The sequence below is a fragment of the Paenibacillus sp. MZ04-78.2 genome (assembly GCF_024213375.1).
Taxonomy (GTDB): Bacteria; Bacillota; Bacilli; order Paenibacillales; family NBRC-103111; genus Paenibacillus_G.
Map to the genome: position 1 here is coordinate 1 of NZ_JANAVJ010000013.1, position 57,671 is coordinate 57,671.

A 57,671-nucleotide genomic window follows, 5' to 3' on the forward strand; every position below is an offset into this window, starting at 1 on the left:
AATTTAATAGATTACGAGAATGGAGGACATAACTTATCCCTCGAAAAATCGTGTCTTGACAATGGGGAGCATTACAATCTGCTGTCTTGCGAAAAAAGCTTCCATCGACCAAAAACAAAGAACAGCCGGGCAGGAATAACCATCCTATACCGGCTGTTTTTTCAAATATAAAATATGGATGACAAAGGGGTTGAATCCACAGATCCATTTAATCGTATAAGGCGGATATCTTATCATAAACTTCAAACGGAATACCTTCATCATAACCCTCTGGGTATAAATCAATGACCTTCGTTCCAACTGATTTCAACATCAATTCTGGAATAGGACTTTTCACAGGGATTTTCGGATAATCATTTGCGCGTCCTACTTCTGGATGCATTGGATCATACCAAATATCATAGTCTGAATAAAATCCATCTGTATAGCGCTGTTCCAATAATCTCAATATTTTATTTCCCATTCTTTTTGCTCTAAATCTTCATTTGTCATCCTAAATTCCTCCGATATTAGCGTTGAACGAGTTTTTTAGTACCTTTACTTTTATGATACGTCAACGCCATTTGAATACAAGGCGTTAATTCTTCAATTGGTAACTCACTGTTAACTGAAAGTAAAATTGCTCTGTTTTTAGAAAAGTCCAGAGAGTCACCAAATAGTTCTCTCCATTCTTCAACTAAAGTTGTTTGACAATGCACGAAAAGACCTATTTGTGAATCTGAAAAACGATCGATTCGAATAGGTGTACCGAGTTTGGATGAAAAAGTTAATTGTCCCCATTTTAAACTTTCTTGAATAGTCATATCTCCCAAATTATTAGCAACATTCATAATCAATTGTTTGAGTTCGATTAGCTTTTCTTGTTGCAAATCAGTGTAATTATTGTATATTTCAGGTATATCATAGTTTTTGTTCATCATGTTTATTGTCCTCCAAGATCACTTAGTTAAACTCTCTTACCCTCATGTTTTATCTAATGCGAGTTTCCTGACATATTTAGTTACCTTGTTATTCGAATCCAACGAAAAAACAAGGTATTCAATTCTCAACGGATCGATGTCATATCCATAATATAAATCAATTGTGTAATACATTTCATTCTTTGATACATCTGGCCTCTTCTAATTGGCCTGATTCTCTCAGTTCAATCGATTTTTCCAGTTTTTTCATATTATCAGTCCTTATGCTCTATATCTTGATATGTTATGTATTCGCGAACTTCATAATAAATCCTTTTCCCGCATCGCGGACACATGAAATTCGGCTAACAACTCATGCGGCGGCTTACCTGCTGATTGTCGGTGCAGAGCAGCCTTCTACATTTCAACTTATTTCTTCACCACATAATGGTGTTGAACAATTTGGCCAAAGCGCTTTGTCTCCGTCAGGGAAAGCTTCAATTCCGGATTATCTTCTTTAAACAGAGGTCTCCCTTTACCCAAGATCGTTGGTGTGATCGCGATGATAAACTCATCAACCAATTCTCTTTTTAAGAGGACGTCAAGAATCTCGGCTCCGCCAACAATCCATATTTTAGAGCCTTCTTGTTCTTTAAGCTTCTCAACGAACCCCGGTACATCTTCGGTTACAAAGGTAACATATGGACTTGGCTCTTTTTCAGAACGTGAGAACACATAGCATTTCTTATCTAAATAGGGAAATTCATCAGCCAATTCAAAGGTATGCTCGTATGTTTTGTTCCCCATCAATACCGTATCAATCGTCTGAATAAATTCGCTGTAGCCGTTGTCCCCCTCTCCCTCTACCTCATAAAGCCAATCAATCTCTCCGTTTTCCCGAGCAATATATCCGTCCAAGGTTGTTGCAATGTATAATACGACTGGGCGTTTCATATTCTTCTTCTCCTTCGAAGGTTGAAATTGTTTCTTACAAACCCATCATAACATGGAAATATGTCATCTATTGTCATATAGCTGGCGCGTTCGACTGCTACTATCCATTTTTTCCAGTCTCCCCCACGTATGACAATGGTTCATAACCAAAACAATAAAGAAGCGGCACTCTTTATATTAACCACAAATGGACTTCAACTTATGGAGGGAGGTATACAATTTGACCTGCAACGTTAGTAAGACGGAACAAGCGGTTCGAATGACCGTTGGAGCTGCTATCGTTTTTGCCGGACTGTATTACAGAAGCTGGTGGGGGCTCATCGGATTAGCACCGATCATTACAGGCGCAACCCGCTATTGTCCGGCGAATGCGGTCCTTGGAATACAAAATTGCAAAGTGAATCAATGATCCATTCCGATTCAAAAATGAGTCTAAAACCTTCTTGCCAGGTTTTGGACTCCCCTTAAATATTCACTTTTGGAGACAAAAAAATGCGAAATCTTCATTACCTTCTACTGCGTACCATCACAATTGCTTTGCTGATTTTGACCATGGCTAATGGAAGGGCTCACTCGGCTCCTGATGATGACCCGCCCTTGCCGATTTTGGCTGACCATGGAATGTATACGATCGAAGTTTACCCTCAACGTCATCAACTGGTTGTGTGGGCCTATGGACAGCGATTCAAAACCTATCCCATTGCCGTCGGCAATCCATCCACTCCTACCCCGGTTGGAGAATACCAAGTTATTTATAAGGGAAAGGATTGGGGGCCTTCTTTTGGCCCGCGTTGGCTTGGTCTAAACGTTCCTTGGGGATATTACGGGATTCACGGGACAAACAAGCCTTACTCCATTGGGCAGCATCTGAGCCACGGCTGCATCCGCATGCGCAATCGCGATGTCATGGAATTGTATGACATGATTCCGCTCGGTACCGTAGTAAAAATTCACGGGCACGTGTTGGGTGATTCGAATCATGGACCAAGGGATTTGGCGGAGGGCGACGTCGGAGGTGACGTGCAGCTCATTCAGTCCCGTTTGAAAAGCGCCGGTTACTTCAATGGCATATGTAACGGCAAGTTCCGCTCCAATACAACCGCGGCCGTAAAACAATTTCAACGCGACCACAGCTTGGCGCCCAGCGGCGTCGTCTCGGTAAAGATGTATGAAAAGTTGGGATTGTTGGAATAACAAAACTTAACCGGGCGCATGATGCATATGGAGATGAATTATGGATACGATTTGGCCGTACTCCATCCGAACCTTGATAGGTTTTTTTGTACTACTGTTATTTTTTACATATATTACGGGCATTGTTCTGGGAAACATTGCTGGCGAAATGGTTGTACATAAAGAAGTTAAAGTCATTGCCGGCATCACTGCGATGACCATATGGGCGCTACTGACGATCATGATTGAGCAGTTCCCTGTTCAAGAGCGCTTATATCTTCCGACCGAGCTAATTTTTTTGGATAAAAAATTGAACAGACCACATCGATTTTATTAAAAAAAGACCGCGAATCTCGCGGTCTTTGCAAAGCTTATTCTTCCGGCATATCCACATTGTGATAAACCTGTTGAACATCCTCCAGGTCTTCGAGCGTATCGACCAATTTCTCGAACTGCGCCAGAGCGTCTCCCGAAAGCGTCACATCATTTTGCGCCAGCATCGTCTGTTCTGCCACGATAAATTCCGTAATGCCCGCCTGCTTGAACGCGGATTGTACGGCATGAAACTGATCCGGTTCGGCATAGACGATAACCGAATCCTCTTCCTCTGCAATATCCCGAACGTCTACATCGGCCTCCATCAATAGCTCCAAAACTTCGTCGGATGTTTTCCCCTCGACTCCAAAGACGGCCGTCGGACTGAACATATACGTTACAGAACCGCTGACTCCCATGCTTCCGCCGCTTTTATTGAAAGCCGACCGTACGTCCGCGGCCGTACGGTTTACGTTATTGGTGAGCGTATCGACAATGATCATGGCGCCGCTCGGACCGAACCCCTCATAACGGAGCTCCGTATAGCTCTCTTCCGAGTTTCCTTTCGCCTTCTCAAGCGCGCGGTCGATGATCGCTTTCGGCACATTGTATGTTTTGGCTCGTTCGAGCACGAATTTTAAAGCTTGATTGGATTCCGGATCAGGTTCGCCCTTCTTCGCCGCGACATAAATCTCAACTCCGAACTTCGCATAGATCCGACTCGTGCTGGCATCCTTCGATGCTTTTTTCTCTTTAATGTTGTTCCACTTACGTCCCATACTGGTACCTGCCTTCGCATTCTTATTTTTTATTCTTACCCTATTATATTGAATAAAGCGGTATTTGGACAAGTCAGCATTGCATGAAAACGCGCGTACGCTCAGCCCCTCAATCCTGTCGAGCTTGGTGCTTTTCCTTACTCTAAGAGCAACGAATGATCTTTAAGTTTGGATGCTGGATATGCCTACCAACCATTCTTCTATCTATGATACAATATATACCGGAGTTAGTAGCAAACGCTAAGACCCATAAAAGATAAAAATAGATAAGGAAGTGTGTATTTGTGAGTATGGAAAAGGTGTTTAAAACATTTCTGTTTGATGTAACGGAAGAACCAAAAAGTATTTATCCTTACGCTCCTGTTTACAAGGTGGACCAAGGTGATGAGTCTTACATTGTTAAACATACGGCTTCACCTATTGAAGAAGCAATGAAGGTTGCAAATTTCGTTGGGAGATTGCATAAACTTGGTGTTCCTATTGTGGCTCCGGTTCCAATGAGTGTTGACAATCCTCAACAAGTAGATGAAACAGTATGGGTCGTTTATCCGTTTATTAAGGGCAAGTCCTATACAGGGAAAGATGAGGAAATTTATGAGGCTGGTAAGTTGCTTGGTCGCATTCATTCCTTATCATCGAAGAATAATGAAGAAGGTCTGGATATCTATGATGAGTTTGAACTAGAGGAAGAAGAAATATTGGAGGATTTGGAAAAAATAATAGGTTATGCTGAAAATAGGGGAATTCCACTGGATGACGGTCATTTAAGTGAACAAATGCTCAAAATTATTGAACAGCAGGAGACCTTAAAGGCTTTGGAATTACCATCAGTGGCTACACCCTATGATTATAAGGCAGATAATCTAATTTATAATGACTCTGCAAAGCCGTATCTCATTGACCCGGATAACGCTACCTTTTTACCAAGAATCTATGATTTAGCACTGGCATTGCTTCTTTTCCACAATGCATTGGATACAGCCCCTGACCGTATATTTGATATCAACCAATGGTCCTTGTTTAAAAAGGGATATTTTGAGTTTGTGGAGATTACAGATATTGAAAGAACACATTGGCAAGACGTTGTAAAACATATTTTCTTGGATGAAGTAATCTGGTTGCTGGCTGACTTTGAAGAAGGTTGGGATGATCAAAGGCAAGTCAACTTTTTCAATTCTCTATTATCACTACTCAACGATATGGAATCCTACGATTTAAAATAACGGATTCAAGGAAAATCGGCCACCCTTGGCTAATGATATGTTGGCCTTGGGTGGTTTTCATGCGACTTTTATGACAAAATTTATATCCCTGCCCAGACATCTTTGGCATAGCTGCCATTCGACTGAAGCTGTTCCAGCCATCGTTCTGCATCTTGCTTATCGACCCCGTGGACGGTCTGATAAGCCTTCTGCAGCTCGTTTTCGACATCGGGCGCCATTTTACTGCCGTCTCCACACACGTAAAGCCGTCCGCCAGCGTCAAGAATGCGGATTAACTCCGTTGCATACTTCGCCATCAAATGCTGTACGTATGTTTTAGGCACGCCTTCCTCACGGGAAAAAGCCGTATGAAGCGTAACCACGCCGTCTCTTTCATATTGTTCCAGCTCTTCGCGGTAAATATAATCCGCTTCGTTCCTGCAGCCGTAATAAAGATGGGCTTCGCCCAGCGATTGTCCCGCCTGCTTCATCTGCGCTCGTGCCTGCAAGAATCCGCGGAACGGCGCTACCCCCGTCCCCGGCCCTACCATAATCACGGGGGTCTGCGGATCTTCGGGGAGCTGGAAGCCGGATTCCGGCGTGCGAACGAACATGACGATGTCCTCTCCCGCCTGACGCTCCGCCAAATAATTCGAGGCGACGCCGACATATTCCCCTTGTCCGCTCCAAGCCTGACTGCGGACAACACCTACCGTAATGCTGGCCCGGTCCGCGTTCATCCGGGGGGAACTGGATATCGAATAATATCTTGGTTTGAGCGGAGGCAACAGCTCCAAAAACTTCGTAAACGGAATTTCGCAGGCTTCGTATTTTTCAACAAGATCAAGCATCGTGATCCGTTTCTTTAATATCTGCTCTTCGTAAGTCCCCTCTTCTAACAAAGCTTCCAATTCGCGCTTATGCGGAGGACAAACCGTAAAAGCGGCAACCTCGCGGATTTGGGCTCGCGTTGCAGCCTCCTGCAACTCCACCGTATGGCTAAGCAGGTCGAACAGCGATACAGGCAGATCCAAAGGCAGATGGGATGCGCTGACTCCGCTTGCCGTCAAAATTACTTGCTCTTTCTCATTCAAGCCAAACCGTCGCAAAATGCGCCCGACATTCTCTTTTTTGTTGCTTGGAAAGACGCCAAGGTGATCGCCCTCTTGATACGTAACCCCCTCCGGCAATTCGATCTCGATATGCCGCGTGCTGCGTCTGCTACCGGACTGCTGAAGCTCGCGGTTGTCCGCCACTGTCGCGTGAACCGCATCGTACGATTGAGCGAGAGGTGTCTCTGCCAAACCGCTGACAAACTGAATGTTCAGGGTGCTCCGTTCTTTTTCCGCATTTTCGTTCAGCTTTAGATCGAACGTCTTCATCGCATCGGTCCACATTTGACTTTTCCATGCTTCAAACTGCTTTTCGAAGTCGCTACTCGCATCAGCCTCACCGCGAAGGGAAAACCTTGTCGCTCCTTTTGCGGAGAGCTGTTCGTCGATGAATCGCGGCACCTCCTGATACGTCGAGGCCCAGTTGTGATCCCCGCAGCCAAATACGGAATACTGCACCCCGCTAAGCTCGCCCGCTTCGACCTGCTCCAGCCATTGAACGAACTGTCGCGCATTGCCTGGCGGTTTCCCGTTATAAGAAGCGGTGACGATAATTAAAGCGCCTTCCTTTGGCAAATGGCCCAACCGATCGTTCAATGCCGCCGCTTCGCTTCGGATGCCGTGCAGACGGGCAAGGTCCACCAGTTCTTTGGCGATGCGCTCTGCCGTTCCCATATTCGAGCCATAAAGCACGAGCAGCGGTCTGTTGTTCACTCCGAGGACGGAAGCTTGCTGCGCTTGTTTTTCAGGGCTGGGAGCTTGGGCAAGGCCTTCTCCCGATTTGTTTGAATACGCAGCGGATATTTTCTTATCTCGCAATTGAACCCGAATTTTGAAGTCGTCCGGCTTCAGCGTCAGCGTTTGTTTGACTTTCAACTGGTAGTTCAAGTGATCAAGCAATTGAAATTGCTGAAGGATCATCCCGAGCACCAAAGTCGCTTCGTGAAGCGCAAACTGCATGCCGATACAGGCTCGTTGCCCGTTCCCGAACGGTTTATACGCATGGTTCGGCACTTGGGCAGAGTCTTCAAACCGTTCCGGCCGGAATTGTTCCGCATCGTCCCCCCATACCCCTTTATCCCGGTGCAGTTTGGGCAAAACAATCGAAACGGCTTCCCCTTTTTTAATGGGATACTTTCCTCCAATAATAGTGTCTTCCTTGGCAAACAGGCTAAATTGAGGAGCGGTCGGCCATAAACGCAAAGACTCATTTAAAATCATTCGGATATATTTCAGCTTCAGAACTTGTTCGTACGTGGGCGTTGCGCCTGTTAGCACTTCATCCACTTCGGCGTAAGCCTTTTTTAATACGTCCGGGTGCTTTAATAAAAAGTAAATCGTAAATGACAACAGTCCGCTTGTGGTTTCATGACCGGCGATCAGGAACGTGATAATTTGGTATCGAATATTTTGATCATCCAGCGGTTGACCGCTCTCGGGATCTTTGGCGGTCAGCATTCGGGCAAGCAAATCGGTTTCTCCCTGGTCCCCTCTTGCTTTGCGCTCGGCGATGATTTTATCGACCAAGGCGAACATCGATTGAATATCTTGCTCGTACTGGCGTTTGGTTTTCACCATCAGCATGTTTTGAATCGGCAGCCTGTTGCCGTAATGCATCGCTTCATCCAGCGATTGAACCATGCTGACAATAAAAGGATTGGGCGTTTCTCTATAGTAGCTGTTGAAACGATAGTTAAATCCGCACAAGCCAATGGTGTCCAGCGTCAGCCGTGTCATATCGTCCGGCACGTCGATGCTTTCGTCCGGATTGAGGCGCGCCCATTTTTGGACGAGCTGCACCGCGATATCCACCATCATGTCATGGTAGCCCTTCATGGCTTGAAGGCTAAAGGAAGGCATCAGAATCGCATGCGCCTTTTTCCAATTCGGCTCTTCCGTCAGACTGGTGAATAGTCCGTCTCCAGCAAAATCCCGTACTTTAAGCAAATGACCTATCGCTTTGTCAAAACGCGATTCGTCGCATACATCGGCTACCAAGTCAGGTCCCGAGATGATATAAACGGATCTTCCCAATGCCTCGAAACGGAAAATAGGACCGTACTCGTCCGCAAGTTTACAGAAAGATAACGTAGGCGAATCCTTATCGATCAAGGGGATATTCCCTAGAACGCCATAGGTTTTGGGCTGGGGGATCGGCATCAGATTTTCCATAAAGAATCCTCCCTTTTTTAGAGTTAACCGGTACGCTGCCATCTCTTACGAAGCTAATTTCCCCAACAACGGTAACAAAAATTACCCAAACCTTCGAAAACTTTTTCGAAAGCATGGGTTTATTTTAACCGCGGCGATCCATAATATCCAATGTATAATTGAACATGAATTCATTACATCAACATAATGAATGGAGTCAGGAAACGTGGAACTGCAGCAGCTTCGCTATTTTCAAACCGTAGCTCGATTGGAGCACATGACGCAGGCGGCCGAGGAATTAAACATTACACAGCCCGCACTCAGCAGAACGATCTCCCGATTGGAAGAAGATATCGGCGTTCCCCTATTTGAACGAAAGGGCCGTCATATTCGGCTTAATCGATATGGTGAAATTTTTCTTGCCCATCTGGAGCGGTCGTTTCTGGAGTTGGATCAAGCCAAGAAGAAAATCAATGACATGGCACAGTTAGAAAATCTCTCAGTCTCCATTGCTACCACGAACGTCAGTATATTTCCGAGTCTGGTATCATCTTTTCTGCGCCAATACCCGGATATCCGGATACGTCAATATTTGCGAAGCGACATCAATATGTACCAATTGCTGGAGCAAGGCGAGATCGACATGTGCATTTCTTCCGAGCCTATAGAAGGCCCTGATATCCAATGGGACCCTTTATTTTCGGAAGAATTACTATTGCTCGTGCCAAGAGAAGAACGCTTTGTTCATCGTCAGGAAATACGATTGATTGAAGTTGCCGGCGAAAGATTTATTAGCAGCAACACCCGTTACGATTCGTCCGATTGGTTAGAAAAGCTTTGTCGGCAAGCCGGTTTTGCTCCGAAAATTTCGTTTGAGGGAAATGATTCCGTTGCCATTGGGGAAATGGTCAGTCTCGGTCTGGGCATCTCATTTATCCCAGAGCATCTTTGGGAAAAGTTTTCTGAAATCTTGAAGGACCGACTTCATGTTCTGAAAATTACGGAGCCCCACTGTACGATGACTACCGGTATATCAAGAATAACGAACCGGTATATGCCTACCGCCGCGGATACCTTTTATAGCTTCGCGATTCATCGCACATGGGATCAAGAGGAAGGATTTTGATGGTTAATTCCAGTTGCTTTCAGGAGTAACAGCTACAGCAGCCGGTGCATCATTCCAATAAGCCAAAAATAATTTCCAACCGGGGCGGTGCAGTAAACCTATGCTTCAAGGATTCGTTCGCCAGGATTCATTTCTAGCTGAAATGCTCTATCCCTTTCGCGGTAGAAATTCATAATTTCCTCTAGCCTGTCCAAGTCTTCCCGTGAGAAGCCTTTTACTGAGACTGTTCTATCCGTTTAGAACAGTTGTTCGTTTAATACTGGCAATCTCAATTTCCGACACTTCCTTTCAATTGAATTTTTCTTCAACGGAAAGCCCGAGAGGACTGCTTTCCTAAACAGAGCTTGTTCTGCTTAAGAGGCAGTCCCTTATATTTCCACCTTGATTCTAGGTATCCATTGAAATATGGTCCCACTCTTCGTCCCGGTAGCCTATCATCCAGAACAATCCCCTGCGCCTTTCGATGACGATACTTTCGTCCATTCCGGCAGGCGCTTCTTTTCCTTCGTTGATCCGATTATTGACGCATGCCCAATGAAGCCGATAAATTTTGTCAGCCTCGTCCAACACTTCTTCCTTGCTGCGCATTGCGGTTTTGAGCAAGAACTGCTCGAACGTTTCGCAGCTGGAGACGACCTCAATCGCATAGTCACAATCGCATGTTTGATCGGGAAAATCAAGTGTCTCCACAAGACCCAGTGCCCAGATAAGCGTCCAGTACGCTTCATACTGCCAGGAAATATTGATCGCCTCATCCATAACCGGCTCTTCATCCTGCAATAGCTTTCTTTCGTTCTCCGTGAGGTATTCTTCCACGCCAAATTTTTGCAGCATGTCGGTGAAAAACTCTCTCGACCCCTGAATATCTTCACCTTGCGCTACGTCGCAAGCGAATTGGATGACGATTAATACGGTGACAGCTCTTCTTGCGATGTCTTCTTTTGCTTTAAACTTGCATTGTTCTAAGGGCGGAAGCTGCGGCAGCCAGCTAATAAACGGAATACCCATTTCATTCAAATAAGCGATGTTCTTGTTCTTTCTCTGTTCGCCTTCCTTGGATGTGATCTCAGGTCCGAGTATCTTTCTTGTGCAGCCAAGAGGCCTGAAGTCAGACGAGCCCGATTTCCCGTCGGGATACACAATAACATCTCCCGCTTGGTCAAGCAAAATGCCGTTCGGCAAAAAGCCGATTCCTCCAACGATTCGCGATAGCAGCGCCGTAAATAATGGCATCTGCTCGTCGGTGATGTCCTTCTCCATTTCGATGGCAAGCATCGTATTTAGTACGGATATTTGCGTCATGACCAAAGCTTTCAGCTTCTCGTCTTCAAAAGGAATGCGTTCATAAAACCCCATCATCCCGGGAATGTTTTGATCGAAATAATCGGGATTTGTATCCTCGGACGCGACTCTTATCGTCATTTTATGCTTGCCGAACAGCGTTTTGGATTTGAGAGCATAATCATTCTCGTCTCTCTTGATTTCATAGCCTTTTCCAAAAACTTCTGATATGATATTTTCAATATCATGGATATCGTTCCTGGAAGCGAATATCGTAAAATGTTTCAAAAGAGTTCCTCCTCAAAACCATCATTTTCCTACTGTTTGAATTTACTCTATTAGAGTATCAAGTGCAATAGAAATTAACCGTTTTTTGGTTATTGTTGCGGAGTGAACTTTATAAAGTTATCGGCATACAAAAAGGGGAATCGAACATGACAGTAGCACCTATAACCATTGAACCTATGCAGGCCCAATATAATCGACAGGTTGGTCAGTTACTTGTTCACGGGTTTGGCGGAAAATTTAAAAACCTGACGAAGATGAACGATGGCGATCTTGGTCTTTTTTTCGAACAGCTTTTTGATAATTCTCCCACTGATCCGTCAAGTCAACGAATGGTCGCCCTGCAGGAGGGAGAAGTTATCGGCACCATATCCATCAAATGGAGTTCCGAATCCGGTACGGAGCATAAACCAAAGAAAAAGTTTCCTTCCATGAAGAGCTTCAAAGGGTTTAGAAAATGGATATTGTTTAAAATGTTGATCGGGTTATATTTTTTTGAAGACCATAGACTAGAGGCCGGAGAATGTTATATTTCAGACGTTGTTGTCCATCCGGACCATCGAAGCAAGGGTGTTGGCAAGCTGCTAATGCAGTGGGCCCAAGATTTTGTGCAAACGGAGCCAGAGCTGGATAGGCTAAGTCTGTACGTCTCGGGCAAAAACCCGCGGGCGAAGCATCTATACGAACGGTTATCCTTCCATACTCATTTAGAATCGAATAGTTTAATATGGCAACTTTTATTCAAAGAGAAGAAATGGGCTTTTATGGTGATGAAGTTTTCAAAAGAGAAATGTTAAAAAAGAAGGAAATTTGACAGGTACACCCAAGTAGTCCCGCCAACAAAACGCAAAAAAGCGAATCCGTCATCCGATTCGCTTTTTTGCGTAAGCGTCCAATTTCTTGAACATAGCCTTTCTTTTACGCTCATCTGCAAGAAACCTTGGAAAATCACGTTCTATTTCTAATTTCTCTTTAGGGGTTTTCTGATCGTAATGTACAATAAGCTTGCAGATTCCCCTTGGAAAACGGAGCCAAATTTTCAGCATTTGATAATCTGATGTTGTTAACTTGAATACCTTCTGATAACCATCCAGGATCGATTTGACGATGGAAAAATTCCAACCATGATCTTTACAGGAATTAAAGATCATCCGGTATAGATCATACGCGCGTAAATCCAAGCGAAGTGTTTCAAAGTCAATGAGGTACATTCCATTGGGGGATCGAATAATATTAGTCGGACCGCAATCCCCATGGCATAATGTTGCCTTTGTTTTACGACAAATCGATCTATAATCGCTGTTTCTCAATGATCGCAAAGAAGCTTTCCCCATCTGTAAAATTTCTTTGCCATGGGCTTGCAGCATACCGTCCAGAGGGCTGCGAAATCCGTTTCGTTTAGCTTTACGAAATGCTTTTTGCAGCACCTTTTGTTCATTTTGCAGGTAGCTATACCATTTTCCAATCATATTATTTTTTCCGGCTTTAGGTATCGTTATTTTTTTTCCGGTCCGATGGAATCTTGCGAGAAGGAATCCACAAGCCTTCATTTGGGATCTCGACTTGGGTGAAGGCCAACTTCCCTTCAACCAGGGATGTAGTACGAATGGTGGACTATGACGGAACCATTTGACAAAAAGGTGCTTTCCCGAGTATTTTCTCGGATTTCGCCATACGATCCGCGGAAAACCATGCCTACGGAGTCGTCCCAATGTTTTATCGATCCAGCGGAGTCGAGTTGGCGGGTAAGGCATTCGTTTTAAACAGTATACTTTTCCTTTCGTTGTTACAACCTGATACACCCCGTTTTGAATAATCTTCATACGCCTGACCCGTATTCCAAACTTTCTGGAAAGTCCTTTCACCTCTCGGTTGGGTCTCATGGAAATACATCCCCTTCTAATCATTGAAATCGAATTACTTTTACCTTAATTGGACTTACTTGACTAGTTTTTTATATTGGTCAGCGATACGAGGCCATCTATAGCGAGAAGCTAACTTTCGCCCGGCAATCACTCGTTTGCGGGTGACAGATGGGTTGCTCCACATTTTTTCGATGGCGGACGCAATCGCTCGACTCTTCGCTTTGGGAATCACTTGCGCCACACTGCTGTTCACAATTTCGGAAAGTCCGCCAGATCGGGTCGCAATTAAGGGTACCCCGCTGGCAAGAGCTTCAAGCGCTACCAGGCCAAACGATTCTTCCAAAATGCTGGGCATAACAACCGCACCGTAAGAAGCATACCGTTTTTGTACCTGTCTTTGTTTGCGAAACCCATGCCAACGAACATCAGACTGAATATTCAATCTCTTGACGAGTAACTTCAGACGCCTGAAATAAATTTTATTTCCTTTTCCGATCACATGTAGCTTGACTTTTTTATTTTTGTGCTTCAATAAGGCGATCGCTTGAAGAAGCGGCTCTATTCCCTTTGACGGAACCAGCCTTCCAACAAACAAAAGACGGGAGCGTGGCGCACGAGTCTTGGATGTAAGCGCATTAACTCCATGCTTGATAATAATCGTTTTTTTTGCGCAAAATGGGTATAACTTCTTCAGTTTTGCAAGCTCCCAGCGGCTCGGAACAACGATCCGATTTGCAACCTTGAGCAGCTGCACCTGCTGATTTATCCTCCTTCGCTTCTGGCTTTTAGGCCCTGTTTCCAGATCGACCAAAGAATGACACGTATAAATGACGGGTGTTTTATATTTTTTACGAAAATATTTCGCCAGATCAGTAAACTGTAAGCTGAATATGAATACAATCGGGATTTAAGTAACCCCGTTTATTCATCCAACGATGAATTGCAGAGGGTTTATACTTTCTCAGGGCTCTCTTGGGAAAACGAATAATTCTCAAATTGCCTCTCCTCGTTACATTGTACCGAGGATATCGGTTTTTACTGAGAACAGTAGCATAAACCCCTTTTCTTGTTAAATGCTTCGTCAAGTTCGTTGCTGCTGTTCCCAGACCGCCGATGATATAGGGTTCATATTCAGTCGTCAAAATCCACCATGAACGCTGTGATGATTTCTTCAAGTCTGCACCCTCCTATACGTTTGCTGTTCAAAGCATTATATGCTTTAAGAATTTTTATGTATGGGCAACTCATCCAAGTCGAGTGCTTTAGAATAATTTCTCCCCTTTTGATAAAAAGTTCTCCCTTCTTTCGGGTGCGGAACATCCCATATAATAGGAAGTAATCCTTATAGCGGAAAGGAGGATGCTTTAGGTACCGAACGATTGGAAGGAGGGCATGCCGAAGATCGTCGTTTACGACGAGGTTATTTGTAAGCGCTTTATAAATGGTTCGATTTCAACTACCAATCCAGTAAGGAGGCTCAACGGATGAACTTCCATCATCCCCTTTGTATGCACGCCTGCGCCCCCGTCTGCTGTTAGGGCTCATTACCTCGCTCATCATCTCGCTATTTTCCGTGATTGCGTCCCCTCTCCCCTCTGCCGCGGCTCCCGCCGGAGGCTATAAGATCGTCGGCTATTGGCACAACTTCGACAACGGCTCTGGCTTTATCCGGCTGCGCGACGTATCTTCGGATTTCGACGTGATTAACGTTTCGTTCGCGGAGCCGACCAGCAGCAGTGGCGGTGTGATCGGCTTCACCCCCTATAACTACACCGAAGCCGACTTCAAAGCCGACGTTGCGTATCTGCAGAGCAAGGGCAAGAAGGTCGTCATCTCCATCGGCGGCGCGAACGGGCAAGTGCAGTTGGCGACTACGGCCGCCCGCGATGCGTTCGTCAGCTCGGTGACGGGCATCATCGAGAAATACGGGTTCGACGGACTCGATGTCGACTTCGAGGGACATTCGCTCTATTTGAACGCCGGCGATTCCGACTTCCGCCATCCGACGACGCCTGTCATCGTTAACCTGATCGATGCGCTCAAGTCGTTGAACAGCCATTTCGGCACGGACAAATTCATTCTGACCATGGCCCCGGAGACATTCTTCGTCCAGCTCGGCTATTCGTTCTACGGCGGAAGCTGCGTCAGCTGCGATTCGCGCGCCGGCGCTTACCTGCCCGTGATCTACGCGACGCGCGACATTCTGGACTGGCTCCAAGTGCAAAATTACAACTCCGGCCCGATCATCGGCCTCGACGACCAGTACCACACGATGGGCAGCGCCGATTTTCACGTCGCCATGGCCGATATGCTGTTGACCGGGTTCCCCGTGAACAAGAAAGCCGACCTGTTCTTCCCGCCGCTGCGTCAGGAGCAGGTGCTGCTTGGCTTGCCGGCGAACGGCAATGCGGGTGGCGGCTTTACACCGGTTGCCGAAGTGCATAAGGCGCTCGATGCGCTCGTGAAGGGCCAGCAGCTTAGCTCCTACCAAACGCGGGGCAGCGCAACCGGCTACCCGAACTTTGGCGGTCTGATGACGTGGTCGATCAACTGGGATAAATTCAATCAATTCGAGTTTTCTACAAAGCACCGCGCCTATTTGAACGCCTTGAACCCGCCGGCCCCGGATACGCAAGCTCCGACGGCTCCGGCCAATTTGGTATCGACCGGCAAAACCGCGACCAGCGTCTCCCTGTCCTGGAACGCTTCGACTGACAATGTCGGCGTGACCGGTTACACGGTCGCCTACGGCTCCTCGCAGGTGAACGTGACAGGAACGAGCACAACCATACAGAGTCTGAAGCCGAACACCAGCTATACGTTCTCGGTGACGGCCAAAGATGCCGCCGGCAACGTCTCGCCTGCCGCCGTACTTACGGTGACGACGGACGCACCGTCAGGCGCTCAGCCATGGGCTCCCGGAACCGCGTATAAAATCGGCGATGAGGTTACGTACACAGGCAAAACCTATGTGTGCCGCCAAAACCACACTTCGCTGCAAGGCTGGGAACCGCCCAACGTTGCGGCGCTGTGGCAATTGAAGTAGTTCGAGCGCCCAGCAGCAACATCTAGCAGATCGTGTTCTGCTGTGCCCTACTCTAATGATAGAAGCCGTAGAAGTCTCTTCTACGGCTCTTCGTATGGCTTCTGTTCCTCCGGTGTTATTTCACGATAAATTTTACTCTGGTGCCGTCCGAGTAGTTGGAAAGCTTATTTCCTACCCAGCTTCCCGCCCCGCGGTTGTCGGACGGACTTATGTATCGAATATCCGACCCTGCTCCCCCTTCCAAGCACATCGCCATCGGCCATTCATCCCGATCGTAACCTTTCTTCGGCGGATAGCCTTTCAAAGCTTCTTTACGCCGCTCACGGGTACCGTCGCGCTCGATGGTACATACATCGGATTGGCCAGCTGCAATGGCATCTTTAATATGCGCTCCTGTTTCGGGGTAGCGGTCTTTCGGAAAAACAAGAATGTAGTCGTAAGATGATGCCGCGAAAGAAACGTTATTCGAGCCTGCAACCGGAAATAGACTAGCAAGTAAAACTAAGATGAGGAATAAAATCGAAAATAGCGCCTTACCCTGCTTCTTAATCATTCGATTACCTCCATATATCATATTTGGAATATTATTCCTATATCATTGTATTTGAAAATGCGTTACTTCTCAATAGATTTGTGTCAAGTTTTTTCTATAACTTTTGTAAAGACGATAGGACCGAAAAAAACCCAGATCTTCTTCTTGGCAGAAGTAGACCTGGGCTTCTCTCCGTCTGTACGGGGAAATGTATAGCTTTATGATGGGCTGCGAACCAAGCGGTTATTATCCGAAATCTTCCTCCGTCAAGTCCAAATTAACGGCCATAGCCGCGCTGCTGCCGTCGGCTGCGGAATAAACTACTTGGGAAGGCATGATATACGAAGCGTCTCCTGCGGCATATAAACCGGGTACCGAGGTTCTTCCCCCTGCACTGGTCTTGATCCCGCCATTGTCCAACCTTTCGCAGCCCAGACGTTCTCCGAACGGTACGGCCGGCACAAATTTCGGCACTATGAAGCCGCCAGTTCTCGACAATTCCGTTCCATCCGCAAAACGAACTTGTTCAAGCTTCCCGTTGTGGCCGATGAAAGCCGTGACAGGCTGTTCCGTCACCACGATTCCCCTGGATTCAAGCCGTGTTTTTTGCTCGTCCGACAGCGACGGGCGGCCGTGCGTGCAGACGACCAAATCCTTGGTCCAATTGGTGAGAATCTGGGCTGTATGAAAAATGGTCGGGGATTCGGAAACCACGATAAGCGGTTGATCCTGCATTTCCCAGCCATCGCAATAAGGGCAATTAAACAGGCTTTTCCCATACAGCGAATAAAAACCGTCGATTTCGGGAAATACTTCCTTTACCCCCGTCGCTAAGATCACCTTACGCGCTTGGACGAGAAGGCCGGACGAACCCAGCACTTCGAACAATCCCGATTCATTTTTGCGAAGATCGACCGCCTCGGTTTGCAGGTGCTTGACAGACGGATAACGCAGAACCTCCTCATAAGCTATGCGGCGGAACTCGGCTGGCGTCACGCCGTCTCTCGTAATAAAGCCGTGAGACGCATGTGTAACGGCATTTCGGGGCTTGTTGTTATCGATGATAGCCACGTTTCGCCTTGCCCTGCCAAGCACGAGGGCTGCGTTCAACCCGGCGGGTCCACCGCCAATAATAGCGCAATCGTAAATCATGATGATCATCTCCTCCAAATCAGATATTATGGATTTATTATATCTATAATTGAAGTAAAAAAATAAACACGCAATGAACCATTCTTTTTCTTTTACAAAAGGGACTCGTCTTAAGCCTGCATTTGCTTTTGGGCCACATCCACCAATTTCGTATTTTTGAGATGCGACTCCATCTTCTCTTCCGCTTCCTTCATGACAGCTTGAATCAGGCATGCGTCGCCGTGGACAAAATCGCACTCAAATAAGGAGGCGTTGCCTTCAATGGCATGGATAATATCCAGAAACGTAATGTCGTCTTTCGTGCGGGATAGCCGGTAGCCCCCGTTAACCCCGGACACCGATTCGATCATCCCTGCTTTCACGAGCCTCGTTAAAATTTTGGAAAGATAGGTCGGTGATACGCCTTGGGATTCTGCTAAATGCTGGACACCTACCGGCTTAACCGGTGAAGCGGAAACAAGCGTAAGCATGGTGTGCAGAGCATAATTCGTCGCTTTGGAAAATCTCATGACCAACACCTCGATTAAAGACTTATGGTGTCTATAATATCTTTGAATCAAGTGCGTGTCAAGTCGCGCCGATCACTTCAACCTTCTTGACACAAAACACCGCCAGGTTAATTACGGCATTAATCCATAACTCCGAGTTGAATAATGCTTACCTTTTCTCCTGCAAGGACGCCGCGGCCTCCCGGTGGAATGACCATGAAGCAGTCGGAATCCTTGATCGAAAGCATCACGCTGGACTGATCGGGTCCTGCCATTTTGACATATACCTTGCCGTCTTCGATATAGCTTTTGGCCCGCACGAATCGATGATAGGCGTTGACTTTCGTAAAATCCTCTCCTAAGAACGCGGTTGCTTCCGGCGGGAGAACGTCCTTCTTCCCTTGCATGCCCCAGAGCACCGGACGAACGAACAACTCAAATCCTACAAAGCAGGCCCCCGGATTCCCGGAAAGCGCGAAGAGAAACTTGTCCTTCACCACGCCAACCGTCGTGGGGCTGCCCGGCCGCATCATCACCTTGTTAAATAACGTCTCCCCTTCCCACGCATCAAAAATATCGACCATAATATCGTAATCGCCTACTGAGACCCCGCCTGTCGTAATGACAAAATCCGCCATGGAAAGAGCGGCGGTTATTTGCTCCATGGCCCGTTCGACATCGTCGGGGATGGATTCCATCAGGACCGGGATGCCGCCTGCCTCCCGAACTTGCGCTGCCAGCATATGCGTATTGCTGTTCCTGATTTTCCCGGGCTCCAGTGGCGCATGAACGCCCAACAATTCCGAGCCAGTCGCGAATATAGCTACTTTGGGGCGCTTAAATACGTTAACCGTTCCCACGCCGAAGGCAGCCAACAGGGCAATTTCGCCTGCGTGTATGTTCCTCCCCTTTTCCAAGACAAGCTCGCCTTTAGCCAGTTCAAATCCGGTTAAGGTTATGTTTTGACCTTCCTTCTGTTCTTTTTTGATCGAGACGAACGTTTTTCCATCTTGCTCGAAGCATTCCGCAATCTCAAGCATGACGACCGCGTTTGCGCCGTCAGGCACCATAGCACCCGTCATAATCCTCGATGCCGTATTCCCCGTTATCGCTTTCGTCGGCGTCGAGCCGCAAGGAAGGCTCTCGATGACTTCCAGAACAACCGGCTGATCGGAAGATGCGCCGATTGTCGATTCCCACCGTATGGCAAACCCGTCCATACCCGAACGGCAAAAATGCGGCATAGGGTCCGGTGCGAATACATCCACCGCCAATCTCCTGCCGAAAGCTTCCTCCAATGGGACGTGCTCGACGTCTCCCGGCCGAATATGATGCTGAATCCTCTTTTGCGCCGCGTCAGGTTGAATGGCGTTCCTGCGAAAGCGGTTCGAAAGCTGTGAACGTTCCATACGATCCTCCCATGTGCGACATTCTCCCGGAAGCGGTCCGTAACGGATATACGCCAGTCACACCATTTTATAAAAATGCGCTACCCGATGACTTCATCGAATAGCGCGCGACTTCGCTCCGTTTAGACGCATTCTTCAAAGTAAATATGATAACGCAGGTTCGCATGAAGATCATGCGAAACAAAGCAGTCTCTTGCTTCGCTGCGCTCCAGCTTAGTCAGCGAATCGTCAAACAAAGGTACCGAAAGGAACTGATCGGCATTGAAGTAAAACTTCAAACAGGTCCGGTCATCCGCGAGCGCTGTCTTGAACAGCGTGAATGGCTTGGGCTGCGTTTGTTCTTCGCCCGAGAGATCCTCAATCCATACGGTGATCCGGCTTCCTTCATACTTGGATAACATCGTTTCCCATTCCATCATAAGGCACCGGCTTTGACTTTATTTTTGCCGCAATGGCTGCATTCCGCATGTTCCTTCACTTCGACCTGCAACCGGTAGCCCTGCAGCCAGGCCCAGAAATGATGCGCTGCCCGCTCTTCGAGATAGGCGAGAATGTCCTCGTCCTTCTCCCAAGCTCCTATACCCGTAACCTCTGCAATGACGTAATCCAGACCGTCGGCCTGTTTCGGCTCCAGGCTCCATTTCGTATGTCTCGGAAACAAGCTTCTCAACTGATCGTCAATGATCTGTGCAAAAGGCTGTCCGTGAGCGTCCGCCACTCGTTCCCGAATAAAGCATAAATCCATGAAAAACTCGGACTTCCTCATTTATTTTTCACTTCCTTCTTGTAAATAAATAAGGCAATCGGAAACATAAGGACGTTTAATGCAGCGAACAGGATCACCAGCTTATAGTTTTCAAAATAATAATGGTTAACCGTATACTGCGTAAAAATGATATTGAACAGCAGCACGATACTCAGCAGGATGACGCCCCGATAGCTACGCTTCATACCGCTTCACTCCCGTTGCATAAATTGTCGGCCCTTCGACAGCTACGATAATTTCCGGCAGCGGCCTTCTTGGCGGTCCGGCAGTCGGAGCGCCCGATTTGGGGTCAAAAAAGCCGTGATGGCAAGGGCAAACCATTTTTTTCTCCTCGCCGTTCCAAAAGACGGGGCATTTCAGATGAGTACACGCATTTTGATACGCTTTGTATTCATTCTCGCCCAAGCGGATCAACAATGCCGATTCGTGCTCCTCCGGATAAGCAAATTCGACTGCCTCCCCCACCTTCAATGCTTGAACATCGACGATTTTCTTTTTGGGAAGGCTTTTTTTGCCGAGCCCCGCAAGCTCTTTGGCCGCCAGTCCGCCCCAAGGCAGCGTGGAAATGGCAAACACTCCTGCCGCCCCCACCATCGTCTTCATAAAGCCGCGCCGGTCCAGGGTTCGCTCATGATTTTTATGAATGTTATGCGTATAATTGTCTTCGCTATACGGAACCTTGTTGTTCTTCTCTTGATCCATGCGGTCCACCCGCTTTCTAATAATGGTCACATTCCTTTATCGTCGATTCAGAACAGCTTCTGCTTTCCTTGGATAATACCGGGAAGGCTAATCTTGACATGAGTCTCCCCTTCCAGAGGCTCGAACGGCTGCTTGCTGGCGAGCCATTTGCCCAGTCGGTGCTGCTCCCGCTTCTCGGCCAGCTCGTTCTCGTCGATCCACTGCAGCGTATTGGTCGGGCAAACGGACGCGCACATCGGCGGGATGCCATCCTTCGTACGGTCGTAACAAAGATCGCATTTATACATCAGGTTCTGTTCTTCATCGAATTTTGGAATCCCGTAAGGACAGGCGATCGTACAGTTTTGACATCCGATGCATTTCTCGACGAGAGCGGACAGCACCGCTCCTTCTTCCGTGATCTGGATCGCTTGCGCCGGACAGCTTCTGGCGCATGCCGGGTTAACGCAGTGCAGGCACATCAGCGGAATCGTCTGCCGGTCCACCAACGGATTGACATCATAGACGTAATTGCGGTTCCGTTCGTCGTGGCCGCCGCATTGCGTACAAGCGGCGAGACAGCTTCGGCAGCCGATGCAGTTGTCCATTTCGATATACAGTATTTTTTTCACAGCAGTGCTCCCTTCGTCCCATCCGCCAGCTTCTCAATCTGGGCCGCGCAAGCTTTAAATTCCGGCATTCGCGACATCGGGTCCAACGCAGCGATGGTCAACAGATTGATCGACTGCTCATGTCCGAAATGATAAGGGACAAACACGGTATCTTTACGTATGGCTTCGATGATCTTCACTTTAAAGTACGCTTCGCCGCGCCGGGTAAACAAGCGGACGGTTTCTTCGTGCTCGATACCGTACAGCTTGGCCGTTTCCGGGTGAACCTCGACGAACGGCTCCGGGCACATATCCCGCAAAAAGGGGATTCTCCGCGTCTGGTTTCCGGATAAGTAATGATAGACGACCCTGCCGGTGGTCAGCCTGAGCGGATACTGCTCACACGGCTCTTCCGCAGGCGGGCGGTAAGGAAGCGCGCATATTTTCGCTTTGCCGTCCGGATGATAAAACTTCTTATCCAAAAACATATAGGGAGTTCCTTGATCCTGCTCGTCCCGGCAGGGCCAGAATATTCCGTTTTGCTTCTCGATTTTATCCCACGTCGCCCCGTAGTAATCCGCATATCCGCCTTTGGACGCAAGCCTGAATTCGTCCGCGACTTTGCTGGCCGTCGTTAGATGACGGAAATATTGGCCTCGGCCGAGACGTTCGGCCAGCTCCACTTGAATGAGCCAATCCGGCTTCGACTCGCCAAGCGGCTCCTGAGCCTTATTGATCTTGATGATCCGGCCTTCCAGATTGGTCACGGTGCCCTCATCCTCCGACCACGTTACGGAAGGAAGGACGACATCGGCAAATTCCGCCGATTCGGATAAGAACATATCGCAGCAAACCATGAAATCCAGACTTTTCAGCGCCGAGCGGACGTAATTTAGATTCGGAGCGGAAACCGCAGGGTTGGAGCATAACAAATATAAGCCGCGGATCGTTTTTTCGGTCATCAATTCGAACATCTCATAGGCCGAAACGCCGGGCTGCGGCATCTCTTCCGGCGAAATTCCCCAGACGCTGCACACTTCCTGCACGTGCTTCGGATTGGTGATTTTGCGGTAGCCCGGAAGCGCATCCGCTTTCTGTCCGTGCTCTCGGCCGCCCTGGCCGTTACCTTGGCCTGTAAACGTGGCTACGCCGGATTTGGGCCGGCCGATTTTGCCGGTAACCAGGCACATGTTCGTATAGGCCGATACGTTGTCCGTTCCTTTCTGCTGCTGCTCGATCCCGCGCGCGAACATGACGATGGCATTCGGCGCTTTGCCGTAGATTTCGGCGGCGCGGATCAATTTCTCCGGCGCCACGCCCGTAATTTCACTCGTATACTCCGGGGTAAAAGCCTTCACAACCTCCATCGTTTCTTCGAAGCCGTTCGTATGCTCGCGAATAAACGCTTCATCCACATAGCCTTGCTGAATCAGCAGATTCACCATGCAGTTCGCCAGCGCCAGATCGGTGCCGGGCTTGAGATCGAGATGGACGTCGGCCCGTCTCGCAATCGGGGTTTCCCGCGGGTCCGCCACGATCAGATACCCGCCGCGATTCTGCACCTCCCACACCCGGAACATCGAGGTCGGATGGCAGTCGGCCGTGTTGCTTCCGGCAATAAACAAGCAATCCGTCTGGTGAACATCCGTCCATGGCAGCGTAGATCCGCGATCTACCCCAAGGCTGCGCATGAAACCTGCTGCCGCGCTGGACATACAGAATCTGCCGTTATAATCGATGTAGCGCGTCTGTAGGGCGACGCGGGCAAATTTGCCGGTCAGGTAGCATTTCTCGTTCGTCATGGATACGCCGCTGAATACAGACAACGAATCTTTGCCGTAGTTGTTCTGTAGCTCCGTGAACTTCCGCGCGATCAAGTCGTAGGCTTCGTCCCACGACGCTTCCCGGAAGCCTTCCTTCGTTCCTTTCTTCGAAGCGTCATCCCGGATCAACGGCCGGAGCAGCCGGTCGTCATGGTTCGTTTGCTGGTAAGCGGTGACGCCTTTGGGGCACATTTTACCCAGATTCACCGGAAAATCGTACCTTGGCTCTACGCCTATAATCGTGTTGCTATCCGTATCCACCCTCAGATGCATGCCGCACTGCATGCCGCAGTAAGAACAGTGGGTCGGAACCAGCTTTTCCTTCGGATGATGCTTATTTTCAATCTCGCGGTAAAATTTATCCTTTTGCATTCTGGTTCGCCTCCTTGACCTTAATTTCGTGGGTTGGGACACCCGCAAACCGCGACATGCGATACTTCCGCCGGCAAGGCAGGCACAGCTCGGCCAGGTGAAAGCCTTCGTCCATCTTGAATTCAACGCCGCTTTGCTTCAACACTTCGATCACATCGTTCGATTGCTCGGCCGAAACAAATCCGGTGCCGCACACCTTACAGGCTTTCATTTCCTTCTCCCCATAGTGCTCCCGGTAATTTCGGGCGAGCACGCTCACCGGCCGGAACGGAATATGCGCCAGCTTGCCGAAAGGAAGATAGATTAGCGTAATAATGACGGACCATTGATGAATCAGCGTAATGACCGGATGGCCCCAGCCGTGCAGGAACATATTCGCCCCCGTGAGCATCAGTCCCGTAATGCTGATAAACAGGAGCAGGTACAAGGGGAGAAAATCGTATACGAAGGTTTGCTCCGCTCTCGCCTGCATGTTTTTGATACGCCGGTACAGCGCCATACACACGCCGGCGATGACCATGAAAGCTGTAATGTTTAGTGCATTGTAAAACAAGTAGGCAATCCAGCCGTCCGCTTTGACCCGCATGATGTCGATGCCGAAGCCTACAACCGTGTAGGTTCCGTTATTCTCCATCGTAAAGTACATCCATCCGAATACGAGCGGAAACGTAACCAGACAGGCGAGAACACAGCCCCACCCCAGCAAAATGTGCTGGGTCCAGCGGTAAATACCGCGGTTCCATATAAACTTGTAGGTGGCCAAATGCTCAACGGTGGTTTGCGGCGTGCTTCTGCGAAACAGCAACCGAAGGCCTTTCTTGATGATGACCTTTGTTGGCGGACGCTCGGCCCAAGCGATAAACCGGTAGAAAAAGCCTCCGATAAAAACGACCGTCCCGACCATGTACCCGTATAAAGCCAAGTCGATATGTGTAAAAAAGCGGGACCCGATATACATCAGAATGATGAGACAAACAACGGTTAAAAAGTACATCTTGGCAAATTTGGATGCAAACGCCCGGTCCATGTTTTGACCTCCATAATTCGTTTTTGGTCACTTTCATTAAAGCATCGCCCTCACTCTGTTGACTGTGACGGAAGTCACAAGCCTGACCCGAGAAGGGGATTTTGTTTAAAAAAACATACATCACTCCGCGGCAAGGGCTTTCGGTACATAAACGCAGTAAGGATCGCTTTCCATATAATCTCCGGTCACGGCATAGGCTCTCGCCCTCGAACCGCCGCACAATGCCTTGAATTCACAAACCCCGCATTTTCCCTTTAACCGCGACTTGTCACGCAATGCGGTCATGACCGGAGAACTGCGATAAATTTCCGTTAGCGGCCGCTCCCGGACATTGCCGCATACGACAGGCAAAAATCCGCTTGGGTAAACATCTCCGGTATGGCTGATAAACACAAACCCGTCTCCGTCATTTACCCCCTTCGGCGCGCGTCCGAGAAGATCCGGGCGTTTCGTCCCCATGGCCGCAACCTGCTCGCCTGAACGCTGCCTCTCCTGCAGGAGAACCCGCCGGTAATGCGGCGCTTCCGTTGCTTTTACGCCATACGGCATCCTTTGCTGAATCTGACACAGCCATTTCATTACTTCTTCGTGCTGCTCCGGGGTGATGATATCTTTCACCATCCCGCGTCCGGTGGGCACAAGGAAAAATACGCTCCACAGCACGGCTCCCATCTCCTTGACCTTGTCCGCGATCGCTTCCAGATCATGAAGATTATATTGGGATACGGTCGTATTCACCTGAATCGGGATTTGCTGTTCTTTTAAGTATTCGATCCCTCTCATGGTCAGATCGTAAGAACCCTTCGTTCCGCGAAAATGGTCATGAATCTCCGCAGAGGAGCCGTCGAGACTGAACGCCCACCGCGACAGCCCGACTTCCTTCGCCTTCCGGACCGCTTCGCGCGTCACCTTCGGTGTGGCGCTCGGCGTCATGGAGACAGGAAGACCTTTCTCTTCGATCGCATAGCGGGCAAGCTCGAACAGATCGGGCCGCATTAACGGATCTCCGCCGGTAAAGACGAATAGCGGATGATCCATCTTGGCGATCTCGTCGATAAGCTGCTTCCCCTCTTCGAAGGACAGCTGTCCGGGGTCCGCTCCATACTGTGCCTCCGCGCGGCAATGCAAACATTTCAAAGCGCAGGCCCGGGTGACTTCCCATATGACGATGAACGGGTTCTCGCTGTAATTCCTTTCTTGGATAAGGGGCTTCAATAACATTCCTCCTTCTCATTTGCAATCTGGAGAGAAAGCATGAATATTTTTATTGATCCGAAGCATCCTAAGCCAAAGCTCATGAGAGCATGAACCTGCAGCCGGTTCACTTTAACGCCATCGTAAAGCATCTGCACGATTCGCTTGCCCATTTCGGCGTCAGCGAGCAGGAAATCGAGCAAGCCTTATCTCATGTCGCCTAAGTAAAAGACGATGTGCTGCATAAATAGGGAATGACAAGGAAGCTGAGAAAGACCGCAGACTTGCATAGGTTTGAAGCTTTCTCAGTTTCTTTCTTTATTTATTTCTTAGCTTTGAAATGTCGCTGAACATCCCCGCGTAATGTTTCACTTCGCCGGCGTCGTTTTTAATTGCGCTGATTGTCAGCCATTGCAGGTACTCTTCGCCGTTTTTCCTCCGGTTCCATATTTCGCCCTGCCAGAAGCCTTGCTCTTTGATCGTTTTCCACATCGCGGCGTAAAAATCCGACGGCTGTTTGTCTGATTTTAAAATGCGCGGATTTTCCCCAACGACTTCCTCCTGCGTATAGCCGGTCACTTTGGTGAACGCCGGATTCACCTGCCGGATCATCCCCTTCAAATCGGTGATAAGAATGGCTTCCGCCGTATTTTCAATAATTTCCGTAGCCAACCGAAGCCGGTCTTGGTAATACATCCAAAACACAAGGACAAGGCTGACCAAAGCAAACTCGGACAACGCCATGAATCCGATGGCATAATGGCCCGTCAAGCTAAGTAACGAAGTGAGAATCAGCGGCGGGAAAAATCCCCCGAGGCCGCCCATGGCGGAAACGATACCGTTCACCAGCCCGGCCTGCTTCAGGAAATAGAGAGGCACCAGCTTGAAAATCGTGCCGTTTCCCGTCCCTGCGCAAACCGCGATCAGCAGACAACCGACGGTATAAAGCTGAATGCCCGGCGCGAAGGAAAGCAAGATGCCGGATAAGGTCAGCCCCCCGAATACAAACATCAGAATGACGAAAGAATTGAACTTGTCGCCGAGCCATCCGCCGATCGGTCGTGCCGCTGTCGCGATCGCGATAAATACAGCCGTTCGGAGGCCCGCGTCCGCCTTGGCCAATTCGAAGTGGCTGACGAGAAAGTTCGGCAAATAGATGGTGAACGCGACGAAGCAGCCGAAGGTGATAAAATAAAACAGGCTGATCGCCCACAGCCGCGGATTGCGGTAGATTTCCTTCATCTGCTCCCGCACCGGAGTCACGACCTTCGGCTCCTTGCGGTCGCCAAGAAAAACATGAAGGAGGACAAACACGGCAAGCAGAATCAAATACAGCTGTACGGTGGCCGACCATCCGATCGAGCTTGCGATAACGGGAGCGCCGAACGCCGACACCGCCGTCCCCAGGTTGCCGATGCCGTAAAGCCCGTTCACGGAACCGTGCTTTTCCTTCGGATAATATTTCGGCAGCGAAGTAACGCCGACCGAAAATACCGCGCCGCCGATGCCGAGGAAAAAACCGCCGATGAGCAGATCGACGAACGTCGTTGCCTGGCTCACATAATAGACAGGAAGCAGCAGCAGAACAAAGCTGATGGCGAACAGCTTTCTCGCACCGTATTTATTCGTCCAGAAACCGATCGGAATCCGCAGGATCGAACCCAGAATCACGGGCACGGCCGTTACCCAGGACAGCTGTCCAGGGGTCATCGGGATGTCCGACTTGATGAAAGGCATGAGCGAAGACAGAATCACCCACACAGCAAAACCGAGAATGAGACTTACCGTTTGCAACGGCAATTGGAGCTTTCGAACATCCATCTTATTTCCCTCCACTCTTAGTGAAAATTGTCTTTTCATTAGGAACATATTGAAAATAACATTTCTCATTATTTCTTCACTGTGATTTAAATCATCATGAACCGTAATTACTCAGTGAAAAATGACACCCTTTCACAAAATGCACACAAAATATTTCAAAAATCGACATTCCGTTATCCTGCACCCGTGCCGATCCGGTATGATTCGAGTCACATAAAAGAGGTCGCCTCCCATAGACGACCTCTTCTTGCAAATCCGCTTGTTAAGATTCGTTGGCGGGATGGCTTACGCGCTGGAAAAGAATGTTGTTTTCCAAATGGATATGCTGGAACAAATCCGATTCGAGCCCTTGCAGCTTGTGGAACGCTAGCGTGTAAGTCCGGCACGCGCCGGCCGGCAGCTTGTAATCGCTCGTGACGGCTCTCATCTCGTGCAGAAGATTGCCGACGCCGCTGTGATCCGCCTCAAGGTCCCTTATCGCATTCGCCGTTTTCTCCGCAAGGGATGGGACCGGATGGTTCTCCCATTCCCTAATTAACGGAAAGACAGTCGCCTCCTCGGCGATCAAATGCTGCTCAAGCTCCATTTTCATCTGATGAAAAAGCATATGAAGCTTGGCGAGCTCGCGGCGTTCCGGACCGTGTACCCGCAAAATTTTGGTGATGAATTCGCTTAACACAGGGAGCTCTCGCTGCAAATACATGTGGTGGGTGCTGACGATATGATCGATTAACCGACTCGACGATAGCTTGCGCCAGTCCGTGTTAGGATCGGTTCTGTTCTTCGCTTCCTCGTAGAACCGGTTCAATTTTTCGATGAAAGCTTCTTCCTCGATGTTTTTCTGTCTAAGCGCCGTTGTCAGGGGGCGGCCCCCGCCGCAGCAAAAGTCGATGCCGTGCTCCTGAAACAAGTTGCTGGACCCGGGAAAAGCAGTTACGATTTGTCCGATCGTTTCGGAACCGTTAAAAGTATTGCTCATTGGTTTGACCTCCTTTTGACATGACCGTTTATCCAGTGATCATGTTCTTGTCTAAATTGTAATGCAATGAGCGTAAGCCTACTGTGTTTGCAATCACGTTTTTTCGGCTCTCCTAACCCAAAAATGAAAAGTCCAAGGTTCGTTGCCGGTAAGCAACAAAACTTGGACTTTTTCCAGAAAATGAAGCTGAATTCAACTATCCTTCTCAGCCTTCATCGTTGAATGATCGCAGCGGAAAGAATTAAGAACTGCACCGCACCCACAATTTCAATAATTCCCGCCTTCCAGGGCCGAATCGGCTTGCCTGCGAAAGCGAATGCCCGCGCAGCGGAATACGCATATGCGAGGATCATCCACGGATAGCCTGCCGCCCACAGGACGAATGGGAGCAAACCGTGATACGCTCGCGTATAAGCGATCCATCGCCTGTTCTCTCTTTCGCGGAATACCGCCTTCACAAAAAAGACGCTGCTTGTAAAATGCAAAAAGCTGAACAGAACGACCGACGCCATCATCCGGTCCCATCCTCCCCCGCCTATCAGGTAAGCGGCGGCTCCCCCGATGCTGAATAGGAGGACGGCGCAAAGATCGTTAATCAGTGCCCTTTCGGATTTGTGTCTCGTATGCCATATGTTCACCGAAAGCAGTACAAGAAGAAGCGGGCCGAAATAGAGCAACGCCGGATGGCTGAAAAGCGGCGGGACCAAACAACAAGCCGCAAGCAAACCGTAAATTGTCCCCCATTTGATCCAATGCCGCCGATTCGTTTTATTTTTCATGGATTGAAGAAAAGGATAAGACGATAGATAGAGAAGCAGCCATCCCATAAATAACGGCAGATGCATTAACTGCGGCTGCCCGGCGAACATGCCAAGCAGAAAAGGAACGCTCACCATCGCCCAACCGCCGTGTTCATGAGGAATCACTATACTTCGCTTTTTCATGGGACAGCCGCTCCTCTCGCACCTTATTGCACAACCATCATATAATTGTCTCCCATGCTTGATCTATGATCTTGTTCACTTATCGCGTAAATGACTTACCTACTACATCCAACCAAAAAGACCCCCGTCTCCAAAAAGAGACGAGAGCCTATTGCTTATCCCGGGTCCGCTTCATCCAAAACCAACGTACCGGCTTCCACCACCCCCGGCTCGCTGCGACTGTTCGTCCTGAACTACTGTCCCGTTCATCTGTGTTGGCTTATTCGATTTGTGGAACAACGATCACGTGCCGCAAAAGGTGCGGTAAGGACGGTTGGATGCCGCAGGCAGCGTGCAGTATTCCGCCTGCTCGGGAGCGTGCGCGTATGGATTCGACAGCGCCTGCACAAGCCGCTCCATCACGCTGTAATCTCCCTGCTCCACCGCGGCATCCAGCGCTTCTTCTACCCGGTGGTTGCGCGGAATAAGCGCGGGATTGCTGCTCCGCATCAACTGCTGCGAGGATTCCTGCGGCTCTTGCTGCCTGCCCCGTCTTGCCTGCCACAGCTCGTGCCACTGGGCGAATTCCGTCGTTCCGTTGAACGCTAACTCCTCATGCTTATCGAACGTTAAAGCCCGGAACGTATTCGTATAGTCCGCCCGATGCTTTTGCATCATGACGAGAAGGTCCTTAATTAGAGCTTCGTCCTCCGGCTCTTCGTTAAAAAGGCCCAGCTTCGCCCTCATTCCCGCGAGCCAATGACGACCGAACAGCTCGACAAAATCGGAAATGGCATCCTCCGCCAGCCGGATCGCCTGATCCTCGTCGTCATGCAGCAGCGGCAATAAGGCTTCGGCCAATCGCGCGAGATTCCACGCGGCAATCGACGGCTGATTGCCATAGGCGTAACGGCCTTGAACGTCGATGGAGCTGAACACCGTTGCCGGATCGTAGGCATCCATGAAGGCGCAAGGACCGTAGTCGATGGTCTCCCCGCTTAGAGCCATGTTGTCGGTATTCATCACCCCGTGAATAAAGCCGACGAGCTGCCATTTGGCAATCAGCGCGGCCTGACGCTTGATCACTTCCTGAAGCAGGGCAAGATAGCGGTTCTCCGCCGCGTCAGCCGCCGGATAATGCCTCTGTATGGTGTAATCCGCCAGGGCCCGGAGCTCCTCAACGGTGCCCCAATTGGCAGCGTATTGAAAGGTTCCGACGCGCACATGACTCGCGGCCACGCGGGTCAGAACCGCGCCGGGCAGCTCGGTTTCGCGGATGATTTCCTCGCCGGTGGTCACTACCGCCAAACTGCGTGTGGTCGGAATACCGAGCGCATGCATCGCTTCGCTGATGATGTATTCGCGCAGCATCGGTCCAAGCGTCGCCCGACCGTCGCCTCCGCGGGAATACGGCGTCCGGCCGGAACCCTTGAGCTGAATATCTACCCGGGTCTTGTCGGGGGTAATCTGTTCGCCAAGCAGCAAGGCCCTACCGTCACCCAGCATGGTAAAATGCCCGAATTGATGCCCCGCGTAAGCCTGAGCAAGAGGTGAAGCCCCTTCGGGAATACGGTTACCGGCAAACACCGCTACGCTATCGCTGCCTCGCAGCGCCTGAGCGTCCAACCCCAAGGATGCCGCTAACCGCTCATTAAGAACGATCAGCTTCGGCGAACGGACAGGGGTCGGGTCGAGCTTGGAATAAAACATTTCTGGCAGACGCGCATAGCTGTTATCGAAATTCCATCCTGCTTCCGGGATTACTTTGTTCTCAGTCATCGGATCTCCTTTTTACCGTTCAAAAATTAGTACGAGGCCGCCGCAATAGTGTTTACTTCTACCAGTTTATTATACACTTTCCAGCGCGTTTAGGCATATGAAACAAAAAGAAACCGCCGGCAGGACGTTTGTCCCGCTGGCGGTTTGCGCTTCGCCGTCTCAATCATGCAGCCACCAAGAGCAGGCAGCTTTAACCGATCACCTTGACGACGTTCCCTTCGGAATCCTTAATGTGCGTTTTTACAATTTGAATCGCAATTCCCGGTAAAGCGGAGAGCTCAATCACGCTTTCCTTAGGCAGCAATTTCCGGCTCAATTCCCCGGCCGTCGCATCATCCAGCGTGAATAGGATCTCTTCCTCTCCAACTTCGCATTCCGCCTTCTCGCCCGCTTCAAACACGACCCGGATCTCCGGACCGAACAGCGTCAGCTCTTTCCCCTTCAGAATGCGCCCTTGAAGCAGCTTTCCGATGATTTCGGCTTGCTTGGCTCCCAGCGTAAGCGTGGAAGGCGACTTGCTAAACAAGCCCTTTTTCCCAGGCTCCCAAGCTAACTGATCATTATATAAAACACCGGTATTCGAGCCTTCCTCTTGCATTCCTTTCTGCACGGCTTCGGCAATGGCCGGAATCCCCAGATGCGAAGCCCGTCCCAAATCCGTGATGTAATGAGGCATATGATTCAAGCAAACGGAGAGCACGCCAAGCGTATTCCACGTTTGCATCGCTTCGAGCTCGTCGCGCGTAATCCCGACCATCTGCACAAATTGCACCCGCCCGTTCGGCGTATCGATGGCCGGAAGCTCCGGGTCCTCGACGAAAGCCAAGGCGGTCAGCTGCGTATCGGCATCCAGGCAGATCGGACCGTTGGCATCCAAGTAATCGCCCGATCTAAAAATATTGCCGCTTTTAAACACGTACCTCGCCATATTTTGGAGCAGGTTCAGCGCCCAGGCCGGAGGCTCTTCCTCGTCTTCCTCGCATGCCAGCCGAAACGTCAATTCGAATCCATAGCCGCTCTCTTCGGCATCGTCCGACTCCTTATCGTATAGCTCCGAAAATCCATAAGTCACGAAATGCCAATGCGGTGTAGGCTCGTCCACCTCATACACACTGATGCCGTCCAGCGGATCTTCTCCCCCCAACATAAAGGGAAGCATCGATCCGTAATGCATCGGCTCTTGATCCCCGTAAAGCCTCGACATTTCCTCATCAATGGCATCCCAGCCCGCTGTGCTTTCTTCTTCGCTCATTATCCGTTCCCTCCCAAAAGTTCTGTCCAAGTTGCCTTAGCAGGCATTCGGAGTCGTATCCCCTCAGGCTTTCATCGCTGTTCCCTGCAAAAAAATCCTTGGGATGGCATCGCCGTTCCTTCAATGCAAGCGCCAAAATAGCCTTAGACGTCAAGAAACGCTTCTAACATAGTAACCCTTTATGGAAAATATATCAATGTGAGCTATCTTCGACTTGATAGAATACAGCCGAGCGGACGCAGGACATGACCTGAACTCGCTCGGCTGTATTTTTACAAATTGCGCCTTTCTATGCTTCTTCCAGTTCTTTGACTTGCCGCCGTTTTCCTATGCCAAAAACATAATAGCTCACAACGACGATCAGAATGAATGCCGCTCCGACAATCAGCGAGACACGGGTATCGGGGTTAAACCACATTCCGATTAGCACCAGGAACAAGAAAATGATCGTGATGTAGTTGCTGACCGGGAAGAAAATAGACTTAAACGGATGATCCTTCAAGCCGTCCTTCCATTTCTTTCTGAAATTAAATTGACTGAAGGCCAACGCAAACCACGGCACCATGCCCGGAAGAACACTGGCACTGTAAATATACAGGAACAATTTGGAGTTGGGAAACAGGTAATTAAACAGAACTCCGACTAACAGCAATGAAATCGTGGTAGCGATGCTATTCCTCGGGACGCCGCTGCGGGATACTTTTCCGAAAAATTTAGGCGCCTGACCGTTGGAGGCCAACGTATACAGCATTCTGCCCGCGCTGTAAATCCCGCTGTTGCAGCCTGACATTGCAGCCGTGAGAACAACGAAATTAATGATGCCCGCAGCGGCGACAATGCCTATCTTGGCAAAGGTCATAACGAAGGGGCTGCCGATTTCGCCGACTTGGTTCCAAGGATACAGCGTGACGATGACAAAGACCGCGCCTGCGTAAAAAATCAAAATGCGCCAGACGATATTTTTGATCGCTTTGCGTAAGGTGAATTTCGGATTTTCCGCTTCACCGGCGGTAATCCCAACCAATTCAACGCCTTGATAGGCGGCCGTCACGATGCAGAGGGCAAATAAAAACCCTTTCAATCCTCCGGCGAAAAAACCGCCATGCGCGTAAAGATTCGAAAGGCCGATGGGCTGTCCTCCGTTGCCTAAACCGAAGAAGATCATGGCCGTTCCAACCACAATCATGGCGACGATCGCGACGACTTTGATCATGGCGAACCAAAATTCAAATTCTCCGTATAATTTGACAGCCGCTAAATTGGCCGCCGCAATGATTGCTACGCCTGCCAAGGCCGGCAGCCATTGCGGAATGTCGGGAAACCAATAGCCGACATAAATGCCGATGGCGGTCACTTCCGCCATGCCCACCGTTAGCCATAAGAACCAGTAGCTCCAAGCCGTCAAGTAACCGGCCAGAGGGCTGATATATTTATGAGCGAACGTAGCAAAAGATCCGGTCACCGGTTCGAGAATCAGCATCTCCCCCATGATCCGCATGACAAAAAACACAATAATCCCTGCTAATAAATAGGCCAGCAATACGGACGGGCCAGCCCATTTTATCGTGCTTGCCGACCCCATGAACAAGCCGACGCCAATCGTGCCTCCGAGCGCAATCAGTTCAATATGCCTCGTCTTCAGTCCTCGGACTAATGTCTTAGATTCCACAAAAATGCCCCCATTCCATGTATGTTCTCCGACCACATTTTTTATGTATTCAACAAATATTGTCATTATCCTCCTGATAAAGGGAAGCAGCGCAGAAATTGTTGCAGGGTCCGCCAACCAGGCGGTAACGCAACATTTCCGTCTTAAATTAAAAAAAGACACGTGCCTCTAAAGGTCGTGTCTTGTGCAGGATTGGGCTTTTGGAAGCCCTCGATTTTTCTTATCTCGGAAAGCTGCCTTTTCATGTAGGAATCCCACAGATGATGACTGTAGCAGGCACAAGGCCATCCGCACATCCTTACGTATAAAAAATGAGACTGTGACTCACGCACAGTCTCATTCACATCCGTACCCGTACTTTACAACCACGCCGGTTGTTCGTTCCCATGCTCGATTCGCACTTCATTATCGCGATACACGGCAATAAGCTTGCCTGTTACGTCAGCAGCGAACAATACCGAACGCTCCGCTTCAATCGTAAAACGGTACTGCGCGCCGTTAGCCGGGTCCTCAATCTCCACATTCGCAGGATGAGCGTACTCGGATACGAAGACGAAGAGCGCCCCCTTCGCAAACGAAAGCTTGCGTCCATAAATACCTGCAAGCTCCCCGCCCCGCCGCCATACCATTTCGGCCTGCACACCGGCTGCCTGGACGACATGCTTGTACAGCTCGCGAATCGGTTCAGTGCGGTCGTTCAATTCGACCGGCAGCGGACACCAGAATAGGCGTCCCATTCCTAGAAAAACGTCGGTCAACCGGGTACCACCGGACGACGTATCCTCTTCGGAAATCCCTTTGCCCAGCTCGGCGATTTTGCGGCGTCCGAACGAGACGGAATGGGCATTCCCGTCAATCATCAGCTGCTCTTCCCGGCATACGTTCCCTTCCCGGTACGGACCGAACGGCTCACTGAGACGCCCGGTCGGCCGCCAATATTCATCCAGCCCGAGCGGCCCTGTGAAGAGCAGCGTCCCGCCTCGGGTACGGATATGCTCGACTAAAGTCTCCATCGCCTGGTCGCTGAAATTGTGCGCGCTCGGAACGACGATCAGCTTCGGGCAGAGCTCGGATAGCGGCCCGAGATCATATTCCCCGACAGCGAAAAACGGACATTTCAGCTCGTAAGCAAGCACCCGGGTCAGCCGGGAAGTCGCTTCGCAGGCGAGCCTGCGGTTCGAGAAGTCGTTCGAATACGGGAAGACGACGCAGATTTCCTCCGGTTTTCTTCCGGTAAACAAGTCGCGGATTTCGTTCATAAAGCGGCCGAAATCGTACGAAACATCCGCCTCCGGCTTCTCCGTCCCGTCGGCCCGTAGGGCGCCGATGTTCGACTCGTTAATGTTGTTCATGTAATAATTCGTGTTCCAGATCCATTGAATTGCTCCGGCGGCACCGGTAGCAAACGCATACGCATATTTGCGCTCCAGCAAATATTTCAGCTCGCTCTCCGACCGCTTCGCCCGCCCGTCCGGCGTCTCCAGATACATGATGCCGGTTTCCTGCACCAGATTCGGCTTCTCCACCACCTTGGTAAAAATGCCGTCCCATACCAAATCGTCATTCAGCCACCACGAATGAACCGACGTGTAATCGACCTCGGAGCCGTAGAACAACGGCGACGGACGCTGGCCGCCTAGCGCTTCGTCCTGCCCGACCGTAATAAGCGCCCCGGGATGCAGTGCGCGGATCGTACCGCTTAGACTGCGTATCCACTCGTTGTGCATCTCCATCGTAAACAAGGTGTAGTCGAGCCAAGGCGCTCCCCTTTTGCCTCTCGCCATATCGTGCACGTCGAAGTTGATCTCTTCCGGCGCGGGCGGACTGGCCGCCTCGAAGGTCGGCAGCTCGGACGGCGTCATGCCCCAGCGCTCCTGCAGCCGCCGCACCGAGCCGTGCCGTCTTTGCAGCCAAGCGGAATAGGCCGTACGCTCCTCCCGGTCGCGCACCGGACGCGGACCGGCGAACACCCGCTGCGGATCGAACAGCGAAGGCTCGTTGATCAAGTCCCAATGCACGTTTGTCGTATAGCGATGCCGCGATACGATACCAGCCAGAAACCGTTTCTGCGCTTCCACGCTCCGCGGGTCCAGATACGGATTCGCCCCTTCCCACGCCTCCGGCGCAAACGTAAAAAACGTAAAATTCACTTCCAGCCCGTGCCTTTTCGCCGTAAGAATAAAAGCGTCGATCGCGCGCAGCGCCTCCTCGGACAGATGGCCGTCGACGAACATCACCTGCCGGTGCGCCGTCCAGATTCCGGTCCGGATGAAGTTGATTCCGGCCCGCTTCATCTGCGCCATATCCCGGTTCCACACCGACACATTCGGCAGAAACAGAAATTTCCGCGCTACATCCGAGCTCATGTAGGTCATGCCGACCACCGGCATCGGACGACCGTCCTTCCAGAAATAATCCCGGTCGCACCGCAACGGACTGCCCGTGCGAAGCAGCTCTTCGTCCCTTCCCCAGAAGCCTTGCCGCAGCATGCGGACCTCGCCGAGGTCAGACTCCGCTCTACAGACAATCTCGTACAGCCCCGGCTCGACGGAAACCGGCAGCAGCAGCTCTGCGAAGCTCTGCTCGCGGGACACGGCGGCCCGAAGCTCCCCCGACCATAACGGGTCCGCCAGACCTCCGCCCGCGTTCGCTGTCCAATCCTCCCGGCGGACTTCGATGGCAAAGCGCCAAGAGCGGCCGGCCGGGGCCGTCCCGTCCGTTCGCCGCATGCCCTGCATTTGCAGCTTCAGCTTCGGCCGTTCGCCCGGCTCGTACGACGCGTAGTTCGTTTTGAGCGTCAGCTCGGTCACGCCGAGCGCGCAGTACGCCGCCCATTCCGCAAGGGCCGCAGCCCCGCCCTTTTCCCAGAACAACGCTGTCGCAAGCTGGTGAACGAACAGCCAGCGGCCTCCGGCGAACTCGCCTTTCGTATTTTCCAGCAGCACTACGGGAGCGGCGACCTCTCGGCCCTCGGACGAGAGGCCTTTCAGCAGCGGGTACAGATGCGCGTCCATCGGTCCGGCCGAGCCGCTTTCGTGCGGTTGGTCGTCATGCCGCGTTACGTGGAGAATGAGGCTGTAGGTCGGCTGAATCTCAAACAGCGGCTCTTGCCCGCGCAGCAGAGGCACATCTTCGCTGGCCACCAGCTTCGCGACCGGAGCCGGATCGACCGTCATCGCTTCGTGAATGCGAAGCTGCCGGTGATAGGCCGTTTGCTCCGCTTCGGCGTGCCATGCTCCGTTCTCACGGTAGACCGGAATGCGGAACGGGGCTCCGCCCATGCTAACAAGCCCGCCTCCCCTTTGCAGAAATTCCAGGATCGCACCCCACGCTTCCTTCGGGAAATAAGGGGCATGGAGATTCACCAAACACTCGGTTGCCATGCCCGCGAGCGCCTGCGACAGCTGCTCCGCCCGGACCACGCGGAAGACGCCGGACAGCCGTTCGAGACCGGCTTCATCCATTCGTTCCCCAAGGAAAGGGAACTCCGGATCATACAATACGATAACGTTGTCCATGCTGACTCCTTTCTAGCCTTTGACCGAACCGATCATCGCGCCTTTGACGAAATATTTTTGCACGAACGGGTATACGATCAAGATCGGCAGCGTGGCGACCACGATATTTGCCATTTTGATCGTCGATTCGCTAATTTCCTGCTGGTAGGCGATGCTGATGCCTTGGCTTTGCATCGCCGTCGACGTATTGGTCAGCAGGTCCCGCAATACCGCTTGCAGCGCCCATTTGTCCTTCGAAGAAATATACAGGATCGTGGAAAAAAAGTCGTTCCAATACATGACGGCCATAAACAAGGCAATCGTGGCCAGCACCGCTTTCGACAGCGGAAGCACGATCCGGAAAAAAATAACCAGATCGTTCGCCCCGTCGATGTAAGCCGACTCCTCCACCTCCGCCGGAATTCCGGCAAAAAAGCTGCGCATGATGAAAATATTCCACGCCCCGATCGCCGACGGAAGAATGAGCGCCAAATACGAGTCCAGCATCCCCAGCTCCTTGACGAGCAAATAACCGGGGATCATGCCGCCGTGGAACAGCATCGTAAACAAAATCATTAGCGTAAACAGCTTCCGGCCCCGCAAGCGCGATTTTGAGATCGCGTACGCAGTCGCCGCCGTAATGAACGTGGCAAGCAAGGTGCCCGTCAGCGTAACGATGAGCGAAACCTTGAAACCGGACAGCACGGCCGTATTGCCGAGCACCGTTTCGTATGCGGCGAGCGAGAAGCCTTTGGGCAGGAGAAACAATCCGCCGCTTCCCGCCAGCTTCGCATCGCTTAACGAATACATGATCACGTACCAGTACGGGTAAAGCATGATAACGACGAGCGCCAGCATGAACAGCGTGTTGGCCGCTTGGAACAGCCTGCTTCCGGCGAACGGCTTCCTTTTCAGCTTCCTCACCATAAGCCCTCCTCGCCGAACCTTTTCGCCAGTTGATTCGAAGCTGCGACCAGAATCAGCGCAATAACCGACTTAAACACACCGGCGGCCGCCCCCAAGCTATAGCTCGCATCCACGATCCCTTTGCGGTATACGTACGTGTCGATAATATCCGCCACATCCATGACCAGCGGATTGTACAGCAGCAGCGTTTGCAGGAATCCCGCGTCCAAAATGTTGCCGAGACTGAGAATGAACAGGATAACGATCACGTGGCGGATCGACGGAAGCGTAATGTTCCACATTTGCCGGAACCTTCCTGCCCCATCCACGATGGCGGCTTCGTACAACTGCGGGCTGATACCCGAAATGGCGGCCAAATAAATGATCGTCCCCCAGCCGACCTCCTTGTAAATATCGGTAGCGACCAGAATGGAGCGGAAATACGATTTTTCGATCAGGAAGTCAATCGGCGCTCCCCCGAACCAGCCCATCACCTGATTGACCAGACCGTCCACCGGATTCAAAAAGATGATGATAATCCCGGAAAAAATAACCCACGAAATAAAGTGAGGCAAATAAACGACGGTTTGCACGAACCGCTGAAACACGAGCTGCTTGACCTCGTTTAGCAAAAGCGCCAGTACGATCGGCGCCGGAAAGCCCCAGACCAGCTTCAGCGTGCTGATGATCAGCGTATTCTTGAACACGTTCGTGAAGTCCAGCATCGTGAACAGCTTTTCGAACTGGTACAACCCGACCCAGTCGCTGCCCCCGACGCCCTGCAATATGTTGTACTCCTGAAAAGCAATGACCAAGCCGTACATCGGAATATATTTGAACACGATGATGAACAGCATACCGGGCAGCAGCAGCAAATATAAGTACTTGTCCCTGACCAGATCTTTTAGCAAGAGGTTTTCCCCCTTATTTATAAGGCTTGATTTCTTTGTCGTACCATGTTAAAAATTCCGCATATTCCTGCTTTTGCGCTTTGTACAGGGCGTTCGCCTCTTCCTCTACCTTTTTGCCGCCCATCGCATAATATTTGTCGACGAACTTATCGAATTCGTCGATGTTTTTCTTGCCGGAAATGATGCCGTAGAACATTTCGTCCCGCACTTTCTCGATATCCTTGATGTATTCCTTGAAGGCCGGACGATCGTTCGTCTTGAACCTGACCACCATCTCCCGCAGCGGCTTGGACGTCGCCTCGTTCTTCTTGAACAGGTCAATCACCTGCGGAATGTTGGAAATATTCGCTTCGTCCTTCCGGCTCAAATACCAGGTGTAGTTGCCGATGCCGAGCTTGTTCTGTGCGTCCGGGGTCAGAAGCGATTGGAACTGGCCGTTCTCCATCTTGTAATGCTCGCCTTCCTTGCCGAAGCTGACCAGCTTGAACGTTTCCGGGGAAGCGATCCGGTTCAGCACTTGAACCGCGCCCGCGGGATCTTTGGCCTTGTTGGTCACGCCGATGAAGCACCAGCCTCCGACCGCTTCGGGATAATCCGAGCTGAAGCCGTCCGGGCCTTTGACCGGCGGAATCGCGAGCAGCTCGCCCGAAGGGTTGTTCGCCTTGAACGATTTGTACAGCGTGCTGGACGGGTTGAAATAAGCGATCCAGCGGTAAAAGGAGCCGACTTTGCCGCTTGCGGCGATTTCCTCGAATTTGTTGGCGTCCGTATTGCTGATCGTCCGCGGATCGATGAGCCCTTCCTTATACATGCTCTGCAAAACCTTCAAAGCTTCTTTCGTCTGCGGAAGCACCGCGCCGTATTTGACCGTTCCGTCAGGCTGCACCATGAATTCGTTCGGAATCGACTTGTAGGCGAAGAAAATCGGCGCGAACGTGCGGTATTCCGCCGAGCCTGCGATTCCCGGACCGGACAAGCCGTACGTGTCGTCCTTGCCGTTGCCGTCGGGATCTCGCTTCGTAAACGCTCTCAAAACTTCGATATATTCATCCACCGTCGTCGGCACCTTCAGCCCCAGCTTATCGAGCCAGTCCTTGCGGATGATCGTCGTCATGGAGGTCGCTTCCGCTACGTCTCCCGGCAGGCGGTACATCTTTCCTTTTTCATAAGAGTAGAACATCGTTTCGGGAGAATAGTAATTCAAAACCGTCTTGCCGTGCTTCTGGAGATAAGGCACGAGGTCGACGAGCGCGCCGGATTTTACCCAGTTCGTGTATTCCTTGTCCATGCCGTACCACCACTGGATGTCGGGCATGGTGCTTTTGTCGCTCATGTTCAAATTGATCTTCGTCTGCGCATCTTCCCATCCCGGCAGGAAAACGCTCTCAATCGCAACCGGTTTTCCGAGCGCCTTCGTCAGATCTTCTTCCAACGCTTTTTCCGCCCAGGAATTCGGTGTTTTCGCCCCGCCCATCAAAGTCATCGAAAGGTTAAGCGATGCGTCCGACGGCTTGGACTGCCCTGCGCCGTCGGCGGAGTTCGCCCCGTTATTCCCGCCGTTCTGGCAGGCAACGAGGCTTGCGGTAAGGAATGCTACAGGAACAAAAGCTTTTAATTTTTTCAAACGGATGACCCCCTGTTAAGAAGAGAATGTAAACCCTTACAAATTGACTAGGTTCATCATAAACAAAAAACGCAACATTGTAAACAATAATTTTACATTATCATTTACACAATTGCGTTTTGTAATGTTACAGTGTGCAAAATCGCATGGATTTATCGGGAAACGTTCGGGGCTACCGCAACCGGCAAGGATACCGGGACAGTCGAGGTGGAGTCGTTGTAGATCACTTTCGTGCCCAGACGGACCATTTCGTAAGGCCGCGCAGGGTTGTTCATGCGCCACAACAGCTCTTCGGCCGCGCGGCGGCCCCAATCCTTCTCGTCATAGTGTACGGTGGTCAGCGCAGGCGTGACGAAATCGGCATGCTCGGAATGATCGAACCCGGTCACAGCGATTTGCTCCGGCACCTGAAGGCCCTTGTTTCGCAAATATTGAATGACGCGGATGGCGATCGTATCGTTGGCGCATACGAAAGCCGTCGGAAACGCTTCGAGGCGTTGGAACGCGTTTTCGATATCGTCGTAATGATGATACTGCGACGGATTGGGCCCGGTGGCGCAGTAGTCCGGCTCTAGAGTTAAGCCCGCGTCGAGCAGCGCCCGTTTAAAGCCGAGCCACCGTTCCATAAACGACCGGCAGCTGGTGATATCGCCTACGAATCCCAGATGACGGTGCCCCCGTCCGATCAGATGCGTCGTCATATCGTATACGCTGTCTTCGTTGTCCACCAATAGGATATCGGCGTACAGCGCGGAAAATGAAAGGTCCGGACGGGCATCGAGAAATACTTTGGGCAAATCGACGGAGGCCAGAAGGTCGGTATATTCCTTGCTGAGATAGCCGCTGACGATCAGGCCGTTCACCGACCGGTTCACTACGCATGAAGGCAGCGAAAGCTTGGCAAGCTCGTCCGGCTTGATGAAATCGAACAGCAGCTCGTAGCCGTTCTTGGCTGTAATCTCCTCGATCCCTTTGATAACGCCCATCCAGAAGCCGTTGTTGGCAGGGGTAAATATGTTCGTGATGAAAGCGATGCCGCCTCTGGCCGTTGTGCTTACCGCTTCCGTCTCCTCCGCTGCCGTCGAATCCGCGGTTTTGTAGCCGAGACTGGCGGCCGCTTCGCGCACCTTCTGCTTCGTTTGCTCGGAAACGCTTGCATGATTGTTGAGCGCCTTGGACACGGTATTTCGCGATATGCCAAGGAGCTTGGATATATCGTGGGTCGTCACTTTTTGTTTTTTCATCGGCTCTCTCTTTCTTCCCCTTAGTACGAACCATTTTTTAGTTTATGATTTTAAAATTGTATGGTTCCCCTGCTTTTTTGTCAACTTGTTTTGTAAACTAAATGCATCATTTTGTAAAGTTCCTGCATCGGATTTGACCCCTGTGCCTTGTCATGATGTATAATAAGGATACAAATTTTTGCAGGAGGAGCTTATGGACAATATCCCAAACCTTTTGAAAGAACACTACGATCTGGATGCTACTAACATTTTACCACAACGGGGCGGCTGGGCGGCGCTAGCCTTTAAAGTATTCAGCGGCAAGCAGGCCTTCTTCTTGAAGGCTTACGAAAAGAGCCGGGCGTCGACTCCGAAATTGACGGCGCTCATTGATCAATATGTGCCCATCACGGTATGGCTTATGCAGCATAGCGGCTTGAAAGGCAAGCTTCCCGTACCCGTGCCAACCCAAACCGGCGCTTACAAATGTGAAGATGACGACGGAATTTATTTGCTTTATGAATATATCGAGGGAGAAACGGTCGGCGAGAAAGCCTTAACCGCGGAGCAGGTTGTCGAGCTTTCGAACATGATTGCGGAGCTTCATTTGTACGGTGAAGAAATTCCGGTGGAAACGAAGGCGTTGAAGGAAGACTTTGCTGTTCCGTTTGTGCCGCAGATGAGGAAAACGTTGGAACGAGAAGTTCGCGAGCTTCCTCTTGACGTCAGGGAATTGATAACCTCTCACCTGAACCAATTGAATGGACTGACGGATACCGTAGAGAAGCTGTCTGCCGATTTGCGGAACAGGAATTTAAGAATGGCCCTGTGCCATACCGATCTTCACCCTTGGAATCTGATGCAATCCAGCCCGCAGCTGATGCTGATTGACTGGGAAGGGCTGAAATTGGCTCCTGTCGAAGCCGATCTGATGTTCCTGGTTGACGAGCCTTATTTCGATGATTTTGTGCAGATTTATCGGAAGGTACATAACGATTTTGCAATCAACCCCGATGTGCTGCAATTTTATCGGTACAGACGCAAATTGGAGGATATTTGGGAGTTTATGGAACAGCTCTTGTTTGACCGGCAAGAGGCGCAGGAACGAGCGGTGACACTCAACTATTTGAGCAAGGAACTGAATGAAATAAGCGGTTAAGTGCTGCAAGGGGGAATGCTTGCTCTGTGCAAGCATTCCCCTTTTCCCTTGCGTTCTGTCCCCTGGTGAATTATTAATCATTCACGCCAAGCTCAAGTCCATAATAAATCATGCCATGAGGCTTTTTCACTTGGAACGTAATGCAATCAGCGTCATTATAATAACCGTTTAAAACCGTTCCCACATGGTAGTAAATAACATTATCCCCTAAATGATGGGTTAATAGTTCGCAAAATTTTTCTACGCGGTAATCCTTGCTCGCGTTATCTTTTTCATAAAACCATCTTTCCAAAATACCTATGAATCCATTGATGTCGATTTCATTGAGCGTACCATTGCATAAAGCACCAAAATGTTGCTTACTGGCATCAATTGCGTTTCGAGCTCCTTTCATTTTCAAAAATTCAAACGTGTATCCGTGATCCGGTCGGTCGTTTATGGCTTGCATTGCTTCTAAATATCCATTTACAACATCGCTCATTTTTTCGCACCCCTTTCTTGAAGAATTCGCGAATCTTATTCTGCCCGATGGCTCAACAGTAAGCCATCCGTCGAGGTCCAACCATCGCTCTCCGTCCCCAGCCGTCAGTTCTCTGATCAAAACATCCATATTCGCCCTCCCAAGCTAAAGTTTCATAAGTACGAAGTAGGATGCGGCGGCGGAACCTCGGACTTAACAGAACCCATATTTCTCTGTCATTGGCATGTCCTCCCGGTAAGGTTTTTAGCCTGCAACTTGTATAAATCATTATCCACACTCGTTCTTGCTGCTGCAAGCCTCGTTTCGTAGTCTATCGTCCGATTTGTCATCGCAATACAAACATAATAAATATTATGTAAACAAAAAAGGAGCGCTTGGCTCCTCCTTCTCCCGATTAAACGCTTGAGGATGTCCCGAGCGCCTAAGCTCTTCGGGGCATCCCCAGTCTTACGAAATCATGCTTATTTCTTGCCCACTACGTACATCACCCACGGCGAAATACGGGTTTCGTTAATCCATGGGTAAGGCTCATCTTCCCGGCCAAGCGGCTGATGCATTTCCACCACGTGAAGCCCGGTTTGGTCGAAAATGTCCCGGTAAGCGGCGTCCGACCACACAACATCCTCTACCGGCCTTTGATCGTGCGTATCCTTCATGATGATTTTGACTTTGTCCCCGCTTCGGGCATGCTGATTTTCCGGAAAAGCCTTCGTCGTGAAGGAGGCCCATTCGTGAAGGTAAATGTCGGGAGAGGAGACGACCATCACGATTTTCCCGCCTTCCTTCAGCGAAGCGGCGAGCTGCTTGAAATTTTGCAGCTTCTTCTCCAAGGTCGGGATGTTATCGAAGGTGAACATCGACAGCGCCAGATCGAAGGTCGCCCCGTCCAGCAGACGCAGATCCCCTTCCGGAATGAGCCGGTAATCGCCGGCCGCGTCCATTTCTCTTGCCTTGCCAAGCATGCCGGCCGAAATATCGATGCCGATCACGTCAAAGCCGTGATCCCGCAAAAAACGGGTCGAGCGCCCCGCTCCGCAGCCGAAATCCAAAGCGCTCGTTCCGGCGATATGCTTGGTCAGCATCTCCGGCAAATCCCGAAAAGCCAAATAATACGTTCCCGGAAACTCCAAGGTGGCGTAGGCTTCCGCCCGTTCAGCGTCTTCGTATACATTTGAAAACTCCATGTGCTGTAGCACCTCTCCCAATAGAAATATGTGAATGGACGATGGATCGCCTGCGTTCAGATGACTTCGATCCGCTTCCATTTCCCGCCCAGAAAGCGGACGGATACCAGAAGCAGCATCACCATGGAATAAACGATCAAGGCAATCCATATCCAGATTAACGAAAGCCCCCAGACGACGCTGAACAGGTACGGAATCACAAGATAGAACAAAATAGGAACGACGATATAGATAACCATCATGAACACCGTGTCGCCTACCGCGCGCAGCACATTGCTGATGATGATCTGCATCGTATCGAACACGATCCACAGCGAAGTGAGCCGGACAAGCGGGACGGTGACCGCCATCAGCTTCAGGAACGTGTCCTGCTGATTCCCTCCGCCGAAGATCGAGATTAAAGCCTGCGGGAACAAATTAAAAATGAAGATGATCAGCACGTTGAACACAAGTCCGATCCCAAGCCCCAATTTCGCGGCTCTCCGGACATTGTCGAGACGCCCGGCTCCCTTCTCCTGGCCGACAATAATGGCGATGGCCGCGCCTAACCCCCAGATGGGGAAAATCGACACCCCTTCGATGGTGAACGCGATATTGGAAGCGGACAAAGGAAACTCCCCGGTCTTGCCGATAATCAATAGCAGCAGGCTGAAATACCCGGTGCCGAGAAACGCCTGAATGCCCGCGGGAAACCCGAAGTGAAGCAGCTTGCGGAGCAAGGCGCCGTCCCATTTCATCTGCGCCGGAATCTCATACTTCGCTTTAACCCCCCGTCTCCCCAGCAAGATCATATACACGATCACGGCGAGCACGGAGCTGCTGATGGTCGCCAGTCCCGAGCCCCAGATCCCCCCAAGCTCCGGGAGACCGAACTTTCCGAAGATCAGCAGCCAGCCAAGCAACACATTGAACACATTGGACACAATCCCGACGATCATGATGACCGTCGTGCTGGCAACGCCTCGAAACAGGCCGGAAAATGCGGTAATGAACAGCTGGACGCAGCTGGAAACCATGATCAGGTAGAAGAATTGCCTCTCGTAAGCCAGCAGTTCCCCCGTATGCCCCATCCAATTAAAAATATTGACGGCGAGGGGAGACACCAGAAGCAGCACCACCGAAAAAACGATGCTGAGATAGACGCCCTGCCACATCGATGAGGCGCACTTCGGGTATTTGCCGGCTCCGTAATATTGGGCGATGAGCGTGGAGGCGAAGCCGACGATGCCGATAAAGATGCTGGAGATCGCCGTCCCTACGTTACCGGCCGGTACGACAGCCGCAAATTGTCCCAGATCGTACATCGAGACAAAGGCCCGGTCGACAAATACCATCAAATTGAGCGAAAACATCGAAAGAATGACGGGCATCGTAATTTTCAAAATCGTTCGGATCGAAATGGACTGCTCCTGGTTTGCCGGCCCGAGAACAACCGCATCACGCGCTTTTTCCGTCTCCGGTGACATGGACACAAGCGACTCCCCTTTTCATGGTTTCCTGAGTTACAACGCCCGCCGGTTACGCGCTGCGGCCGATATAAGCCGCCCCGATCGCTCCCGTCACTTGCGGGTAATCCGTCACTTCCACTTTCATGTTTAACAAATCTTGCAGCGCGCTAACGATGCCGATATTTTTGGCGACGCCGCCGCTCATGCCGAGCGGCTCCTTGATGCCTACCGCCTTCAGCAGCGCGATCGCCCGGGTCGCTATCGATTCGTGCACGCCCTTAATAATGCTGGGCGTCGGCGTGCCGACCGCGACCAGAGATACGACCTCCGTTTCCGCGAACACCGTGCACATGCTGCTGATCCGGGCCGTCGAGGTCGCCGTTTGGTGAATCCCGCCCAGCTCTTCGAGCTTGACCCCGAGCGCTCTGGCGATAATATCGAGGAACCGGCCGCAGCCCGCCGCGCACTTGTCGTTCATCATAAAGTTGACGACATTGCCCTTTTCCCCGATCTGGATCGCCTTGCTGTCCTGCCCCCCGATATCGAGAACCGTCCGGATGGAAGGGTTCAAGAAATGCATCCCTTTGGCGTGGCACGTAATCTCCGATACGTGTTTATCCGCAAACGGCACGTTCTCCCGGCCGTAGCCGGTCGTGACGATGACGTCGATATCCTTTTTCGTAAGTCCGGCTTTCGCCAGCACGTTGTTGAACGTCGTTTCCGCGGACTGCCGGTTATCGCCTCCGGTGTACACGACATCGTAGGCGACGACGCTGTTGTCGTTCAAAATCGCAGATTTGGTCGACAAAGAACCGATATCAATTCCTAAGGTAATCATAGGGCTACTCTCCTTTATCCCGAATGAGTGGATGATTCAGTCGCTCATAATTTCCAGAAAAGCGTCGATGCGGTTTTTCACATGATTGAACGCATAGTTGTTCTTGTCTACGTAATCCACGCTGATCGTCAAGTACTTCAATCCTTGTTCACCGGACATCTCCCGAATCATCGAACTGATTCCCATCATGTTCCTGCAACCCCATATATTTGATATTACAACACCATCGATATGAAATGAAGTACAAACCTGAGAAATATTTTCTTTTAACCGTTTGGCGTTCCAGTGATACAAGATCGCCCGTTCCGCGATGCTCGTTAACGGGTCCTCCGGATCAAGCGACACCAGATTGGCATCCCACAGCGGCGCCCAATAGACAATCTCGACCTGCTGCTCGAAATAGCGGATTAATTCGTGATCGTTGTGCGGCGCTTGGCCCGCCCATAGAATCCGCTTCTTCTTTTTGCTCGGGTCGGACTGCTTGCTCATTGCGAGCGCTTCTTCGTACAAGGTTTTGCAGATTTGCACGTTCTCCTTCAAGCCGAAGCCGTTCATCCCGAAAATTTCGAGCAATTCTCTGGACACGCCGGGCAGCTCGTAGGTTTTGTTCAACTCGACCGTCTTGCAGTAATAGTCTCTCGCTTCATTCGAATATTGAACGACCTGCCGGAACAGCTCTTCGTCGAACGAGATATTCAGGTTGCTTTCGATATCGGCGATCAGCTTTTTCAATTGTTCCACAAGATAGGCCAGCGTGTCTTCGTTGATCTGGTTCGGCGTATTGATCGAGAGGAACGTGCAGTCGTACAGCTTGCTCGACATGTTCCCTACTTTGGCCAGGCAATCGCACGGCTGATCATTCACCATCACCAGGTCGGGATTCGGGTAGCCGTTCGCCAGCATGACGCCCAGCGAGCCGCGCAGAAACGAGCAAATGTCCCGGGAAAGACTTTTCTCCTGCGTCAAATTAATGAACGGGTCCACGTTGACGGTTTGGGCCAGCAGGATCGCCATCGACTCCATATTCCAAGAAAGCATATTGAAGCCGAAGACGATTTCATTCGGAAACTGCTCGACGACATAAGCTACCTTCGTATCCTCTTTATAGGCTTGCGTCAGGCGGTAGCCGTTGAACAACGACCTCATCCGCGCCGCTTTCAGCGCCGAGGACGGATCGGACGGCTCGGCCCGGTACGTTTCGAGGACGGACATCATCTTTTTGTACTGCTCTTCGCGGCTTTTCGCTTCCACTTTAAATTGGCTCATCGCTCTTCTCCTTTTCTAATACATCATCGTTTCGAGAAACGTGTGAATCCGGGTGCGGATGCTTTCGATATTCGTCATGCTGCACTCGCCTTCGACCAGCAGCACGGGCGTGCCCTTCTCGATGAGCTTGCTTTGGATGTACGGGTAATCCATCGAATAAATGTCGCAAAACTTGAGCGAAAAGTAGATGACCGAATCGATATCGTATTCGTCGATCAGCTTGACCAAATGGTTCAGCCGTATATCCGATTCGAACATCCGGGCGCAGGTCGCTTTGTCAAAATAGTAATCGGCGATGGCTTCGACCGGATCACGGTGCTCGTCGACCTGCCCTTCGAAATATTTGACGCCGTTGGTGATGTCCATGCAGACGACCTTCGCTCCGGTCTGCTCGATGGCGTCGACAATATTATCATGATCGAAATAACTGCCGCAGATCAGCACTTTGTGCGGCTTGGTTTTTTTGGTTTCCCGCTGGGCTTCCATCGCGCCGAGCAGCAGGGACAGCTCTTGATTGTATTGCTGTCTCATGCCGGCCGTGCTGGATTTTACAATGTTCAGTAATTCGCTCCCCGTGAGCGACATCAGGTCCCGCTTCCGCAATTCGTGCATCCGCTGCAGCAGCCGGCGCGTTTCGTTAAACAGGCGGATTGCCTCCCGCAACGACTCCTCCGTAATGCGGCAGCCGAAATGCTGCTCCAGCGATTCGATCATGTGGCGGACCTGCTTCCGAAAATAGTCCCGGGAGATCGGATTGAGAGCTTTCGGAAGCTCCAGGAAGAAGCTGTATTTCGGTTGAATCCGGTCGGTCCACGTCTCGTGCAGCCGTTTTCTCCAATCGCATTCGTCGACGAACACGATCCCGTCCGTAAAATCGTAGACGCCGTTCATGCCTTCTCCCAGGCAATTGAGCAAATAAGAACAGTAGTTACTGCCCAGCAGCGCGCCCGCCTCCGATGTGTTGTTGGCGGTCGTCCCCATGATCCGAAAAGGAATGAAGCCCGCCGCATATAAAATTTCTTCCGGCGTATAGATCGATGTCCATCCGATCTTGGGCTTATCCACAGCTTTCAAGGCGTCCAGCCGGCTAACATTCAGTTCGACAATTCGTTCCACCATTTCTTTCATAAGCGCTCTCCTCTTAACCAGATTTCTTTGGGGCGGCGGCACCTTCCAGGATGCGGTTGAATTGCCGGGCGAAGGCCGGCGAATGCCTTGCATCAAACAGCGAGTAATGGTTTCCCTCCGCCGGAATATACACCGGATGCGCGCAATACCGTCCCCAGCGGTCCATTCCCTCCAGCGGCGACTCGGTGGCCTGAAACACATGAACCGGCGAATCGATGCTCCCCCTCGGAACGTAGGCTGCCCGCGCCCGGTGCAGCGTGCGGACGATATTCACCGCGCAAAATAGCTGATGCAGCGACAGTCCGCTTCCGTCCGGGAAGATGTCGGCCCATTCCTCGCGGACATAGCGGAGAAAGGAAGTCCGGTCGAAGTCCGGGGGCTGAAGCGTGTCCGCGACGGCGGTCCAGAACGCTTGAGCGCTCCGGCTCCGGCTCCAGCGCTTGAGCAGCTCCTCGTTGTGCAGAAACGGACGGATGTAGTCCGTCTCGGACTCGGCCGAGAACGGCTGCGCGTCTTGCCGCGGGTAATAGCCCGGAGGCGGCGCGTCTACCAGGACGCAGCAGCCGATCTCCTCCCCCTCGGCTTCCAGGATGCGTGCCATCTCCGCCGCAATCGTTCCCCCGATCGACCAACCGGCGATAAAATACGGCCCTCCGGGCTGAACCTGCTTCACTTGTTCGATATAACTAACAGCCAACTCTTCAATCGAAATATTTTGCGGCGCGTATCCGACCCGTTCGTCCAGCGTAATGCCATATACGGCGAACGAATGTTCGACAAGCTCGACCACCTTGAAGTAGCCTTCAATCCTTCCCGTTCCGTCATGCACGAAAAATATTGGAGTTGCGCCGGACGACCGCCCCCGCTTCAACAAAACGGCCGCTTTTTTATAATGGTATTGAATGTTCACGGTCTTCCTCTCCTTTCCCGAAAGACTCCTATTGCGCTCTCCCCGTATGGCGATACCTATGCCTCCCTTCCCCGGTCCCCCCTAAACCGGCGGTCGGGTTAGAGCGCTGCTTGCTTCTGCAAGCTTTCCACCTTTCTGGCCCACTCGGAAATGACAGGCGCTTCTCTGATTTCCATGATCGAGGGGACGACGCCGAAAGCAGCCTCCATTTCCGCGACCAAGCGGATGAGCGCCAGCGAATTGCCGCCGCACAGGAAAAAGTTATCGTCCGGCCCGATGCCCTCCGTATGCAATAGGTTTTCCACGATTCCGATCAATTGCGCTTCAATCCTTGTGGCGGAGGCGGAAGAGGCCGGATGAGACCATGGGTCGCGAGGCGACAGGTGACGTCCCCCCTGATTGCAGAGCTCCCCCGGTGAAGGTATCGCTCCGTTCGGCTCGGGAAGCGCCCCCTTGTCGATTTTTCCGGTTTCCTTAAGCGGCATCTTGTCGATCTGCACAAAGGCGGCAGGAATCATGTACTCCGGCAGCGTCTTGGCGAGATAGGCTTGCCATTCGGAGGCCGGGATGTCCCGGTCTGCGACGAAATACGCGCATAACGCTTTGTCCCCCGGACGCTCCTCCCTTACCGTCACGACGACTTCTTTCGCGTGCGGATGCTCCGCCAGCTTCGCCTCAATCTCCCCAAGCTCGATGCGGAAGCCCCGCAGCTTGATCTGGTTATCCATCCGGCCCATGAACTCGATATGGCCGTCGGGAAGCCAGCGGGCAAGATCCCCCGTCCTGTACATCTTCGACCCGGGCTCGAACGGATTATCCACGAACTTCTGCGCCGTCAGTTCGGGCCGATTCAAGTACCCGCGGGCGACGCCGTCTCCCCCGACGCACAATTCGCCGGGCACGCCGACAGGCAGAAGCTCCCCGTAAGCGTCGACAATGTACGCTGTGGAATGGCGGATCGGCTTGCCGATCGGAACGTTCGTTTCATGCGGCCCGGTGATGGGGTAACAGGTGGAAAACGTCGTGTTTTCCGTCGGCCCGTACATGTTCTGGATGCGAAGGCCGGGGACGGCCGCCAGCACCTTGTTGACATGCCGGACAGACAAGGCGTCGCCTCCGATCAGCAGAACTTTCAGAGGAGCGAACAACTCCAGCTTCATGTCCGAAAGCTGGTTGAACAGCGGCGCTGTCAACCAGAGATGGCTTATGCCATGGTTCGCGATAAATCGGCCGAGATGGTCCGCGTTGAGCAGTACGTTATCGCTTGTCACATACAGCTTGATTCCGTTCAGGAGCGCGCCCCATATTTCGAACGTTGTGGCGTCGAACGCCGGGGCCCCCGTCTGCAAAATCGCGTCGTTGTCCTCGAAACGGACGTAATCGGTATTTTGGACTAGCCTCACAACGTTCCGGTGCTCCACCATAACGCCTTTCGGCCGTCCGGTCGAGCCCGACGTGTACATCACGTAGGCGAGACTTCGCGCATGCGTATCGCTTTTCCAGTTATCGGGGCTATGTAGGAACCGTTCTTCCTCCCCGATTTCGATGGCAGTGATCTCCGCTTGCAGCTTGCCTGCGTTCAGCCTCCCCTTCTGAACGAGCACGACCTTGGCTCCGCTGTCCTGCAGCATATACTTGATCCGATCCTCGGGATAACCGGGATCAATGGGCATATACGCGCCGCCCGCTTTCAATACCGCGAGCATTCCGACCACCATTTCAAAGGACCGCTCGGCCGCAACGCCGACAATCTGGTCCGCACCGCTCCCCTTGCTGCGGATCATTCCGGCGAGCTTGTTCGCCCGCTCGTTCAGTTCCCGGTAGGTCAGCTCCTTGCCTTCATGCCATAGCGCGACTCGTTCCGGCGTCTTCCGCGCCTGTTCCTCGAACAGCTCATGGATGCATGCTTCGCGCGGATACGCCGCCCCCGTACGGTTCCAGTCCGCAAGCAGCCGGTTCCGTTCTGCCGGGTCAAGCATCCGAAGCTCCTTCACCCGGGCCTCGGGCTGTTCAATCACCGCTCGAAGCAGGTTCACGTAGAAGCCAATAAGCCGCTGGACCGTTTCCTGGCGAAACAAGTTCGTGTTGTACTCCACCCGGATTTCCATCGCGTCGTCCTCTTGATGGATATCGAACAGCAGATCGACTTGGGTCGCATCCATATCCGGCTCGATCCAACCTTCCTTCGCCCCGGCGAACGCCGCTTCTTCCTTGCCCGCAACGACCATGTTAAACATGACGCGGAACAACGGATTCCGGCTGCTGCTGCGGTCGGGATTCAGCTTATGAATGAGCCGTTCAAACGGATAATCCTGCATATCGTAGGCTTCGTCCACTTGCTCGTGCACCCGGCGGAGCAGCTCGTCAAAGGCTGCTTCCCCGTCCACCTCCATCCGGATGGCAACGGTGTTTACGAAAAAACCGACCGCTTGCCGGAGCTCCGGGCTGTAATGCCTTCCCGCAAACACCGTGCCCACCACGACATCGTTCTGGCGCGAGCATTTGTGCAGCAGCACATAGTAAGCGCAAAGCAGCGCGGAAAACGGGATCACCCGCTTCTGCATGCAAAGCGTCCGCAGCCCCTGAACCACCTCGCGGGGGATCGACTGAATTTCAAGCGCCCCTGCGAAGCTGAGCCCGGGCCGGGCCGGGAAATCCGTCGGCAGCTCAAGCACGGGCAGCTCGCCCTGAAACTGCTTCAGCCAATACGCTTCCTGCTCCCCGGTATGCGCCTCATCGAACGTTTCCCGCTGCCACAGCACATAGTCCGCATACCGGATTCCCGGCGCGGGCAGCTCCTTGCCGATCGCTACGCCCGCATGCGCGTTGTAGAACCATTTGAAGTCGTGCCAAATGCGCTGGAAGGTCGTGGCATCCGAGATGATATGATGCAGCTTGAGGATCAGCATTCCCTCCGCTTCGCCCATACGTATCCAACTGATCTGAAACAGCGGCCCCCGGCGCAGGTCGACCGGCTTCAGGCTCGCTTCGGACAACAGGCGCAGGGCCTTCGCTTCCCGCTCCTCCCCCGGCTCCGCCGACAAGTCGACGCAGCGGTAAATGCGCTCCATCGCTTCGTCGAACGACTGAACGGGCGCACCGCCCGCATAGCTTACTTTCGTCCGCAGCGCGGGGTGCCGCTCGGTCAAATCTTCGGCCGCCCACAATAAGGCGTCCGAATCGACGGGACCCGTCAGCCGTTTGCAGGAAATTAAATTCCAGACCGCGCTGTCCGGCAGCAGCTCGGATAAGTACAGCACCCGTTCCTGCTGGAACGAAAGCGGATAATGCGGTCTTGCCCTTTGGCGGGGGATGTCCGGATATTTACGCAGGCGTTTGCCCATAGCAACCAACCTTTCGGGCTTCCCTGTCGTTAAGCTTGCGGTACGGCCTTGGGAAGCAGAGGCTCGATGATTTTGGCAATGTCCTTAATCACCGGCAAATCGATAAAATCCATCAAGGTCAAGCTAATCTGGAACGCGCTCTCGATATCGGAAACGAACCGGATCGTTAATAAGGAATTGCCGCCCAGCCGGAAGAAGTTGTCGTTCACACCGATGCCTTGCATGTTCAGGATGTTTTCCGTAATTTCGATCAGCTTCTTCTCGATCTCTGTCACAGGCCCATCGTCCGCCGGTTGGGGCGACAAGGCGGCTTCCGGCGCTGGCAGCGCTTTGCGGTCCACTTTGCCGCTCGTGCTTAAAGGCAGCTTTTCCAGTCTCATGTAACGGGTCGGAAGCATGTAGGACGGCAGCCAATGCCCGAGATGCCCGGTCCACTCCTCGTCCGGCTTCTCTTCGTCGGTCACAATATAAGCGACGAGACATTCGAGACCGGCCGAATCTTCTTTCACCGCAACGGCAGCTCCCCGTACCGACGGGTGCAGCAGCAGCGTCTTCTCGATTTCCTCCAGCTCGATCCGGAAGCCCCGCAGCTTGACCTGCTGGTCGATCCGCCCCCGGAAGACGATATTTCCATCCTCCTGCCAACGGGCCAAATCCCCTGTCCGGTACAGCTTCTCGCCCGGGCAGAACGGATGGTCTACGAATGCTTGCGCCGTCAGCTCCGGCTGGTTCAAATAACCCCTCGCCAGCCCTTTCCCGGCAAGGCACAGCTCGCCGTCCACCCCGACCGGCTGCAAGTTCATATGCTCGTCGACAATGTACGCCCGCATGTTGCCAACCGGCTTCCCGATGGGCACCCGGTGCAGCTCTTCGCCGCCCCTAAAAGCGAAGCCCGTCGCATAGATCGTCGCTTCCGTCGGACCGTACAGATTGACCAGCTGCGCCTGAAGCCCCAAGGACTGAAATGTTAGGACCGTGTGAGCGCCTAACGCCTCTCCGGCGGCAAACACATATTTCAAGCTTTGCAATGCGGGAGCAGCTTCCTTGCTCTCAGCCACATCCATAAACGATTGCAGCATGGATGGCGCGAAATTGATATGCGTCACTTGATGACGCCGGATCGTCTCGATCATTTTCGTCGGCTCCTTCTCGGCTCCCGGCTCCAGAATGACGAGCTTACCGCCCGTAAAGAAGCAGCCGAACAATTCGCTCATGGACACGTCGAAAGTAAATGACGTTTTGAGCAGATACGCGTCTTCCTGCGCCAAAGGAAACGATCTCTGCAAATGGGCCAGCGTATTAACGAGCGAGCTATGCTCCACCATGACCCCTTTGGGCTTGCCGGTCGAGCCCGACGTATACAGGATATACGCCAGATCGCTCGGGACGCTCACACCGCTGAGATTCGAGCTATCCCCTTCGGCCTTCTCCTCAATCGCGAGCGTCGGAACAGGTAAGCCTTCCGCCGTTTCGCCCTCGCCGGGCGGAACAAGCAGGACGCGGGCTCCGCTGTCCTCCAGCATGAACCGCTTGCGCTCCTCCGGGAACCCGGGATCGATGGGAAGATACGCTCCTCCGGCCTTAAGCACCGCGAGAATGCCGATCACCATCGCAAACGACCTCTCCGTCATCACCCCGATGACGCCCTCGGCGGCGACTCCGCGGTCTTGCAGCGTACGAGCCAGCCGGTTCGCTTGGGCGTTCAGCTCCCCGTAGGTCATCGTCCGCTCGCCAAAGGCCAGCGCGACGCGTTCCGGCGTCTTCTCCGCCTGCGCTTCGAACAGCTCGTGAACGCATGCTTCGCGGGGAACATCCGCCTCGGTCCGGGTCCACTCGGTCAGCAGCCGCTTGCGCTCCTGCGGGTCCAGCATATCCAGCTCTTTTACTTGAACCTCGGGATGCTCCACCAGCTTTCTTAGCAGGGTCACATATAAATCCATCAAGTGCCGGACGGTTTCCCGGCGGAACAGGTCCGTATTATATTCCAACCGCATTTCCATCACGTCATCCTGCTGATGGATGTTTAGCAGCAGATCCACCTGGGTCGCATCCAGCGCCGGCTCCTCCCAAGCCTCCTCCGCACCGGCGAACGTTTCTTTTTCCTTGGCGGAGCTAACGAGGTTGAACATGGCGCGATACAACGGATTGCGCACGCTGCGCCGCTCCGGGTTCAGCTTCTGGATCAGCCGTTCGAACGGATAGTCCTGCATGTAATGCGCTTCGTCGACTTTGTCGTGCACGCGCTTCAGCAGCTCGTCAAAGGCAGCTTCCCCATCCACCTCCATCCGGATCGCCACGGTGTTGACGAAGAAGCCGGCGGTCTGGGCCAGACTGGAGCTGTAATGCCTTCCCGAAAATACCGTCCCGACCACGACGTCCTGCTGGCGGGAGCACTTCTGCAAAAGCACATAATACGCGCACAGCAACGCCGAGAAAGGGATCACCTTATGCCGCATGCAGAGCGACCGCAGCTTCTTCACCAGATCGCCCGGCAGCGCCCGGATTTCAAGCGCTCCCCGGAAGCTGAGCTGCGCCGGCTCCTGGAAATCCGTCGGCAGATCGAGCACCGGCAGCTCCCCTTGAAACTGCTTGAGCCAATAAGCCTCCTGCTCCTGCGTATGCGCCTCGTCGAAGGCCGACCGCTGCCAGCTTACGTAATCCGCGTAATCGACCGCGAGCGGCTTGAGCTCTTCCCCGCCGGTCACGCCCATGCGCGCATTGTAGAATGCTTTTAAATCGCGCCAGAGAAGCTGAAACGTCGTCTCGTCGGAAATAATATGATGCAGCTTCAAAATGACGAGGCATTCGGCAGCCCCCGCGCCTCCCATCGGCACGACGATCACTTGGAAGAGCGGGTCGCCGCTCACGTCAATCGGCTCCCGGCACACTTCCGCCAGCTTCCGCAGAGCCGCTTCATCCTGCAGCTCCGCCTCCTCCGCCGAACTGTCGATCCGTTGGAAAATCGCTTCCAGCGTCTGATCGAATGTTTGAAGCGGAGCGCCGTTCTCATAGCTCACTCTCGTCCGCAGCGCCGCATGCCGACCGATCAAGTCGCCCACCGCTTGCCGCAAGGCCTCCGAATCGAT

49 protein-coding genes and 1 pseudogene (1 of these 50 running past the window's edge) are annotated in these 57,671 nt (G+C 51.7%); 9 read left to right on the forward strand and 41 right to left on the reverse strand.

Annotated features, from left to right (window positions below):
* Positions 1 to 208 precede the first annotated feature (208 nt).
* The 3 genes from NLX71_RS11940 to NLX71_RS11950 all read right to left on the reverse strand — a co-directional run bounded on the left by NLX71_RS11940 (position 209) and on the right by NLX71_RS11950 (position 1,853).
* A complete protein-coding gene (locus tag NLX71_RS11940) occupies positions 209 to 463 on the reverse strand; it encodes a hypothetical protein (protein WP_254363868.1) in 255 nt (84 codons plus the stop codon).
* A gap of 46 nt (positions 464 to 509) precedes the next feature.
* Positions 510 to 920: a hypothetical protein gene (locus NLX71_RS11945; protein WP_254363869.1), complete on the reverse strand. Its 411-nt coding sequence runs from the start codon at positions 918 to 920 to the stop codon at positions 510 to 512.
* Positions 921 to 1,328: 408 nt separating this feature from the next.
* Complete coding sequence (locus NLX71_RS11950) at positions 1,329 to 1,853, reverse strand: dihydrofolate reductase family protein (protein WP_254363870.1); 525 nt, start codon at positions 1,851 to 1,853, stop codon at positions 1,329 to 1,331.
* Positions 1,854 to 2,040: 187 nt separating this feature from the next.
* Here NLX71_RS11950 and NLX71_RS11955 point away from each other — a divergent pair, with 187 nt between their 5' ends.
* The 3 genes from NLX71_RS11955 to NLX71_RS11965 all read left to right on the forward strand — a co-directional run bounded on the left by NLX71_RS11955 (position 2,041) and on the right by NLX71_RS11965 (position 3,363).
* On the forward strand, positions 2,041 to 2,262 hold the full coding sequence (locus tag NLX71_RS11955) for a YgaP family membrane protein (RefSeq protein WP_302058198.1): 222 nt from the start codon (positions 2,041 to 2,043) through the stop codon (positions 2,260 to 2,262).
* Positions 2,263 to 2,405: 143 nt separating this feature from the next.
* A complete protein-coding gene (locus tag NLX71_RS11960) occupies positions 2,406 to 3,047 on the forward strand; it encodes a L,D-transpeptidase family protein (RefSeq protein WP_254363980.1) in 642 nt (213 codons plus the stop codon).
* A 40-nt stretch (positions 3,048 to 3,087) separates the two neighbouring features.
* Positions 3,088 to 3,363, forward strand: a complete 276-nt coding sequence (locus NLX71_RS11965; protein WP_254363871.1) for a hypothetical protein — start codon at positions 3,088 to 3,090, stop codon at positions 3,361 to 3,363.
* Positions 3,364 to 3,397: 34 nt separating this feature from the next.
* Here NLX71_RS11965 and NLX71_RS11970 read toward each other — a convergent pair whose 3' ends face one another.
* On the reverse strand, positions 3,398 to 4,120 hold the full coding sequence (locus NLX71_RS11970; RefSeq protein ID WP_254363872.1) for a YebC/PmpR family DNA-binding transcriptional regulator: 723 nt from the start codon (positions 4,118 to 4,120) through the stop codon (positions 3,398 to 3,400).
* A 290-nt stretch (positions 4,121 to 4,410) separates the two neighbouring features.
* On the opposite strand from NLX71_RS11970, the gene NLX71_RS11975 reads away from it, so the two are divergent.
* Positions 4,411 to 5,343 carry a phosphotransferase enzyme family protein gene (locus NLX71_RS11975; RefSeq protein ID WP_254363981.1) on the forward strand — a complete coding sequence of 311 codons (933 nt, stop codon included), beginning with the start codon at positions 4,411 to 4,413 and terminating at the stop codon, positions 5,341 to 5,343.
* Positions 5,344 to 5,423: 80 nt separating this feature from the next.
* On the opposite strand, the gene NLX71_RS11980 is transcribed toward NLX71_RS11975, so the two are convergent.
* Entirely contained in the window at positions 5,424 to 8,606 is a 3,183-nt protein-coding gene (locus tag NLX71_RS11980; protein WP_254363873.1) for a bifunctional cytochrome P450/NADPH--P450 reductase, read from the reverse strand.
* Positions 8,607 to 8,811: 205 nt separating this feature from the next.
* On the opposite strand from NLX71_RS11980, the gene NLX71_RS11985 reads away from it, so the two are divergent.
* Positions 8,812 to 9,711 (forward strand): LysR family transcriptional regulator, encoded by a 900-nt coding sequence (locus tag NLX71_RS11985; protein WP_254363874.1) that lies wholly within the window; start codon positions 8,812 to 8,814, stop codon positions 9,709 to 9,711.
* 387 nt (positions 9,712 to 10,098) lie between these two features.
* Here NLX71_RS11985 and NLX71_RS11990 read toward each other — a convergent pair whose 3' ends face one another.
* On the reverse strand, positions 10,099 to 11,280 hold the full coding sequence (locus NLX71_RS11990; protein ID WP_254363875.1) for a DUF4272 domain-containing protein: 1,182 nt from the start codon (positions 11,278 to 11,280) through the stop codon (positions 10,099 to 10,101).
* Positions 11,281 to 11,426: 146 nt separating this feature from the next.
* Between NLX71_RS11990 and NLX71_RS11995 the strand changes: the two genes are divergently transcribed.
* Positions 11,427 to 12,074 (forward strand): GNAT family N-acetyltransferase, encoded by a 648-nt coding sequence (locus NLX71_RS11995; protein ID WP_254363876.1) that lies wholly within the window; start codon positions 11,427 to 11,429, stop codon positions 12,072 to 12,074.
* A 66-nt stretch (positions 12,075 to 12,140) separates the two neighbouring features.
* Here the strand turns inward: NLX71_RS11995 and NLX71_RS12000 are convergent, their stop codons facing one another.
* From NLX71_RS12000 to NLX71_RS12010, 3 genes are read right to left on the reverse strand one after another with little or no spacing between them, the layout of a single operon-like run.
* The gene (locus tag NLX71_RS12000) at positions 12,141 to 13,184 is read right to left on the reverse strand and encodes a phosphotransferase (RefSeq protein ID WP_309248939.1); all 1,044 of its coding nucleotides are present in this window, start codon (positions 13,182 to 13,184) and stop codon (positions 12,141 to 12,143) included.
* Between the two features lie 31 nt (positions 13,185 to 13,215).
* Positions 13,216 to 14,049, reverse strand: a complete 834-nt coding sequence (locus NLX71_RS12005) for a glycosyltransferase family 4 protein (protein WP_309248940.1) — start codon at positions 14,047 to 14,049, stop codon at positions 13,216 to 13,218.
* Positions 14,012 to 14,317, reverse strand: a complete 306-nt coding sequence (locus NLX71_RS12010; RefSeq protein WP_254363878.1) for a glycosyltransferase family protein — start codon at positions 14,315 to 14,317, stop codon at positions 14,012 to 14,014. The genes NLX71_RS12005 and NLX71_RS12010 overlap by 38 nt, the downstream gene beginning before the upstream one ends.
* 329 nt (positions 14,318 to 14,646) lie before the next feature.
* Here NLX71_RS12010 and NLX71_RS12015 point away from each other — a divergent pair, with 329 nt between their 5' ends.
* On the forward strand, positions 14,647 to 16,188 hold the full coding sequence (locus NLX71_RS12015) for a carbohydrate-binding protein (protein ID WP_254363879.1): 1,542 nt from the start codon (positions 14,647 to 14,649) through the stop codon (positions 16,186 to 16,188).
* Between the two features lie 115 nt (positions 16,189 to 16,303).
* Here NLX71_RS12015 and NLX71_RS12020 read toward each other — a convergent pair whose 3' ends face one another.
* The 12 genes from NLX71_RS12020 to NLX71_RS12075 all read right to left on the reverse strand — a co-directional run bounded on the left by NLX71_RS12020 (position 16,304) and on the right by NLX71_RS12075 (position 26,264).
* Positions 16,304 to 16,741 (reverse strand): NucA/NucB deoxyribonuclease domain-containing protein, encoded by a 438-nt coding sequence (locus NLX71_RS12020; protein WP_254363880.1) that lies wholly within the window; start codon positions 16,739 to 16,741, stop codon positions 16,304 to 16,306.
* A gap of 225 nt (positions 16,742 to 16,966) precedes the next feature.
* The gene (locus NLX71_RS12025) at positions 16,967 to 17,872 is read right to left on the reverse strand and encodes an NAD(P)/FAD-dependent oxidoreductase (RefSeq protein ID WP_254363881.1); all 906 of its coding nucleotides are present in this window, start codon (positions 17,870 to 17,872) and stop codon (positions 16,967 to 16,969) included.
* A gap of 110 nt (positions 17,873 to 17,982) precedes the next feature.
* A complete protein-coding gene (locus NLX71_RS12030; protein WP_254363882.1) occupies positions 17,983 to 18,381 on the reverse strand; it encodes an Rrf2 family transcriptional regulator in 399 nt (132 codons plus the stop codon).
* A gap of 119 nt (positions 18,382 to 18,500) precedes the next feature.
* Positions 18,501 to 19,769, reverse strand: coding sequence for a molybdopterin molybdotransferase MoeA (locus tag NLX71_RS12035; RefSeq protein ID WP_254363883.1), 1,269 nt, complete (start codon positions 19,767 to 19,769; stop codon positions 18,501 to 18,503).
* A 122-nt stretch (positions 19,770 to 19,891) separates the two neighbouring features.
* On the reverse strand, positions 19,892 to 20,188 hold the full coding sequence (locus NLX71_RS12040; protein ID WP_254363884.1) for a hypothetical protein: 297 nt from the start codon (positions 20,186 to 20,188) through the stop codon (positions 19,892 to 19,894).
* Entirely contained in the window at positions 20,185 to 20,514 is a 330-nt protein-coding gene (locus NLX71_RS12045) for a hypothetical protein (protein WP_254363885.1), read from the reverse strand. The genes NLX71_RS12040 and NLX71_RS12045 overlap by 4 nt, the downstream gene beginning before the upstream one ends.
* Before the next feature lie 17 nt (positions 20,515 to 20,531).
* Complete coding sequence (locus NLX71_RS12050) at positions 20,532 to 20,720, reverse strand: hypothetical protein (protein WP_254363886.1); 189 nt, start codon at positions 20,718 to 20,720, stop codon at positions 20,532 to 20,534.
* Positions 20,710 to 21,237: a Rieske 2Fe-2S domain-containing protein gene (locus NLX71_RS12055; protein WP_254363983.1), complete on the reverse strand. Its 528-nt coding sequence runs from the start codon at positions 21,235 to 21,237 to the stop codon at positions 20,710 to 20,712. The genes NLX71_RS12050 and NLX71_RS12055 overlap by 11 nt, the downstream gene beginning before the upstream one ends.
* 47 nt (positions 21,238 to 21,284) lie before the next feature.
* Positions 21,285 to 21,848 carry a 4Fe-4S dicluster domain-containing protein gene (locus NLX71_RS12060; protein ID WP_090671013.1) on the reverse strand — a complete coding sequence of 188 codons (564 nt, stop codon included), beginning with the start codon at positions 21,846 to 21,848 and terminating at the stop codon, positions 21,285 to 21,287.
* Positions 21,845 to 24,022 (reverse strand): molybdopterin oxidoreductase family protein, encoded by a 2,178-nt coding sequence (locus NLX71_RS12065; protein ID WP_254363887.1) that lies wholly within the window; start codon positions 24,020 to 24,022, stop codon positions 21,845 to 21,847. Before NLX71_RS12065 ends, NLX71_RS12060 begins: the two co-directional genes overlap by 4 nt.
* Positions 24,009 to 25,049: a hypothetical protein gene (locus NLX71_RS12070; RefSeq protein ID WP_254363888.1), complete on the reverse strand. Its 1,041-nt coding sequence runs from the start codon at positions 25,047 to 25,049 to the stop codon at positions 24,009 to 24,011. The genes NLX71_RS12065 and NLX71_RS12070 overlap by 14 nt, the downstream gene beginning before the upstream one ends.
* A 120-nt stretch (positions 25,050 to 25,169) precedes the next feature.
* On the reverse strand, positions 25,170 to 26,264 hold the full coding sequence (locus NLX71_RS12075; protein ID WP_254363889.1) for a TIGR04053 family radical SAM/SPASM domain-containing protein: 1,095 nt from the start codon (positions 26,262 to 26,264) through the stop codon (positions 25,170 to 25,172).
* A 71-nt stretch (positions 26,265 to 26,335) separates the two neighbouring features.
* On the opposite strand from NLX71_RS12075, the pseudogene NLX71_RS12080 reads away from it, so the two are divergent.
* Positions 26,336 to 26,467 (forward strand): annotated as a pseudogene (locus NLX71_RS12080) (globin family protein); the annotation flags it as partial.
* 94 nt (positions 26,468 to 26,561) lie between these two features.
* Here the strand turns inward: NLX71_RS12080 and NLX71_RS12085 are convergent.
* The 11 genes from NLX71_RS12085 to NLX71_RS12135 form a co-directional block, all read right to left on the reverse strand.
* Entirely contained in the window at positions 26,562 to 28,064 is a 1,503-nt protein-coding gene (locus NLX71_RS12085; RefSeq protein ID WP_254363890.1) for a nitrate/nitrite transporter, read from the reverse strand.
* A 262-nt stretch (positions 28,065 to 28,326) separates the two neighbouring features.
* On the reverse strand, positions 28,327 to 29,043 hold the full coding sequence (ric, locus tag NLX71_RS12090) for an iron-sulfur cluster repair di-iron protein (protein WP_254363891.1): 717 nt from the start codon (positions 29,041 to 29,043) through the stop codon (positions 28,327 to 28,329).
* 212 nt (positions 29,044 to 29,255) lie between these two features.
* Entirely contained in the window at positions 29,256 to 29,987 is a 732-nt protein-coding gene (locus NLX71_RS12095; protein ID WP_254363892.1) for a YwiC-like family protein, read from the reverse strand.
* A 282-nt stretch (positions 29,988 to 30,269) separates the two neighbouring features.
* Complete coding sequence (locus NLX71_RS12100) at positions 30,270 to 31,745, reverse strand: protein adenylyltransferase SelO (protein WP_254363893.1); 1,476 nt, start codon at positions 31,743 to 31,745, stop codon at positions 30,270 to 30,272.
* A gap of 190 nt (positions 31,746 to 31,935) precedes the next feature.
* A complete protein-coding gene (locus NLX71_RS12105; protein ID WP_254363894.1) occupies positions 31,936 to 32,997 on the reverse strand; it encodes a suppressor of fused domain protein in 1,062 nt (353 codons plus the stop codon).
* A 289-nt stretch (positions 32,998 to 33,286) separates the two neighbouring features.
* Positions 33,287 to 34,666: an amino acid permease gene (locus tag NLX71_RS12110; RefSeq protein WP_254363895.1), complete on the reverse strand. Its 1,380-nt coding sequence runs from the start codon at positions 34,664 to 34,666 to the stop codon at positions 33,287 to 33,289.
* Positions 34,667 to 35,025: 359 nt separating this feature from the next.
* The gene (locus NLX71_RS12115; RefSeq protein ID WP_254363896.1) at positions 35,026 to 38,184 is read right to left on the reverse strand and encodes a beta-galactosidase; all 3,159 of its coding nucleotides are present in this window, start codon (positions 38,182 to 38,184) and stop codon (positions 35,026 to 35,028) included.
* Positions 38,185 to 38,196: 12 nt separating this feature from the next.
* Complete coding sequence (locus NLX71_RS12120) at positions 38,197 to 39,090, reverse strand: carbohydrate ABC transporter permease (protein WP_254363897.1); 894 nt, start codon at positions 39,088 to 39,090, stop codon at positions 38,197 to 38,199.
* Positions 39,084 to 39,980, reverse strand: a complete 897-nt coding sequence (locus NLX71_RS12125; protein WP_254363898.1) for an ABC transporter permease — start codon at positions 39,978 to 39,980, stop codon at positions 39,084 to 39,086. Before NLX71_RS12125 ends, NLX71_RS12120 begins: the two co-directional genes overlap by 7 nt.
* Before the next feature lie 13 nt (positions 39,981 to 39,993).
* On the reverse strand, positions 39,994 to 41,604 hold the full coding sequence (locus NLX71_RS12130; protein WP_254363899.1) for a type 2 periplasmic-binding domain-containing protein: 1,611 nt from the start codon (positions 41,602 to 41,604) through the stop codon (positions 39,994 to 39,996).
* Between the two features lie 152 nt (positions 41,605 to 41,756).
* Positions 41,757 to 42,848: a LacI family DNA-binding transcriptional regulator gene (locus NLX71_RS12135; protein WP_254363900.1), complete on the reverse strand. Its 1,092-nt coding sequence runs from the start codon at positions 42,846 to 42,848 to the stop codon at positions 41,757 to 41,759.
* Between the two features lie 193 nt (positions 42,849 to 43,041).
* Between NLX71_RS12135 and NLX71_RS12140 the strand changes: the two genes are divergently transcribed.
* Positions 43,042 to 43,986 (forward strand): phosphotransferase family protein, encoded by a 945-nt coding sequence (locus NLX71_RS12140; RefSeq protein WP_254363901.1) that lies wholly within the window; start codon positions 43,042 to 43,044, stop codon positions 43,984 to 43,986.
* Between the two features lie 73 nt (positions 43,987 to 44,059).
* On the opposite strand, the gene NLX71_RS12145 is transcribed toward NLX71_RS12140, so the two are convergent.
* The 9 genes from NLX71_RS12145 to NLX71_RS12185 all read right to left on the reverse strand — a co-directional run.
* Positions 44,060 to 44,596, reverse strand: coding sequence for a hypothetical protein (locus NLX71_RS12145; RefSeq protein WP_254363902.1), 537 nt, complete (start codon positions 44,594 to 44,596; stop codon positions 44,060 to 44,062).
* Between the two features lie 332 nt (positions 44,597 to 44,928).
* Positions 44,929 to 45,651: a class I SAM-dependent methyltransferase gene (locus NLX71_RS12150; protein WP_254363903.1), complete on the reverse strand. Its 723-nt coding sequence runs from the start codon at positions 45,649 to 45,651 to the stop codon at positions 44,929 to 44,931.
* A 56-nt stretch (positions 45,652 to 45,707) separates the two neighbouring features.
* On the reverse strand, positions 45,708 to 47,117 hold the full coding sequence (locus NLX71_RS12155) for an MATE family efflux transporter (protein WP_254363984.1): 1,410 nt from the start codon (positions 47,115 to 47,117) through the stop codon (positions 45,708 to 45,710).
* Between the two features lie 52 nt (positions 47,118 to 47,169).
* On the reverse strand, positions 47,170 to 47,937 hold the full coding sequence (locus NLX71_RS12160; RefSeq protein ID WP_254363904.1) for an acyl-CoA dehydratase activase: 768 nt from the start codon (positions 47,935 to 47,937) through the stop codon (positions 47,170 to 47,172).
* A gap of 36 nt (positions 47,938 to 47,973) precedes the next feature.
* Positions 47,974 to 49,203: a 2-hydroxyacyl-CoA dehydratase family protein gene (locus NLX71_RS12165; protein WP_254363905.1), complete on the reverse strand. Its 1,230-nt coding sequence runs from the start codon at positions 49,201 to 49,203 to the stop codon at positions 47,974 to 47,976.
* 15 nt (positions 49,204 to 49,218) lie between these two features.
* Positions 49,219 to 50,331: a 2-hydroxyacyl-CoA dehydratase subunit D gene (locus tag NLX71_RS12170; protein WP_254363906.1), complete on the reverse strand. Its 1,113-nt coding sequence runs from the start codon at positions 50,329 to 50,331 to the stop codon at positions 49,219 to 49,221.
* Positions 50,332 to 50,344: 13 nt separating this feature from the next.
* Complete coding sequence (locus NLX71_RS12175) at positions 50,345 to 51,241, reverse strand: thioesterase domain-containing protein (protein WP_254363907.1); 897 nt, start codon at positions 51,239 to 51,241, stop codon at positions 50,345 to 50,347.
* Between the two features lie 98 nt (positions 51,242 to 51,339).
* Complete coding sequence (locus NLX71_RS12180; RefSeq protein WP_254363908.1) at positions 51,340 to 54,585, reverse strand: non-ribosomal peptide synthetase; 3,246 nt, start codon at positions 54,583 to 54,585, stop codon at positions 51,340 to 51,342.
* 29 nt (positions 54,586 to 54,614) lie between these two features.
* A protein-coding gene (locus tag NLX71_RS12185; RefSeq protein ID WP_254363909.1) for a non-ribosomal peptide synthetase crosses the window boundary here: on the reverse strand, positions 54,615 to 57,671 show its 3' portion. The gene runs 162 nt beyond the window's last position; the window shows 3,057 of its 3,219 coding nt (coding positions 163–3,219); its start codon lies off the right edge, out of view; the stop codon is at positions 54,615 to 54,617.

Bases quoted from the DNA above. Each gene is read 5' to 3' on its own strand.
- NLX71_RS12055 (WP_254363983.1), bottom strand. From the start codon at position 21,237: ATGGATCAAGAGAAGAACAACAAGGTTCCGTATAGCGAAGACAATTAT.
- NLX71_RS11975 (WP_254363981.1), top strand. From the start codon at position 4,411: ATGGAAAAGGTGTTTAAAACATTTCTGTTTGATGTAACGGAAGAACCA.
- NLX71_RS11940 (WP_254363868.1), bottom strand. From the start codon at position 463: ATGGGAAATAAAATATTGAGATTATTGGAACAGCGCTATACAGATGGA.
- NLX71_RS12050 (WP_254363886.1), bottom strand. From the start codon at position 20,720: ATGAAGCGTAGCTATCGGGGCGTCATCCTGCTGAGTATCGTGCTGCTG.
- NLX71_RS12030 (WP_254363882.1), bottom strand. From the start codon at position 18,381: ATGAGATTTTCCAAAGCGACGAATTATGCTCTGCACACCATGCTTACG.
- NLX71_RS12020 (WP_254363880.1), bottom strand. From the start codon at position 16,741: ATGATTAAGAAGCAGGGTAAGGCGCTATTTTCGATTTTATTCCTCATC.
- NLX71_RS12140 (WP_254363901.1), top strand. From the start codon at position 43,042: ATGGACAATATCCCAAACCTTTTGAAAGAACACTACGATCTGGATGCT.
- NLX71_RS12150 (WP_254363903.1), bottom strand. From the start codon at position 45,651: ATGGAGTTTTCAAATGTATACGAAGACGCTGAACGGGCGGAAGCCTAC.
- NLX71_RS11960 (WP_254363980.1), top strand. From the start codon at position 2,406: ATGGCTAATGGAAGGGCTCACTCGGCTCCTGATGATGACCCGCCCTTG.
- NLX71_RS12180 (WP_254363908.1), bottom strand. From the start codon at position 54,585: ATGGGCAAACGCCTGCGTAAATATCCGGACATCCCCCGCCAAAGGGCA.
- NLX71_RS12105 (WP_254363894.1), bottom strand. From the start codon at position 32,997: ATGAGCGAAGAAGAAAGCACAGCGGGCTGGGATGCCATTGATGAGGAA.
- NLX71_RS12145 (WP_254363902.1), bottom strand. From the start codon at position 44,596: ATGGATGTTTTGATCAGAGAACTGACGGCTGGGGACGGAGAGCGATGG.
- NLX71_RS11950 (WP_254363870.1), bottom strand. From the start codon at position 1,853: ATGAAACGCCCAGTCGTATTATACATTGCAACAACCTTGGACGGATAT.
- NLX71_RS11980 (WP_254363873.1), bottom strand. From the start codon at position 8,606: ATGGAAAATCTGATGCCGATCCCCCAGCCCAAAACCTATGGCGTTCTA.
- NLX71_RS12040 (WP_254363884.1), bottom strand. From the start codon at position 20,188: ATGATGGAATGGGAAACGATGTTATCCAAGTATGAAGGAAGCCGGATC.
- NLX71_RS12120 (WP_254363897.1), bottom strand. From the start codon at position 39,090: ATGGTGAGGAAGCTGAAAAGGAAGCCGTTCGCCGGAAGCAGGCTGTTC.
- NLX71_RS11970 (WP_254363872.1), bottom strand. From the start codon at position 4,120: ATGGGACGTAAGTGGAACAACATTAAAGAGAAAAAAGCATCGAAGGAT.
- NLX71_RS12095 (WP_254363892.1), bottom strand. From the start codon at position 29,987: ATGAAAAAGCGAAGTATAGTGATTCCTCATGAACACGGCGGTTGGGCG.
- NLX71_RS12135 (WP_254363900.1), bottom strand. From the start codon at position 42,848: ATGAAAAAACAAAAAGTGACGACCCACGATATATCCAAGCTCCTTGGC.
- NLX71_RS12085 (WP_254363890.1), bottom strand. From the start codon at position 28,064: ATGGATGTTCGAAAGCTCCAATTGCCGTTGCAAACGGTAAGTCTCATT.
- NLX71_RS12065 (WP_254363887.1), bottom strand. From the start codon at position 24,022: ATGCAAAAGGATAAATTTTACCGCGAGATTGAAAATAAGCATCATCCG.
- NLX71_RS12115 (WP_254363896.1), bottom strand. From the start codon at position 38,184: ATGGACAACGTTATCGTATTGTATGATCCGGAGTTCCCTTTCCTTGGG.
- NLX71_RS12000 (WP_309248939.1), bottom strand. From the start codon at position 13,184: ATGATTAGAAGGGGATGTATTTCCATGAGACCCAACCGAGAGGTGAAA.
- NLX71_RS12155 (WP_254363984.1), bottom strand. From the start codon at position 47,117: ATGTCACCGGAGACGGAAAAAGCGCGTGATGCGGTTGTTCTCGGGCCG.
- NLX71_RS11965 (WP_254363871.1), top strand. From the start codon at position 3,088: ATGGATACGATTTGGCCGTACTCCATCCGAACCTTGATAGGTTTTTTT.
- NLX71_RS12025 (WP_254363881.1), bottom strand. From the start codon at position 17,872: ATGATTTACGATTGCGCTATTATTGGCGGTGGACCCGCCGGGTTGAAC.
- ric (WP_254363891.1), bottom strand. From the start codon at position 29,043: ATGAGCAATACTTTTAACGGTTCCGAAACGATCGGACAAATCGTAACT.
- NLX71_RS11955 (WP_302058198.1), top strand. From the start codon at position 2,041: ATGGACTTCAACTTATGGAGGGAGGTATACAATTTGACCTGCAACGTT.
- NLX71_RS12035 (WP_254363883.1), bottom strand. From the start codon at position 19,769: ATGGAACGTTCACAGCTTTCGAACCGCTTTCGCAGGAACGCCATTCAA.
- NLX71_RS11945 (WP_254363869.1), bottom strand. From the start codon at position 920: ATGATGAACAAAAACTATGATATACCTGAAATATACAATAATTACACT.
- NLX71_RS12045 (WP_254363885.1), bottom strand. From the start codon at position 20,514: ATGGATTTATGCTTTATTCGGGAACGAGTGGCGGACGCTCACGGACAG.
- NLX71_RS12165 (WP_254363905.1), bottom strand. From the start codon at position 49,203: ATGAGCCAATTTAAAGTGGAAGCGAAAAGCCGCGAAGAGCAGTACAAA.
- NLX71_RS12160 (WP_254363904.1), bottom strand. From the start codon at position 47,937: ATGATTACCTTAGGAATTGATATCGGTTCTTTGTCGACCAAATCTGCG.
- NLX71_RS11995 (WP_254363876.1), top strand. From the start codon at position 11,427: ATGACAGTAGCACCTATAACCATTGAACCTATGCAGGCCCAATATAAT.
- NLX71_RS12170 (WP_254363906.1), bottom strand. From the start codon at position 50,331: ATGAAAGAAATGGTGGAACGAATTGTCGAACTGAATGTTAGCCGGCTG.
- NLX71_RS12070 (WP_254363888.1), bottom strand. From the start codon at position 25,049: ATGGACCGGGCGTTTGCATCCAAATTTGCCAAGATGTACTTTTTAACC.
- NLX71_RS12100 (WP_254363893.1), bottom strand. From the start codon at position 31,745: ATGACTGAGAACAAAGTAATCCCGGAAGCAGGATGGAATTTCGATAAC.